At 49.1% G+C, this 57,671-nt stretch carries 43 protein-coding genes and 3 tRNA genes (2 of these 46 running past the window's edge); 19 read left to right on the top strand and 27 right to left on the bottom strand.

Annotated elements, in window-relative coordinates:
• On the top strand, positions 1-605 hold the 3' portion of the coding sequence (locus tag HMPREF0658_RS08180) for a DUF4595 domain-containing protein (RefSeq protein WP_006950091.1). 343 nt of this gene lie to the left of the window's left edge; the window shows 605 of its 948 coding nt (coding positions 344-948); the start codon falls outside the window, past its left edge; it ends in the stop codon at positions 603-605.
• Positions 606-1,019: 414 nt separating this feature from the next.
• Here HMPREF0658_RS08180 and HMPREF0658_RS08185 read toward each other — a convergent pair whose 3' ends face one another.
• From HMPREF0658_RS08185 to HMPREF0658_RS08195, 3 genes are all read right to left on the bottom strand, one after another.
• A complete protein-coding gene (locus tag HMPREF0658_RS08185) occupies positions 1,020-3,134 on the bottom strand; it encodes a S46 family peptidase (protein WP_006950093.1) in 2,115 nt (704 codons plus the stop codon).
• A 23-nt stretch (positions 3,135-3,157) separates the two neighbouring features.
• Positions 3,158-4,663: an oligosaccharide flippase family protein gene (locus HMPREF0658_RS08190; RefSeq protein WP_040557729.1), complete on the bottom strand. Its 1,506-nt coding sequence runs from the start codon at positions 4,661-4,663 to the stop codon at positions 3,158-3,160.
• A 166-nt stretch (positions 4,664-4,829) separates the two neighbouring features.
• Complete coding sequence (locus tag HMPREF0658_RS08195) at positions 4,830-6,062, bottom strand: nucleoside recognition domain-containing protein (protein ID WP_024990865.1); 1,233 nt, start codon at positions 6,060-6,062, stop codon at positions 4,830-4,832.
• Between the two features lie 913 nt (positions 6,063-6,975).
• Between HMPREF0658_RS08195 and HMPREF0658_RS08200 the strand changes: the two genes are divergently transcribed.
• A complete protein-coding gene (locus tag HMPREF0658_RS08200; RefSeq protein WP_024990866.1) occupies positions 6,976-8,331 on the top strand; it encodes a dipeptidase in 1,356 nt (451 codons plus the stop codon).
• A 151-nt stretch (positions 8,332-8,482) separates the two neighbouring features.
• Here the strand turns inward: HMPREF0658_RS08200 and HMPREF0658_RS08205 are convergent, their stop codons facing one another.
• The 5 genes from HMPREF0658_RS08205 to HMPREF0658_RS08225 all read right to left on the bottom strand — a co-directional run bounded on the left by HMPREF0658_RS08205 (position 8,483) and on the right by HMPREF0658_RS08225 (position 12,969).
• Positions 8,483-10,030, bottom strand: coding sequence for a YifB family Mg chelatase-like AAA ATPase (locus HMPREF0658_RS08205; RefSeq protein ID WP_006950101.1), 1,548 nt, complete (start codon positions 10,028-10,030; stop codon positions 8,483-8,485).
• 59 nt (positions 10,031-10,089) lie between these two features.
• Positions 10,090-11,088, bottom strand: coding sequence for a DUF4369 domain-containing protein (locus HMPREF0658_RS08210; protein ID WP_006950109.1), 999 nt, complete (start codon positions 11,086-11,088; stop codon positions 10,090-10,092).
• Entirely contained in the window at positions 11,085-12,764 is a 1,680-nt protein-coding gene (locus tag HMPREF0658_RS08215) for a tetratricopeptide repeat protein (RefSeq protein WP_006950110.1), read from the bottom strand. The genes HMPREF0658_RS08210 and HMPREF0658_RS08215 overlap by 4 nt, the downstream gene beginning before the upstream one ends.
• 22 nt (positions 12,765-12,786) lie before the next feature.
• A tRNA-Leu gene (locus tag HMPREF0658_RS08220) sits at positions 12,787-12,872 on the bottom strand.
• Between the two features lie 24 nt (positions 12,873-12,896).
• Positions 12,897-12,969: transfer RNA gene (locus HMPREF0658_RS08225), tRNA-Gly, on the bottom strand.
• 351 nt (positions 12,970-13,320) lie between these two features.
• Here HMPREF0658_RS08225 and HMPREF0658_RS08230 point away from each other — a divergent pair.
• From HMPREF0658_RS08230 to HMPREF0658_RS08240, 3 genes are all read left to right on the top strand, one after another.
• Entirely contained in the window at positions 13,321-15,354 is a 2,034-nt protein-coding gene (locus tag HMPREF0658_RS08230) for an alpha-amylase family glycosyl hydrolase (protein WP_006950111.1), read from the top strand.
• 521 nt (positions 15,355-15,875) lie between these two features.
• A complete protein-coding gene (locus HMPREF0658_RS08235; protein WP_006950113.1) occupies positions 15,876-16,886 on the top strand; it encodes a class II fructose-bisphosphate aldolase in 1,011 nt (336 codons plus the stop codon).
• A gap of 614 nt (positions 16,887-17,500) precedes the next feature.
• A complete protein-coding gene (locus tag HMPREF0658_RS08240; RefSeq protein ID WP_006950115.1) occupies positions 17,501-18,415 on the top strand; it encodes a glutaminase in 915 nt (304 codons plus the stop codon).
• A 9-nt stretch (positions 18,416-18,424) separates the two neighbouring features.
• Here HMPREF0658_RS08240 and HMPREF0658_RS08245 read toward each other — a convergent pair whose 3' ends face one another.
• The 3 genes from HMPREF0658_RS08245 to HMPREF0658_RS08255 form a co-directional block, all read right to left on the bottom strand.
• On the bottom strand, positions 18,425-19,861 hold the full coding sequence (locus HMPREF0658_RS08245; RefSeq protein WP_006950117.1) for an MFS transporter: 1,437 nt from the start codon (positions 19,859-19,861) through the stop codon (positions 18,425-18,427).
• Positions 19,862-19,927: 66 nt separating this feature from the next.
• Positions 19,928-20,593 (bottom strand): HAD family hydrolase, encoded by a 666-nt coding sequence (locus tag HMPREF0658_RS08250; RefSeq protein ID WP_006950118.1) that lies wholly within the window; start codon positions 20,591-20,593, stop codon positions 19,928-19,930.
• Positions 20,590-21,822 (bottom strand): C1 family peptidase, encoded by a 1,233-nt coding sequence (locus tag HMPREF0658_RS08255; protein WP_006950119.1) that lies wholly within the window; start codon positions 21,820-21,822, stop codon positions 20,590-20,592. The genes HMPREF0658_RS08250 and HMPREF0658_RS08255 overlap by 4 nt, the downstream gene beginning before the upstream one ends.
• A 49-nt stretch (positions 21,823-21,871) precedes the next feature.
• On the opposite strand from HMPREF0658_RS08255, the gene HMPREF0658_RS08260 reads away from it, so the two are divergent.
• The 4 genes from HMPREF0658_RS08260 to HMPREF0658_RS08275 all read left to right on the top strand — a co-directional run bounded on the left by HMPREF0658_RS08260 (position 21,872) and on the right by HMPREF0658_RS08275 (position 27,612).
• On the top strand, positions 21,872-23,017 hold the full coding sequence (locus HMPREF0658_RS08260; protein ID WP_006950120.1) for a hypothetical protein: 1,146 nt from the start codon (positions 21,872-21,874) through the stop codon (positions 23,015-23,017).
• Positions 23,018-23,036: 19 nt separating this feature from the next.
• A complete protein-coding gene (locus tag HMPREF0658_RS08265; protein ID WP_006950121.1) occupies positions 23,037-24,968 on the top strand; it encodes a DNA topoisomerase IV subunit B in 1,932 nt (643 codons plus the stop codon).
• Positions 24,969-25,363: 395 nt separating this feature from the next.
• Complete coding sequence (locus HMPREF0658_RS08270) at positions 25,364-25,900, top strand: helix-turn-helix domain-containing protein (protein WP_006950122.1); 537 nt, start codon at positions 25,364-25,366, stop codon at positions 25,898-25,900.
• 65 nt (positions 25,901-25,965) lie between these two features.
• Entirely contained in the window at positions 25,966-27,612 is a 1,647-nt protein-coding gene (locus tag HMPREF0658_RS08275; RefSeq protein WP_006950123.1) for a S41 family peptidase, read from the top strand.
• A 24-nt stretch (positions 27,613-27,636) separates the two neighbouring features.
• On the opposite strand, the gene HMPREF0658_RS08280 is transcribed toward HMPREF0658_RS08275, so the two are convergent.
• The 4 genes from HMPREF0658_RS08280 to HMPREF0658_RS08295 all read right to left on the bottom strand — a co-directional run bounded on the left by HMPREF0658_RS08280 (position 27,637) and on the right by HMPREF0658_RS08295 (position 31,396).
• A complete protein-coding gene (locus HMPREF0658_RS08280; protein ID WP_006950124.1) occupies positions 27,637-29,202 on the bottom strand; it encodes a peptide chain release factor 3 in 1,566 nt (521 codons plus the stop codon).
• Positions 29,203-29,220: 18 nt separating this feature from the next.
• A complete protein-coding gene (rfbD, locus tag HMPREF0658_RS08285) occupies positions 29,221-30,075 on the bottom strand; it encodes a dTDP-4-dehydrorhamnose reductase (RefSeq protein ID WP_006950125.1) in 855 nt (284 codons plus the stop codon).
• 27 nt (positions 30,076-30,102) lie between these two features.
• Positions 30,103-30,651 carry a DUF4924 family protein gene (locus tag HMPREF0658_RS08290; protein WP_024990871.1) on the bottom strand — a complete coding sequence of 183 codons (549 nt, stop codon included), beginning with the start codon at positions 30,649-30,651 and terminating at the stop codon, positions 30,103-30,105.
• 76 nt (positions 30,652-30,727) lie between these two features.
• Positions 30,728-31,396, bottom strand: coding sequence for a LysE family translocator (locus HMPREF0658_RS08295; RefSeq protein WP_006950127.1), 669 nt, complete (start codon positions 31,394-31,396; stop codon positions 30,728-30,730).
• A 158-nt stretch (positions 31,397-31,554) separates the two neighbouring features.
• On the opposite strand from HMPREF0658_RS08295, the gene HMPREF0658_RS08300 reads away from it, so the two are divergent.
• Positions 31,555-32,532 (top strand): ROK family protein, encoded by a 978-nt coding sequence (locus HMPREF0658_RS08300; protein WP_006950128.1) that lies wholly within the window; start codon positions 31,555-31,557, stop codon positions 32,530-32,532.
• Positions 32,533-33,704: 1,172 nt separating this feature from the next.
• Here the strand turns inward: HMPREF0658_RS08300 and HMPREF0658_RS08310 are convergent.
• Genes HMPREF0658_RS08310 through HMPREF0658_RS08320 form a run of 3 tightly spaced genes read right to left on the bottom strand, consistent with a single transcriptional unit; the run spans position 33,705 to position 35,187 of the window.
• The gene (locus HMPREF0658_RS08310; RefSeq protein WP_006950130.1) at positions 33,705-34,091 is read right to left on the bottom strand and encodes a VOC family protein; all 387 of its coding nucleotides are present in this window, start codon (positions 34,089-34,091) and stop codon (positions 33,705-33,707) included.
• Between the two features lie 43 nt (positions 34,092-34,134).
• Entirely contained in the window at positions 34,135-34,686 is a 552-nt protein-coding gene (locus tag HMPREF0658_RS08315) for a hypothetical protein (protein ID WP_006950131.1), read from the bottom strand.
• Between the two features lie 21 nt (positions 34,687-34,707).
• Complete coding sequence (locus tag HMPREF0658_RS08320; protein ID WP_006950132.1) at positions 34,708-35,187, bottom strand: DUF1648 domain-containing protein; 480 nt, start codon at positions 35,185-35,187, stop codon at positions 34,708-34,710.
• 189 nt (positions 35,188-35,376) lie between these two features.
• On the opposite strand from HMPREF0658_RS08320, the gene mltG reads away from it, so the two are divergent.
• The 5 genes from mltG to HMPREF0658_RS08350 all read left to right on the top strand — a co-directional run bounded on the left by mltG (position 35,377) and on the right by HMPREF0658_RS08350 (position 41,338).
• Complete coding sequence (mltG, locus tag HMPREF0658_RS08325; protein WP_006950133.1) at positions 35,377-36,402, top strand: endolytic transglycosylase MltG; 1,026 nt, start codon at positions 35,377-35,379, stop codon at positions 36,400-36,402.
• Between the two features lie 284 nt (positions 36,403-36,686).
• Positions 36,687-37,241 (top strand): helix-turn-helix domain-containing protein, encoded by a 555-nt coding sequence (locus HMPREF0658_RS08335; RefSeq protein WP_006950134.1) that lies wholly within the window; start codon positions 36,687-36,689, stop codon positions 37,239-37,241.
• 13 nt (positions 37,242-37,254) lie between these two features.
• Positions 37,255-38,913, top strand: coding sequence for an AMP-binding protein (locus HMPREF0658_RS08340; RefSeq protein ID WP_006950135.1), 1,659 nt, complete (start codon positions 37,255-37,257; stop codon positions 38,911-38,913).
• Between the two features lie 235 nt (positions 38,914-39,148).
• Positions 39,149-40,687, top strand: coding sequence for a glycine--tRNA ligase (locus HMPREF0658_RS08345; RefSeq protein WP_024990874.1), 1,539 nt, complete (start codon positions 39,149-39,151; stop codon positions 40,685-40,687).
• A gap of 3 nt (positions 40,688-40,690) precedes the next feature.
• Positions 40,691-41,338 carry a BamJ family beta-barrel-assembly machinery protein gene (locus tag HMPREF0658_RS08350; RefSeq protein ID WP_006950137.1) on the top strand — a complete coding sequence of 216 codons (648 nt, stop codon included), beginning with the start codon at positions 40,691-40,693 and terminating at the stop codon, positions 41,336-41,338.
• Between the two features lie 664 nt (positions 41,339-42,002).
• Here the strand turns inward: HMPREF0658_RS08350 and HMPREF0658_RS08355 are convergent.
• From HMPREF0658_RS08355 to HMPREF0658_RS08395, 9 genes are all read right to left on the bottom strand, one after another.
• Entirely contained in the window at positions 42,003-43,241 is a 1,239-nt protein-coding gene (locus HMPREF0658_RS08355; protein ID WP_006950139.1) for an FtsW/RodA/SpoVE family cell cycle protein, read from the bottom strand.
• A gap of 41 nt (positions 43,242-43,282) precedes the next feature.
• Positions 43,283-44,614 carry a UDP-N-acetylmuramoyl-L-alanine--D-glutamate ligase gene (gene murD / locus HMPREF0658_RS08360; RefSeq protein ID WP_006950140.1) on the bottom strand — a complete coding sequence of 444 codons (1,332 nt, stop codon included), beginning with the start codon at positions 44,612-44,614 and terminating at the stop codon, positions 43,283-43,285.
• A 10-nt stretch (positions 44,615-44,624) separates the two neighbouring features.
• Complete coding sequence (locus HMPREF0658_RS08365; RefSeq protein WP_006950141.1) at positions 44,625-45,893, bottom strand: phospho-N-acetylmuramoyl-pentapeptide-transferase; 1,269 nt, start codon at positions 45,891-45,893, stop codon at positions 44,625-44,627.
• Between the two features lie 20 nt (positions 45,894-45,913).
• Positions 45,914-47,365: a UDP-N-acetylmuramoyl-L-alanyl-D-glutamate--2,6-diaminopimelate ligase gene (locus HMPREF0658_RS08370; protein ID WP_006950142.1), complete on the bottom strand. Its 1,452-nt coding sequence runs from the start codon at positions 47,363-47,365 to the stop codon at positions 45,914-45,916.
• 37 nt (positions 47,366-47,402) lie between these two features.
• Positions 47,403-49,553 (bottom strand): penicillin-binding protein, encoded by a 2,151-nt coding sequence (locus tag HMPREF0658_RS08375; RefSeq protein ID WP_006950143.1) that lies wholly within the window; start codon positions 49,551-49,553, stop codon positions 47,403-47,405.
• 1 nt (position 49,554) lies between these two features.
• The gene (locus HMPREF0658_RS08380) at positions 49,555-50,040 is read right to left on the bottom strand and encodes an FtsL-like putative cell division protein (protein WP_006950144.1); all 486 of its coding nucleotides are present in this window, start codon (positions 50,038-50,040) and stop codon (positions 49,555-49,557) included.
• On the bottom strand, positions 50,037-50,954 hold the full coding sequence (gene rsmH, locus HMPREF0658_RS08385) for a 16S rRNA (cytosine(1402)-N(4))-methyltransferase RsmH (protein WP_006950145.1): 918 nt from the start codon (positions 50,952-50,954) through the stop codon (positions 50,037-50,039). Before rsmH ends, HMPREF0658_RS08380 begins: the two co-directional genes overlap by 4 nt.
• Positions 50,955-51,174: 220 nt before the next feature.
• Positions 51,175-52,209 (bottom strand): asparaginase, encoded by a 1,035-nt coding sequence (locus HMPREF0658_RS08390; protein ID WP_024990875.1) that lies wholly within the window; start codon positions 52,207-52,209, stop codon positions 51,175-51,177.
• Positions 52,210-52,494: 285 nt separating this feature from the next.
• Positions 52,495-52,565, bottom strand: a tRNA-Gln gene (locus HMPREF0658_RS08395).
• A 602-nt stretch (positions 52,566-53,167) separates the two neighbouring features.
• On the opposite strand from HMPREF0658_RS08395, the gene HMPREF0658_RS08400 reads away from it, so the two are divergent.
• From HMPREF0658_RS08400 to HMPREF0658_RS08415, 4 genes are all read left to right on the top strand, one after another.
• Entirely contained in the window at positions 53,168-53,887 is a 720-nt protein-coding gene (locus tag HMPREF0658_RS08400) for an ABC transporter ATP-binding protein (protein ID WP_006950148.1), read from the top strand.
• 133 nt (positions 53,888-54,020) lie between these two features.
• Positions 54,021-55,280, top strand: coding sequence for an ABC transporter permease (locus HMPREF0658_RS08405; RefSeq protein ID WP_006950151.1), 1,260 nt, complete (start codon positions 54,021-54,023; stop codon positions 55,278-55,280).
• 16 nt (positions 55,281-55,296) lie between these two features.
• On the top strand, positions 55,297-56,541 hold the full coding sequence (locus tag HMPREF0658_RS08410; RefSeq protein WP_024990876.1) for an ABC transporter permease: 1,245 nt from the start codon (positions 55,297-55,299) through the stop codon (positions 56,539-56,541).
• A gap of 58 nt (positions 56,542-56,599) precedes the next feature.
• Positions 56,600-57,671 carry the 5' portion of an efflux RND transporter periplasmic adaptor subunit gene (locus tag HMPREF0658_RS08415; RefSeq protein ID WP_040557863.1) on the top strand. Its footprint extends 44 nt past the window's final position, so 1,072 of the gene's 1,116 nt are visible here — the first part of the coding sequence; it begins with the start codon at positions 56,600-56,602; its stop codon lies beyond the right edge, outside the window.

Consider the following 57,671-nt stretch of genomic DNA (forward strand, 5'->3'; position numbering starts at 1 on the left):
TTTTCGAATACGACTATGACGCCCAGCAGCAGTTGGTTCACATCAAGCACACCAACGACCATAATACCGACGTAACGACCGTAGACATAACGTGGAATAACGGAGACATCGCAACTGTTAAAACCTTCTACAACGGCAATCTGATGAGCGAAGACCGCTATGAATACGACATGGCCAACGACAACAAAGAAATTCGTGCTTATCTCTCGTCGCTCACCGGCATCCTCAGTTATGAAGGCCTTCCGCCCATCGGGCAAATACGCGAAGGAGCCTACGGCACCCTTTGTAAGCATCTTTACACTGCTGCTTACGAAAAGGTTTACGGAGGCCCCGACCCTGTGAAAGAGGTGAAAAACACCGCCTTTACTTTCACCCGAAACGCCGAGGGATTGGTAACGCACATCAGTCAATTGCTTGATGGCGACCCACAACCCAACGAGTACGACCTCGAATGGGAAGATGTTACCACCGGTATTGCCGTCAACACAGCTACATCTGCCCAACCCACCTATTATAATATAGAAGGTGTGCGTTTGGCGCAACCCGAACGCGGGCTGAACCTTGTACGCAATGCCGATGGCAGCGTGCGAAAGATAATCCGATAAATCCCTTTTATATGAGTGGCAGGCATATCATCGGAAAGAGGTATGCAAGCCTCCCCTATTTATCCCCAACCGGTCATGAGCGTATCGGTTGGTATTTATCCAAACGTGGATAACGACTTATCCAAACGTGGATAACAAACTCTCGAAGGGTGTGTGTTACACTTTTTTCTGGTGTATGCAAATATAAAGCGTTAAAAGATGCAGAAAAATACACTTTCTTCTGCACCGCATTCATCGTCGTATGATGGTTACTTATTTGCTTCATGGCGGCAAAGGTAAGCAAAGTTTGTCAAACGCCCAAATGTTTTCTTAAAAAAGGACGTAACCTGCACGATGGTTCCCTACGAGCGGGGGAAAAGAAAACGGGGACAAACCGTTGCCAGATGTCCCCGTTAGTGTAGTGAAAGAGGCGGGTTACCTTACGCCCAACTCTTTGATAAGGCGGTCGGCTTTGCCCCATTTGTCCATCATCAGGAGCATGAAGCGCACGTCTACACCGATGCACCGCGCCAGCTTCTTGTCGAAGAAGATGTCGCTCGAAAGGCTGTCCCAGTTGCCATCGAAGGCCAAACCGAGAAGTTCGCCTTTACCGCTGAAGATGGGCGAGCCGCTGTTTCCACCCGTAATGTCGTTGTTGGTGAGGAAACAGAGCTGCATCTTGCCCGTCTGTTTGTCTTGATAGGGGGTGAAATCAGGTGCGGAGAGAATCTCTTTCATCACGGGTTCTGCCTTGTAATCGTAGATGCGGTCGCCTTTGTCGAACTTCTCTACCAAACTTTCTGCCGTGGTGTAATAGCCCGATGGTTGCCCGTTGAGGGTGTAACCGCCCACTTGTCCGTAGCTCAGACGCATGGTAAAGTTGGCATCGCTGTAGTGGGGCAGGTCTTCCTCCATGCGTATTTTCGCAGCACAGAGATACTTTTCCTGCGTATCAATGCTGTCGGTAATGGGGGCGAGGCGTTCTTTCTGCTCGGCCAAATAGTCTATAATCGCAAGCCCATATTCCACACCCGGGTCTTTTTTGTAAGCCTTAGTGTTGAAATAGAGCTTGGCACCTTTCTTCATTATCAGAGATTTGGTGTACAGGAAGTCTACGTATTTGGCGTAGTCGTTGCCGAACTTTTCCTTGATGGTAGTGTAGAAAGCGGGTAGATACTCTGCGCCCACCTGCTCTGCGTAGTTCTTCAGTAGGGCGGCGAACACCTCTTTATCGAGTGCTTCGTCCCATGCGTCGCTGTTGTCTTCAAACTCCACGTACTGCTTAGCCGGTTTTTCTTTGGGGCCTTTCACTTCCATACCGTTGCCGAGGCGCATCGCTCGGGTGGTAAATTCATTGGTGCGACGGAAGGTTTCCATCCAATAATAGAATGCCCGCACACGTTCCATCCGCTTGGCATACAGGTTGTGCAACTTGTCAAAATCGAGTTGTCCCTTTAAGAAGCCTGTCTTGTTCTGCCATGCCTTGATACGTGTCTCGTATTCTTGCTTCTCTCGGATGATGCCGATAGAGTCGATACACTTGTTCATGCCCATGGCATTCTTCCAATAGTTGGCGCTCGACGCATAGATAGCATCGTATTTGATGCGCACGGCATCGCTGGCACGCATGTGGCGTTGCATGATTTGTTGCTTGAGACCTCGCACCTGAATGCGCGTTGTGTTGATGGCATCGCGCATCTCCTGTATGCCATACGATGAGAGGTAGCGGTTCGTACTGCCCGGATAGCCCATGGTCATGGCAAAGTCGCCGGGCTTGTAGCCTTCCATAGACACCTTTGCCCAATGTGCGGGATGGTAAGGCACATTCTCGGGGCTGTACTTAGCAGGTTTGTTTGTCTTGGGGTCGGCGTATATTCTGAACACGCTGAAGTCGCAAGTCTGCCTCGGCCACATCCAGTTATCTGTGTCTCCGCCGAATTTACCGATAGACTTCGGCACGGTGAAGACCAGCCGCACGTCGGTAAAATCTTGATAAGTGGTGGCATAATACTTGTTTCCCTGATAGAATGGGTGAATTTGCACGTGCAGTGTGCTGTCTATCTGTTTCACAGAGTCAGTCATGGCATTCTCCAACGAGTCTATCATGAGCTCTTTTTTCTCTCTGCTGAGGGTATTGAGTCCCAACGATTCGAGGCGCGAAGTGATGTCATGTTGGTCTTTCATAAACGATACAAACGTGTCTTCACACGGCAGTTCTTCGGAAAAGGCATGGGAAACGAAACCGTTTTTCAGGTAGTCGTGCTCCACGGAAGAGTTCTTCCGAATAGCGTTGAAGCCGCAATGATGGTTCGTAAAGACCAATCCGTCGGCCGAAACGACCACACCCGAACAGAATCCGCTGAAGTTGATGACTGTGTTTTTAATGGCGTTTTCACCTGAGTACAAGCTGCTATAAGGCAGCGAAAAGCCCTCTGTCTGCATCTGTGCATAGACGGCTTGGGGCAGGTTGTAGAGTGTCCACATACCTTCGTCGGCATGTGCCGCGGTGCAGGCCATGAGGGCTGCAGCTAAGAGTGTAGATTTTTTCATATATATAATGGTTGATAATGTCTTTACTGTTGTCGACTTTTGAAATACCGGCCAATGACGGGCAGGCTTTTCAACGGGAAATCGGCTTTGAGAATATAGGCTGTAAAGGCCGTGATAACAAGTGTATTGATGCCAAGGGCATAGGCCGTGAGCAACCGTTTATTGGCTTCTGCCATGGCCAAGTAAGCCACGAGTGCAAGGCCTACGTACTTTAGTATGTCGGCCACAGGGTAGTTGATGGGATATTTCTTTTGCCCCACGATGTAAGAGAGCAGCATTGCTGTGCCATAACCTGCAAAACCTGCCCACGCACAAGCCATATAGCCGTATCGGGGCACGAATATCACATTGACGGCAATGAGTACGACACAGCCGATGCCCGAGAAGTAAGCACCCCAGATTGTTTTATCGATGAGCTTATACCAAAACGAGAGGTTGAAATAAACACCCATCATGATTTCCGCAGCCATGACGATGGGCACCACATCTAATCCCTCCCAATAGTCACGCCCAATGATATGGCGCAACACGTCCATATAAGCGACTACACAGAGGAAAGCCAGCAGCGTGAAAATGACAAAGTATTTCATGGCGCGGGCATAAGTTTCGCGGTTGTCGCTATCCTTTGCCTTACCGAACACAAACGGCTCATAAGCATATCGGAACGCTTGTGTTATCATGGCCATAATCATGGCTATCTTGCTCGCCGCACCGTAAATGCCCAATTGCTCATGAGCATTCTCACCTTTATATATATAAGGAAACAGTATCTTGTCAGCCGTTTGGTTGAGGATGCCTGCTATTCCGAGCACTAAAATAGGCCAGCTGTAACCGAGCATCCTGCGGAGCAATGCCTTGTCGAACGTGTAACGAAAGCCCGACAGTTCGCGATAAAAGCAGAACGTGATGAAACCTGTACAGGCCAGATTGATGTAGAAAGCATAGCCTGCACCTACTTCCGGACGATAGATGCTACTCACCCAACAGTCGGGGTGCGCTGCATAGATTGCCGGAAGCACAAGGAAGAAGAGGAGGTTGAGCACAATGTTCAATACGATGAACAACAGTTTGAGTGCAGCAAACTTTATCGGACGCTTTTGATATCTTAGGTAGGCGAACGGAATACATTGAAATGCATCTAACGCTACCGTTATCGCCATCACCCATACGTAAGAGGGGTGGTCGCCATAGCCCATGCCGGCAGACAGAGGGTCTATGAAAGCGAACACCAATACCACAAACAGCAATGAGGTAAAGCCTACCGAAAGAAGAATGGTGGAATAGACCTTGCGCGGGTCTTCGTCTGTCTTATTGGCAAAACGGAAAAAAGTGGTCTCCATGCCATACGTCAGTATCACTAACAACAGTGCCGTATAGGCATACAGATTAGTAATGACACCGTAGCCACCGCTTGCCGCCGACAACTTTGCCGTATAGAGCGGAACAAGCAGATAGTTGAGGAATCGACCAACGATGCTGCTTAATCCGTAGATGGCAGTATCTTTTGCCAGACTTTTCAGGTTTGCCATAATGTTTTCTATACTATCAGTGGTTTCGATTGCAGCAGAGATGACCCGCTCTATCAATACCTGTTCTTCGTATCGACATCAAGCAATATCGGGGAAAATGGCCATGTTGCTGGAGTTTGATAAAACAACTGCAAATATACGTTTTTTCAGTTAATGCGGCAAACAATCAACCGAAGAAAAGATAGGCGATGGCTATAGCGGCAACAACTCCGGCCGCATCGGCCAGCAGACCGCATGCTACGGCATGCCTTGTATAGCGGATATTCACACTCCCGAAATAAACGGCCAAGATATAAAACGTGGTATCCGTGGAACCCTGAAAGATGCTGCTCAACCGTCCTACGAAAGAGTCGGCACCGTAGACGGTCATCGCGTCGACCATCATACCTCGTGCACCACTGCCGGAAAGAGGTTTCATCAGTGCCGTAGGCAAAGCACCCACAAAGTCGGTATTGCCTCCGCATGCCTCCACTCCCCACTTCACGCCTTCCACAAGCATATCCATGGCACCCGAAGCACGGAATACGCCAATGCCCACGAGTATCGCCACAAGATAAGGAATAATGCGTACAGCCGTTGAAAAACCGTCTTTCGCTCCTTCTATAAAGGCATCGTAGACATTGATTTTATGCCGTATGCCCGCCACGATGAAAGCGATAATGATGCTCATGAGCAGAATGTTGGCCACTGTAGTACTGACTACATTCATCTGGTCTCTATCCATCTGCCCGAAACCCCATATAATCAGACCTACAGCAGCGGTCATCCCGCCCAACGTGAGCAGCATAACGCGGTTGAAGAGGTTGATTTTCTGATAGATGGCCGTCACGATAATACCGGCCAAAGTAGCAAAAAACGTGGCTAAAAGGATGGGGATAAACACGTCGGTAGGTTGCGCCGCACCCAATTGGGCACGGTAAACCATGATGCTCACAGGTATCAGCGTGAGTCCCGAAGTGTTGAGCACAAGAAACATAATCATAGGATTGGAGGCCGTATCTTTCTGCTTGTTCAATTCCTGCATCTGCTCCATGGCTTTCAATCCCAATGGAGTAGCGGCATTATCGAGCCCCAACATATTGGCCGCAATATTCATAAAGATACTTCCTGTCACAGGGTGGTTCTTCGGAATGTCGGGGAAAAGACGGCTGAAAACAGGACTCAACAACCGCGCCAGCACGTTTACCACCCCGCCACGCTCACCAATCTTCATGATACCCAGCCAGAGAGAAAGCACGCCGGTGAGGCCTAAAGAAATCTCAAACGCATTCTTCGACGAGGCAAAAGTGGCATCCATCATGGCCGGAAACACTGTGATGTCGCCCCAAAATACTAACTTCGCAAGGGCGATAACAAAGGCCACAACGAAGAAAGCTATCCAAATATAATTCAGTACCATATACGATGTGCAAAAATAAAGTATTTTCCGCACACGACAAAGCATCGTCCTTTCTTTATTTATCCGTGTAAATGAATGTGCCCCCGCAAGACTTTTCTCTTCTTCATGAGTGACACAGCTCAAATGTCAGATGACAGGAAACCATGTCATCCCTATAAAAGAGCCGTTGAGCAGGTGAATGACCGATGGCATTGAGATAAGTCCTTGCAACACCATCGCATCTCTTTTGCTGCGCCCTGCTTTATAGATGAAAAGAAGATGCGTAAGTCACTGTCATACAACAGCATACAGCGATGCCCTAAAGAGCATAGCTTTGAGCCTCTGAAAGCTATCCTTTTAGGCTGTCAAAGCTATCTTTCTATGTCGTCAAAGCATAGCTCTTATTGCATCCGACGATTCGGTGCATAACAGAGGAGCTCCTCACGCCTGTTGTCTGAAGTAGGACTACACCTCGTCTGAAGTAGGAGTAGACGTTGTCTGAAGTAGGGGTAGATGTCAATACTCACAAGCAAGAGTGTTTAACACCTACGTCCAAGAGTGTTTAACACCTACGCTCAAGGGTGTTTAACACCTACGTCCAAGGGTGTTTAACACCTATTGTGGAAAGTGTTATACACCTTTTTATACGCGAGTTCGGGATAAGAGAATCTTATTCAATAGCCCCAAAGGGGCGACAGACCTTAGACAGGGGGAAGCGGTAGCGCAGCCCCTGTGTCGTGGATTCCCACTATCTAAGCCCTAAAAGGGCGACAGAACGCTCTCGGGAGCGTGTGAGTATGAAGGGTTATAGATGAGCGGGCAAGGATGGTAAGGCATGTAGAGAGACTGTACGAGGAGGAAAAACAGATGTGCGATGTTGGATAGTCCGCAGAAATATGCTATCTTTGCGAACAGAACATTTAACCTAAATATGATGATTAAGCAATACATTAAAGAAAACGAAGAACGGATATTAGACGAGCTTTTCAGCCTGATTCGTATCCCGAGTGTAAGTGCTCAGCCCGAGCATCATGCCGATATGTTGCGATGTGCCGAACGTTGGAAAGAGCTGTTGCTCATGGCCGGTGTAGACAAAGCGGAGGTGATGCCTTCTGACGGCAATCCTATGGTCTACGCCGAGAAGATGGTAGACCCTGCAGCCAAGACGCTGTTGATATATGGTCACTATGATGTGATGCCGGCAGAACCGTTTGAGCTGTGGAAGAGTGAACCCTTTGAACCCGTGGTGCGCGATGGACACATTTGGGCGCGAGGTGCCGATGACGACAAGGGACAGTCGTTTATTCAGGCCAAAGCCTTTGAATATGTGGTAAAGAACGGCCTTTTGAAGCATAATGTGAAATTCATTCTCGAGGGTGAAGAAGAAATTGGGTCGGGCAGCTTGGGCGCGTTTTGTCAGAAGCACAAAGAGCTGTTGAAGAGCGATGTCATCTTGGTGTCGGACACCAGCATGCTCTCTGCCGACCTTCCCTCACTCACAACGGGGCTTCGCGGGTTGGCTTATTGGCAGATAGAGGTGACGGGGCCGAACCACGACCTTCACTCCGGCCACTTTGGGGGTGCAGTGGCTAACCCTATCAACGTGCTCTGCAAGCTGATTGCCGATGTGACAGGCGAAGACGGTCGCATACGTATCCCCGGCTTCTATGACGATGTGGACGAGATTCCCGCCGAGGAACGGAAGCTCGTGGAGAATATTCCGTTCGATATAGAGAAATACAAGCGCAGCCTCGATGTTGAGGAGTTGTTCGGCGAAGTGGGCTATAACACCATTGAACGCACGGGCTTCCGTCCGTCGTTTGACGTGTGTGGTATTTGGGGCGGCTATACCGGCGAGGGTTCAAAGACCGTGATTCCCTCGAAGGCATATGCCAAGATTTCGTGTCGTTTGGTACCCCATCAAGACCACAGGAAGATAAGTCAGCTCGTGATTGACTACTTCAACCGCGTTGCTCCACGCACGGTGAAAGTAAGCGTGCAGCCGTCTCATGGCGGACAAGGCTACGTCTGCCCCATCGACCTGCCGGCTTATCAAGCAGCCGAGCGCGGTTTTGAGAAAGCATTCGGCAAGCGTCCGTTGCCTGTGAGGCGTGGTGGAAGCATTCCCATCATCGCTGCTTTTGAAGAGATTCTCGGCGTGAAAACCGTTCTGATGGGCTTCGGCTTGGAGTCGAACGCCATCCATTCTCCGAACGAAAACATGCCTTTAGACATTTTCCGCAAAGGTATCGAAGCCGTTATCAACTTCCATCTGGAATACGATAAATAACTCGGTTGCAGGCAAAAGCCCAACTTCCTGTGAGGGGAGTTGGGCTTTTTTGTGCTTGACCGTTGTCCATGGCCGAGTGCTGGCTCACGGAGCAAGAGAGAAAAGACGGTTTTTACTGCTTGAAAGGACAGCGAGCAGCATCGGATTGCTGTTATCCCTGTCGTTCCGACCAGTCGCTTCGGTCGAGGTTCCGATAGCCGATAGCCTCGGCCAAGTGGTCGGTCTTCACGCGTTCGCTACCCTCAAGGTCGGCAATGGTTCGTGCCACTTTGAGTATGCGATTATAGGCACGTGCCGAAAGGCTGAGGCGTTGCATGGCAAGTCGCAACATTTCGATGCCCTCTTTGTCGGGTTCGGCAAAACGGTGAATCATCCTTTCGCTCATCTGGGCATTGCAATGCACGCCTTTTACATCGGCAAATCGCTGTTCTTGAATAAGTCTTGCAGCAATTACCCGTTGGCGGATGCTTTCGCTCGGCTCGCCTTCGGAAGCCTTGGAAATGTCTTGAAACGGAACGGGCGTTATCTCCACTTGAATATCTATGCGGTCTAACAGCGGGCCACTTATCTTGTTCATGTATTTCTGAATTTGCCCGGGTGTACATACGCATTGATGTGTGGGGTCGCCATAGTAACCACATGGGCATGGATTCATTGAGGCAACAAACATAAAAGAGCAAGGAAATTCGATGGTGTATTTTGCTCTTGAGATAGTGATTCGGCGGTCTTCGAGCGGTTGGCGCAGCACTTCGAGGGTGGGTTTGTTGAATTCGGGCAACTCGTCGGCAAAGAGAACGCCATTGTGAGCCAAAGAGATTTCGCCCGGTTGGGGAGTTGTTCCGCCTCCGACAAGTGCTACTTGCGAGATGGTATGATGGGGAGAACGGAACGGCCGTTGAGAGATGAGCGACGTATGACGAGACAACTTGCCCGCAATGCTATGGATTTGCGTTGTTTCGAGGCTTTCTGAAAGCGAAAGAGGCGGCAGAATAGACGGCAGACGCTTGGCCATCATGGATTTGCCACTGCCCGGCGGCCCTATCATGATTAAGTTATGTCCGCCTGCTGCTGCCACTTCGAGAGCACGTTTCACGTTTTCCTGCCCTCGAACGTCTGCAAAATCGAGGTCGAAATTATATTGTTGTTCGTAAAACTCTCTGCGTGTATCCACCGTCATCGGTTGATATCGCTGCATTCCATTAAAGAATTTCACGACATCGAGCAATGATTCCATGCCATAGACATCCAAGTCATTGACCACGGCAGCTTCGCGTTCATTTTGTTTGGGGACGATAAGTCCGCGGTATTTCTCTGCTCTTGCTCGTATTGCAATGGGCAAAGCACCGCGTATGGGCTGTAGTTTTCCATCGAGTCCCAGCTCTCCTACAAGCATGAATTCATGGAGTCGGTCGGCCATAAGGTTCTCGTTTGCCGCCAGAATACCCACCGCCAAAGGCAAATCGAAACTGCTTCCTTCTTTCCGAAGGTCAGCCGGCGCCATATTGATGGTAACATTTGCTTTGGGATACCGAAAGCCTGTGTACTGCAAAGCAGCCCGAATGCGACTTTGACTCTCACGTACGGCTTCATCGCCAAGGCCTGACATGTGGAATGTACTTCCCGGAACGATGCTTACTTCGATAGTAACGGTCGTGACATGAAGCCCGTTTACGGCAGCACAGAAAGTCTTTACTAACATCGGTATTTTTCTTTGAAGGTTTACATGGGCTTTTCCTATGTAAGAGAAAACCAGCAGACTTATTTCAACAGCTCGTCGAGCTTATGCAGCAATGCTTCTTGGCTGAGTCCGCGAGCAATGATTTTTCCGTTTTTCAGGAGTATGTTGTCGGGCAAGGTACTAATGTTCAAAGTCTTTACCAGCGAACCGTCAAACATGCGTTCATCGCATATCGTAGGCCATTTGATGCTATCTTGCTTGATGGTTTGCAAGCATTCGTTTTTTGAAGCATCAAGGCTAATGCTCAAAAGGGTCAGCTTGTTGCCCGTTCTTTGTTGCAGTTGGCGGAGTTGTCTCTGTGTTTCTATGCTTTCAAAACTCCACGATGTCCATACGTTAATTAACGCAATACCCTTTCCGAGCATGGCTTTTGATATGCGATTGCCTTTCACATCCGTGGCGGAAAATGAGGGTAATGGCATGTCCTGCCTTGTGCTGAGCATGGAAACTACTTGTTGGCGCATGCGCACCAGTAAGCCGTTTTTCTCTTGCTCCTTAGCGAGGAGGTCGAGGAGAGACAAGGCGCGTCGGTAATCGGGACGTTCTGAGAGGATGAAATATTTTCTTACGAGATACAATGCCACAGGTGATGCGGGATGTTTTTCAATGAATTGTCCTGCCAAACGTGTCTCTTCAGGTGGTGATGCGTGAAGAATCAGTTCGCGGAAGTCAGTCATCAGTTCGTTGTCATCCGTTCCCTCTACCTTCATCTCTTTCAGGTGAGAGGCATCTCCATTTATTTCTATGGCTTCACCGGCTGTTGCAAATATCGGTTGTTCAGAGAAATTGGGGAATACGAGCATGAGTATGGATGGTCGTTCACAAGCGATATCATAAGTAAACCTGCCACCTTGTACCTTAATTGTGTCTATTCCTTGTATTCCCCCGTCAAGGCTATAAACGTAAAACTCACCTTGGTTTAGGTTCAGGAGGTGCCCGCTGAGCTTAAAATGCCCGCTGCGGGAACCGCAAGAAACCAAAACCAAAGTGAGGAATATGAGATATGTCAGTCTCTTCATTGTGCTACATCAGACAGTTCCAGGTCGTTTGCAGCATAGGCTGCTAAGGCCGGGTCCTGTGCTACGGCATCTTTCAGAGCAGCGGAGGCAGCCGTTTTGTCGCCTTGACGTGCGTTGAGGATGGCGCGTAGGTAGTGTGTCATGGCATTGCTCTTCTGCTTGTTTCTCAAAGTAGTTGCCGCTGTGGCATAATCTTTATTGAGAATCTGTGCAAGGATAGCACTGTTGGAGTTGCTCTCACGCAGGTTTTCCTGTGCCTGTGCATAGTTGCCTTTGGCGATGTTGAGGTTTCCAAGCACCTCGTTGTAGTCATTGGCACCCGTAGCCTTTGCGAGTGCGTTCTCTGCTTCGGCAATTTTACCGGCTTTCAAAGCAAGTAATGCATCGTTGGCACTTATCTCCGGAGCGTTCGGATTGAGGTTTCTTGCCTTATTGAGCCAGCTCTGAGCCTCCATGTCGTTGCCTCTGTTGAATTCCATTACTGCCACGTTGTTGTAAGCGCGATAGTCGTTGGCATAGAGAGTGGTGGCTTTCTTATACACTTCCTCCTTATCGGCGTCATTGTTTTGCAGTGTTGCGAGATACAGAAGTTCTTCCAAGCTGAGTTTGGAGGCATCTGCAACGTATTGATTCTTTATCTCGTCGTCGCTGCGACCTATGGCTTCATAGTTGATAATCAAGCGAGAACGGCGTAATTGGGGAAGAATCTCGTCGGCCAATTCGCGGAATCCCGCGCTCATATTTCTAATCTGACGCTCGCGTTCCTCGGGGTCTTGATACATGGAGAGTACTCTCAGGATGATGTCTTTATCCTGAATGTTGGATGCACTCACAAGTTGCTGGAATCCATCCCAATCCTGTGCCGTATATGCAGCATCGATGTCAGCATTTGTCTTAGCTTGTTTGAGTTGTTGTTTTACATACTCTTCCGACACATTTTGGCGTTTGTTGGCCAATTTGTCGTTGAAAGAAACGCCACCATCGGGAGATGCGTAGGCACGTACAGCCACGTCTTTCATGTTCAGGCGTTGGCGGTCGGCATTAATTTTCTTAAGCATGCGGGTGAATTCCTGTACCGAATTGTTCTTCAACTCTGTCTGACGAAGTTTTGCCTGATTGATGAGGAACTTCACATTGGCCTCTTGTTTCATAGTTCTGACGCGTTGGAACGAGTCGGGAGCAATGCAACCGCCGGCATCGGTGAGTGTTTTGCGATACAATTCGGACGTTGCCAATACGCCGTTGGCTATCTTTACAGCCGGCACATTGACGGTTTTCTTTCCTACACGGGCATCGAAAGTGAGGAACAACTCACTCTTCTGCATGTCGGGTACGTAGTCGAACGAGGTTCTCATCGTGTAGTTTCCGCCTACGCGATAGGGGATTGTCTGGTCGTTTCCACGTACTTTCTCTCCTTGGAACGTAGCGCTATTTCCTCTTGCCACTTGTCCATTGGCATAGCGAAGTTCGGGTGTTACGGTGACAACGGCCTTTTTCTTCATGTATTTCTTGGGGAAAGTACCGTTAATGGTAGCAGGAACTTTACCGCCTTGTGTCTCCAACGGATTGGGAGAAACATTGAAATTGTCGGCTGAGAGGGCACCCAGCTTCGACGAACAAGCGCTTACCAATATGATGGAAGCTGCTGATAATGAAAATAATAGTGTCTTGCGCATGATAAATAGGGTTTAAGTTGAGTGCCGCGAGCGGGACTCGAACCCGCACAACCATCACTGGTCAAGGGATTTTAAGTCCCTCGTGTCTACCAATTCCACCATTGCGGCGCCTATGATTTCTTAGTTTTTGTGAGCGGAAAACGGGACTCGGACCCGCGACCCCAACCTTGGCAAGGTTGTGCTCTACCAACTGAGCTATTTCCGCTTGTAATTTTTGCAAAGATAGTGTTTAATCTCGTAACGCCCAAAGGAATTCACACTATTTAATAAACCCTCATTGGTCATGAGACCGCTTCTCTGCATTTTCATATAGATAACTTGGCTTCCTGCCATCTTTCGTTTGTTTGTCGGCATCTTGCCTGCCGTCCTTTTGCTTTTCGTTTGCAATTTGTGGGCACTTTCCCGCAGAATCAGAAGCCGCTTCATGGTCTCTTTTCGGAGGCTCCGATGCAAACGATTACCTATGCATAACCTATGAATTGACCGTCGCCGATATAGCCTGTTCTATATAAAAGGTGTAATTTCGGCACATAGAAACCTAAAAATATTTACATTTATGCGACATTTTTATACCCTTTTGGCTGCTCTTCTTCTGCTACCTCTCTCATCGAAGGCACAGGGATGGCAACCCAACTATGGCGGCGTAATGCTGCAAGGATTCTATTGGGACTCCTATGACGACACGAAATGGACAGCCCTTGAGCGTCAGGCTGACGAGCTTTCACAGTATTTCAGCTTAATCTGGATACCTCAAAGCGGCAACTGCGGCAACCATCTCTCTATGGGATACGACGACCTTTATTGGTTTAATAACTACAATAGCTCGTTCGGGACGGAGGCGGAGCTGCGCTCCATGATTGCCGCTTTTAAGGCAAAAGGACTCGGAACGATAGCCGATGTGGTTATCAACCATCGACAAACCCTCTCCACATGGTTCGATTTCCCCACAGAAATCTATAAGGGCGTGACTTACCAGCTGACCTCCACCGACATTGTGGCCGACGATGATAACGGGGCTACGGCAGCAGAAGCCGCAAAGAAGGGTGTCTCGCTCAGTGCGAACAAGGATACGGGTGAGGGCTGGAACGGCATGCGCGACCTCGACCATGCCAGCCCCAATGTGCAGAAAACGGTGAATGCTTACCTCGATTTCTTGCTCAACGACCTCAAATACACGGGCTTACGTTATGACGTTTCCAAGGGGTATGCCCCTCGTTTCACGGGGTTGTATAATAAAACGGCCAACGTTCCTTTCTCCGTGGGTGAGTATTGGGACGGCAATGTTTCTGCTGTAAAGAATTGGGTAGACGGTACCATTGTAGATGGTGCTATCCAGAGTGCAGCTTTCGACTTTCCTATTCGGTATACGGTGCGTGATGCTGTGAACGACGGAACTTGGAATTTTACCTCAGGAGGCTTGGTGACACAACCCGGATTCAAGCGCTTTGCCGTGACGTTTGTTGAGAATCACGACACAGAAAAACGTTCCGATACCGACCAGCAAGACCCTGTTCGCCGCGATACCCTTGCCGCCAATGCCTATATTTTGGCAATGCCCGGCACACCGTGTCTGTTTCTTAAACACTGGAAAGATTATAAGAGCGACCTCAAGCAGATGATTCTTGTCCGTCATGCAGCAGGTATCACCAACGAGAGCGATTGGGAACAAACCTCTTATGTGCCCAACAAGAACTACACGTTTACCGTTACCGGTAGCAAAGCCAAGCTGCGTGTTGTGCTCGGACAGGTAGCAGACCCGGCCAATGCGAGGAAATGGGTGAAGGTGGCCGCAGGCTATCATTATGCTTACTACTTGGAGAATGCGGCAGAAACAGCATGGGTGAGCCTTCCCTCCGGTGAGTACGACGGTGCCAAAGAGGTTACGCTGACGGCTGTATCGAAAAGCTCCAATGCCCGATTGGTTTACACCACAGACGGTACGGAACCTGTGGCTACCGGCACGAATGTTGCAAGTGGCACCAAGATAACTTTGCCCGTAGGCACTACAACCTTAAAAGTAGGCCTGCTAATCAATGGTATCGTGAGCAGCGTAATAAGCCGCACTTATAAGATAGCTGATTTCCAACCCTATCAAATCACCATTCATGCCAATACAGACAACGTGGGTTGGACATCTGTCAATTACTGGACATGGGGCGGAGACGGCACGCATGCACCGCAGAACACATCGTGGCCGGGTGATAAGATTACGGTAACGAAGACTGTAAACGGGAAGACGTGGTTCTATAAAAAGTTTACCATCAACAGCTCTTCAGACCTTGTCAACCTCGTTCTCAGTGCGAATGCGGGAGACCCGCAAACCGTCGATATAACGGGAATTAAGAAAGATGCCTACTTTGAGGTATCTACCGACAAGGACGGAACGAAATACAAAGTAAACGACGTGACTTCTTCTATCCCTACCGGCATTGCTTCCATCACGCAACAGCCGACCGATGGCAATACCCTCGTAGACGTATATACGACCGACGGCGCACTGGTTCGTTCGCGGGTGGCATTCAATGAGGCTGCCAAAGGTTTGCCAGCCGGTATTTATATCATAGGTGGTAAGAAAATGGCAGTGAAATAACGTACCGTCAGCTTCTTGCTCTATGGTTACCGATGCATGCCTTGCGTGATGCGCAAAGCCACTTCCAAACCGAGAAAAGGAGATTAAAAACACACCATTTACACTGCAACCCGCCGTTTACAGCAAACTGTGAACGGCGGGTTTTCTTTGCTCTCAGGTATGGCCCGCTAACCCCTTTGTTTACAGGGGTTCTGCCCCTTGATTGACAAAGCTATGCTTTGAGGACGTAAGAGCTATGCTTTGACGGTGTCAGAGCTATCTTCCTATGCGCTGAAAGCATAGCTTTTACGGAGAGGGAGTGTGATGTGCGGCAGACAAAGGCTTTCCGTCTCGTCTGCAAGACCTCGTCCGTAAGGAGCCGGCAACACCCCTTTCAATGTACGGAATGGTTGACAAGAATCAAAGATAAATAACCCTTTGTCGTAAAAAGAGGTAGAAAAGTTTGCGGGAATGGATGAAAATGCTATCTTTGCAAGTAAATCATGTATTACCGGATATTCACATTTTAAATCTCAATCATTATGGTAGATTACAAATCACTCGGCCTTGTAAACACCCGCGAGATGTTTAAACGGGCTATCAACGGGGGTTATGCTATCCCCGCTTTCAACTTCAACAACATGGAACAGTTGCAGGCTATCATCAAGGCCTCTTCGGAATTGAAGTCGCCTGTGATACTTCAAGTATCTAAAGGTGCCCGCAATTATGCCAACCAAACGTTGCTCCGCTATATGGCTCAGGGAGCAGTAGAATATGCGAAGGAATTAGGTTGCAAGCATCCTGAAATCGTTTTACACCTCGACCACGGCGATTCTTTCGAGCTTTGCAAGAGCTGTATCGACTTCGGCTTTTCTTCCGTCATGATTGACGGCTCGGCTCTGCCCTACGATGAGAACGTCGCTCTGACGAAGAAAGTAGTGGAATATGCCCATCAATTCGATGTAACGGTAGAAGGAGAGTTGGGCGTTTTGGCAGGTGTAGAAGACGATGTGGTGGCAGAAAAGTCGCATTACACGAAACCGGAAGAGGTGATAGACTTCGTTACCAAGACGGGTGTGGATTCTCTGGCCATATCTATCGGTACATCGCACGGTGCTTACAAGTTCACCCCCGAGCAGTGTACGCGCGACCCGAAGACAGGTATCTTGGTGCCGCCGCCCCTTGCTTTCGACGTGTTGGACGCTATCATGAAGAAGCTCCCAGGCTTCCCAATCGTTCTTCACGGGTCTTCTTCGGTGCCTCAGGAGTATGTTAAGATGATTAATGAGCACGGAGGAAAACTCCCCGATGCAGTGGGCATACCCGAAGAGCAGCTTCGCAAGGCAGCGAAGAGCGCCGTTTGCAAGATTAATATCGACTCCGATTCGCGTTTGGCCTTTACCGCCGCAGTGCGAAAAGTATTCGATGAAAAGCCCGGAGAGTTTGATCCGCGCAAATACTGCGGCCCTGCCCGTGACTTGATGACCGAACTTTATGAGCATAAAATCAAAGAGGTGCTGGGTTCGGACAATAAACTTGCACAGCTCGACTAAGAGTTGTTATCTTGAAACATAAGGTGATTTTTAGCTTAAAATTAATACTTAAACGGTAGAGGCGTGGGCTCTTGGGATAAGAGTCCACGTCTTTCTTTTGTTAGAAGAAAGGCGTTTTATGTGGTCAAAAAGAAAGTAATTTCACAAACGAGTGGGCATTTTGAAAGCTGTAAGGATAAAATCATAAACTTGATTTATATCAATAAAACGATTGATTTTTCGTCTTTAAGAGAGAAATACTTGGAGAGAGAAGCTATTGTGCTTAACTTTGCACTGTGTTTTTCATAGTATTAGATTTAAGGTTAACAAAGGTTGGAGTACAGCGGTACTCCATTTTTTATGTCTGTTAGCGAAGCTGTCGCTCTTTTCTCTACACCTTATTTATATAGTCCCACATCGGTTATGATAGTGCACCTCTGCCGTTTCAATATTTAGCCCGCTACGTTTTCAACGGAGCAACAAACCGTATGACCGACTATCCAACAAAATCCGTATAAGTTCTCATGACCGATTTGAGATAAACAGACAGAAATATTGCTGCCGGAAAGTTTTGCTGCAATTCGGCGAAAAGTAACTGAAAAAAGAATTATCTTTGCACCCCAAAACAGACACGTATGAACTATCAGCAGATATTAGAAAAGACATTTCAGGAGATTATCCCCTATCGGAAACTCGGAAAGCAAGCCGACTATATACCCGAACTTGCCAAAGTGAACCCCAACCAATTCGGTATGTGCCTCCGCACGCTGAACGGCGAGAGTTTCCAAGTGGGCGAAGCAAACGTGAGATTCTCTATTCAGAGTATTTCGAAAGTATTTTCACTGACGATGGGACTTGCCCTGATGAACGACGATTTGTGGTCGCGGATGGGCAAAGAACCCTCCGGCACAGCCTTCAACTCCGTGATTCAGTTGGAAATGGAGAAAGGGAAACCGCGCAATCCCTTTATCAATTCGGGTGCCATCGTGATGGCCGACATCCTGCTTTCTCATCTTCGGAATCCTAAAACAGACTTTATTACCTTTGTCAGGGCTATCGGTGGTAATGAAAGCATTGACTATAACGAAGCGTTGGCCTTATCGGAACGGAAGAAAAGTTATATGAATGCGGCCATCATTAACCTGATAAAGTTTTACGGAAACATTGTGAACAGGATAGAAGACGTGTTACATTTCTACTTTCTTATGTGCTCCGTAGAGATGAGTTGCCAAGAGTTGGCCACCGCTTTTCTGGCTTTTGCCAACCACAAGGCAGCCTTTAATTACGGCAATGTGAAACTGACGGCCTCGCAAGTGAAGCGTATCAATGCCATTATGCAGACGTGCGGATTCTATGATGAAGCAGGGGAGTTTGCCTATTTGGTAGGTCTTCCGGGCAAGAGCGGTGTGGGTGGCGGCATTGTTGCCATCAATCCCATGAGCTATTCGGTGGCCGTATGGAGTCCCAGACTCAATGAGAAAGGCAATTCGGTGATGGGTATGAAAGCTTTGGAACTGCTTACCACAAAGACGAAAGAGTCTATTTTCTGATACAGTAGGTCAGCTTTTGGCGGTTGTTTGCCGAATGTTCGACCTTTCCAGACCGTAGTTCTTGCGGGCATCTAACCATTTCAAACTGATGGAAAACAGCACTGCGCCCAGGCCAAAGGCGGCAAAAATCCATTGGGCATGTGTGAAATCGATGATTTTTCGGCCGTCGGACAATGTGTGGGAATCGACATCCAATACTTTCCCAATGATGAATCTGACAACCATCAGCCCGATATTTTGGATAAAGAAGATAATGCTATAGGCATTGCCCAAGCGTTTTAAAGGGATAATTTTGGGAACGGAAGGCCACATGACACCGGGCACCAATGAGAATGCTACTCCCAAAATAATCATCAACATCACAGCAAAAGCTCCGGAATAGACGGGTAAAGAGAGCATGAGATGCACGGTGGTCAGCATCGATGTGCCGACAATGATGAGCGTGGCACCGCGTCCGATACGGTCGTAAACCGTGCCGAAAAGCGGCGTAAGCAGAATGCTGCCGAAAGGAATGATGGCCGGAATAGCTCCCGCATAGGCCTCATCAATACCATATTTGCTAATCATCAGCTTGGTGGCAAAGTTGAGAAACGGGCTCATGGCTGAGTAATAAAGTAAGGAAATGGCCGTGATATGCCAAAATCCTGCACTCTTCAGCGTGAGGAGAATATCGCTTAAGCGGAAACGTTCCTCTTCCGTGGCATCCTTAGCGGTATCCTTTTTCGGTGCGTGGGCGACGCTTTTATCCAATTTTACATCCATGATGCAGTAAACCAAGTAGGCCAACAAGCCCGTTATCAGCAAGGCCGTACCTACGAGAATGGGAGTGGAAAGGCGGTGGCCGAAAGTCATCGATACGCTGAAAGTCATGGCAGCACCTGTACCGAGCCGTGCCATCGCCACTTGAATACCCATGGCCAAAGCCAATTCATGTCCCGTAAACCACTTTACCATGGCCTTAGATGTGGTGATGCCGCACATCTCGTCGCCAACACCGAAGATGGAGAAACCCAATGCAGACAGTAACACTTGGGTCTTGTAGGCATGGTGATGAAAGCCCAAAAATGGGCAATCGACGACTGTCAGACGAGTAGGCGGCACGTATTCTATGGCATAATAAAGGATAGAAACACCCAAAACCATGAGTGAACAGGCCAATATGCCGGTGAAACGCACGCCCATTTTGTCGAGAATCACTCCGCCGATGAAAAGCATGAACAGAAAGACATTGATGAAGCCATAGGCACTCGACACGAATCCATAGTCGGTAGAAGACCATCCCAAGCCACCTTCCGCCACAGGAGACTCAAGGAGATGTTCCAACGGAGACATCTGATAAGTAACGTAATAGCCCATCATCATGGCGTAGGCCACGAGAAACAAGACTGTCCAGCGTGCCACCGGAGAGTCGTTCAGTTTAGTTTTTATCCATGCAGGGTTCATCATTCGACGTTCTTTTATTGCTTATATATAATAAGGTAATCATTCGTTTCTTTTGTTCCTTCCATTTTCTTATACGGCCATCTCTTCGCCTCGGGAAACAATCGGCAAGAGTTGCTCGAAGCAATCGATGATATAGTCGGCGTCGCTTTCTTTCAGTTTGGTGCGCGTTCCGTTGCCGTAGGTCACGCCAACGGTCTGCACGTTCGCTGCTTTTCCCATCCGTATGTCGAATGGAGTGTCGCCCACTACGAGTGTTTCCTTTGGTAATGCATGAAGGAAATCAAGCGTTTTGAGCACCATATCAGGTGCCGGTTTGGCGTGTTGCACGTCGTCTACGCTCACGATGTAAGAGATAGACGACGACAAGTCCATCTCCTCTATGTAGCGAAGGAGGGTTTCTCGTCCCCGACTGCTGGCAATGGTTTGACAAAAGCCTCTATCCCGCAGCGCATGGATGGTCTCCACCACATGAGGGAACGGCTTTACAGCTCCGGAAACATTGCGTTGGTCGAAGATATGTCTATAGGTCTGGGCACAGAGGGTGCCCATGTCGTCGGTCAGCGGCAGGAGTTTCATGAACATGGCTTTCAGCGGTAGACCGATGACGGCTGTGCATTGCTCAATCGAACGGGGCTGGAGATGGAGGCTGTCGAGGGTTTGCCGGATGGTACCCACGATGAGTTGCTGCGAGTCTCCCAACGTTCCGTCGAAGTCGTAGATGATGGTTTTAATCATAATCCGTTGGATAGATAGATGGCGATGGTCTTTAAGTAAAAGTAGGGGAGCGACATATAGATGAAACCGCCGTAAGGATTGTTCGTTCCCCATGAGTTCTTGCAGATGAAAAACCGTTGTCCGTGGGCATCATGTGCCATGCCGATGAGGGTCATGCAATGGTCGTCGGTGGTGTCAAAGCGTTCAAATTGGCGTTGCCGTTCTTGTTGCGTGCAAGACGTTCCGTGAGGCATCTCGGCCAAGCCTTTGGTCTGCGAGAACCCCGGCTCTGACACATCGCCCTCCCAACATACGGGATGACCGTGACGGAGGGCAGTTTCGGTGAGCTTGACGAGTGTCTTTATCGGCACATTGAGGAAGTTGTTGCGGCGACGGTTGTCGGGAATCTCGAGAACGAAACGCGTCCCGAACGGATGGTGTGTGAAGCTGGTGTATGCCTGATATTCGTCTTTCCGGCATACGCTGTGGGCAAACTCCGTCGTCGTATATTCGGCTCCGAACATAAAAACGTGGATGGGGGCGGGACCGATGTTGTCTTCTATTATGCGAGCGATGCTTTTCTCGTGGGTAGGAAGTCCTGTTCGTCGGGCGATATCGATGTCGGTGAGCCTTTGAAGTTTACGCACAAGAGCGGGAATACTCGCATGCTCGTCTGTGGGATACGAGTCGTATGGCATCGCTCCGTATGCCATCAGCAGATGAAGGGCTTGCCACGGTGTACCACGGGTGGAGAGTGGGGCGCAGCCCCGTGAGAGATAACGTTCGCGAGTGAGTTCTTCCAGCAAACATTTCGTGGGGTAAGCCACCGAAAGATGCACCGAATCACCCCGCATCAGATGCTCGGTTTCTATCGTGGCGAGCATCGCATAGAGCCAGCACAAATCGTTCTGCCCTTGATTCTTCACAGGAGTGGTGCGTAGGCGCACGTCGGTTGTGAAGCGACCCGGCTGTTGTTGGGTCTTTGATGGATGCGTGCAACCTGTCAGAAGCAATGCCGAGAGGATGCAGAATGCCGATATCTTTAAAAGAATGCGATACATAGTATGGGTGCAAAGGCAGCGCAAATCGGACGCAATTGTTCTTGTTCGAGATGGCTGAAGTGCTTCCTGTTTGATGCAAAGGTAGGTATTTCTCATGACGTTGCCAACGCCCTGCAATGTTATTTTCAAAATTCCATGTGCAAACATCTGCGCAGGCAGAAAGCGGAGCGTAAATTTGTCTATTCGCATGTTTTTGCCTATCTTTGTGCGCTAAAAACATTTAACAAAAAGAAAAGAAATGTCAGCTGTTGAAATAAGAAAAGTCTCCACCAAGAAAGACTTAAAGGCATTCATTGAATTTCATTACGACTTGTATGCAGGCAACCCGTACGACGTGCCCAACCTTTATAGCGACGAGCTCAATACGCTGAGCAAAGACAAAAACGCAGCTTTCGATTTTTGCGAGGCGGAATATTTCCTCGCCTACAAAGACAACCGCGTCGTCGGACGCATCGCAGCCATCATCAACCATAAAGCCAACAAAAAATGGGAGCGTAAAAGCGTGCGCTTCGGCTGGATTGATTTCATCGACGACCGCGAAGTCTCTGCCGCTCTGCTCCGCGCCGTCGAAGACTACGGACGCGCCCACGGCATGCAAGAGATTGTAGGACCGCTCGGCTTCACCGATATGGACCCCGAAGGCATGCTCACAGCAGGATTCGACCATCTCGGCACCATGCCCACCGCCTACAACTACCCCTATTATCCCAAGCACATCGAGGCACTCGGTGGCTACGAAAAAGACAATGACTACGTGGAATACAAGATGAATGTCCCCGATGAAATCCCCGAGAAATATACCAAAATCGCACAAATGGTGAGTGAACGCTACAACCTGCGCATCAAAAAACTCACCAAGAAAGACATCTTCCAAGGCGGATACGGAACACGCATCTTCGAACTTATCAACGCCACATTCAAAGACCTTTACGGCTATTCCGAACTCTCCCCGCGCCAAATCCGACAGTACGTCAACATGTACTTCCCCTACGCCGACCTCAACCTCGTCACACTCATCGAAGATTGGAACGCCGACCGCAAACTCATAGGCGTAGGCATCACGTTCCCCTCCCTCTCCCGAGCACTCCAACGATGCCGACGCGGACGACTCCTCCCCTTCGGATGGTACCACCTCCTGCGCGCCATCAAGTTCCACAAAACAGATTCCGTAGACCTCCTCCTCATCGGCGTACTCCCCGAATACAGAGCAAAAGGAGCCAACGCACTCCTCTTCGCCGACCTCATTCCCTATTACCAACGCTACGGATTCAAATGGGCGGAAAGCCAAATCGAAATGGAAACCAACCTCAACGTACAAAGCCAATGGGGGCCTCTCAATCCACACATGCACAAACGACGCCGCTGCTACAAACGCGCACTCTGACAAGCATATCGACAACAAAATGAAACCCGACGAAAACATCATTTACAACGACGATAACATCCGCCACCTCTCCGACATGGAACACGTCCGCACGCGACCGGGCATGTACATCGGACGACTCGGCGACGGCTCCCTCCCCGAAGACGGCATCTACGTTCTCCTCAAAGAAGTCATCGACAACTCCATCGACGAATTCAAAATGCACGCCGGAAAACGCATCGACATCGACATCGACGACAACCTCCGCGTCACCGTACGAGACTACGGAAGAGGCATCCCCCAAGGAAAGCTCATCGAAGCCGTCAGCATGCTCAACACCGGAGGAAAATACGACTCCAAAGCCTTCAAAAAAAGCGTCGGGCTCAACGGCGTCGGACTCAAAGCCGTCAATGCCCTCAGCACACGATTCGAGGTGCGCTCCTACCGCGACTCCCAAGTACGCACAGCCATCTTCGAACGCGGACAGCTCATCACCGACACCACCACACCCTCCGACGACGAAAGCGGCACACTCGTCGCCTTCACACCCGACAACACCATGTTCCTCAACTACCGATTCCACGACGACATCGTAGAGGACATGCTGCGCAACTACACCTACCTCAACACCGGCCTCGCCATCATCTGCAACGGACGACGCATCCTCTCGCGAAACGGACTCGAAGACCTCCTGCAAGACACCATGACCAACGACGGCCTCTACCCCATCGTACACCTCGCCGCCGACGACATCGAAATCGCCTTCACACACGCCAACCAATACGGCGAAGAATACCACTCCTTCGTCAACGGACAACACACCACACAAGGAGGAACACACCAGAGCGCATTCAAAGAACACATCGCCAAAACCATCCGGGAATTTGCCGGAAAATCCTTCGACTCCAGCGACATCCGCAATGGACTCGTCGCCGCCATCGCCATCAACGTCGAAGAACCCATGTTCGAGAGCCAGACCAAAATCAAACTCGGCTCCCTCACCATGGCACCCGATGGCATCAGCATCAACAAATACGTCGGTGACTTCCTCAAAACAGAACTCGACAACTTCCTCCACAAAAATCCCGACATCGCCGAAGCCATCCTCGCCAAAGTCCAAGAAAACGAACGAGAGCGAAAGGCCATGGCCGGCGTCACCAAACTCGCCCGCGAACGCGCCAAGAAAGCCAACCTCCACAACCGAAAACTGCGCGACTGCCGCATCCACTACAGCGACGTCAAAGACCCGCGCAAGGAGGAAGCCTGCATCTTTATTACCGAGGGAGACTCCGCCAGCGGAAGCATCACCAAGAGCCGCGACGTCAACACCCAAGCCGTCTTCTCCCTGCGCGGAAAACCCCTCAACTCCTTCGGACTTACCAAGAAAGTGGTCTATGAAAACGAGGAATTCAACCTCTTACAGGCTGCCCTCGACATCGAAGACGGCCTCGACACACTGCGCTACAACAAAGTCATCGTCGCCACCGACGCCGACGTCGATGGCATGCATATCCGACTGCTCATCATCACCTTCTTCCTCCAATTCTTCCCTGAACTTATCAAAAAAGGTCACGTCTACGTCCTGCAAACCCCGCTCTTTCGCGTCCGCAACCGCCGCACCCGAATCGCCGACAAGACCGTAGTGGCGAACTTCGACGAAAAGGCCACCGCCGGCAGTCGCAAAGCCGATTTCATTACCCGCTACTGCTATTCCGACGAAGAGAGACTCACGGCCATCCGGGAATTAGGCCCCGAACCCGAGATAACGCGCTTCAAAGGCCTCGGCGAAATATCGCCCGAGGAGTTCGCCCACTTCATAGGTGCCGACATGAGGCTCGAACAGGTAACCTTGCACAAAAACGACCAAGTACAACGCTTGTTAGAGTACTATATGGGCAAGAACACCATGGAACGGCAAAACTTTATCATCAACAACCTCGTCATAGAAGAAGACAAGCCCAACGGAGAGTGATTAAAAACAAAAATAGTTCCTTCCCAAGCCGTTCCCTCCTATGTATTTTCTCATACACCCGGGAGGGAATGGATTTTTTCATGCCGTAACCTCTATATACCTCTTTGAGTTGCTTCCGATACCAACTACTTTTATATCGGAGCTCTCATCTTTATATAGGTGGATAGCTAAAACTGATTTTTAGGCGGCAGATGAAGTAAGGAAGATATGTAAAAGGGAGAATAATTGATAAAATGAACGATGAATAATTAATTTTATGGATTTTTACTCATTATTTATGATATAAATAATCAGAATTGTGGACTTTTACTAACTATATCCATGTATTTTTAAAACAAAAAAAGCTTGGAGATAGAAAAAATGATTATATTTGCAGGTATTAAAAACCAATAGCTATGAATAGAAATGATTTCTATGACTTCGAGGAACTTGAATATTACGAAAAGCGTAAATTTCATAGCCTCGAAATGAATATACCTCCTCAATTCACATTTGATGACTTGTATATTATTCCATTCTCTAAAAAACGAATATTCGATGAGAATGGCAATGTACATTACATTGCTATCGAGCGCAATTTTTCTCCATCCGGAATATATTTACTCGATGAACTTGTGAAAGAAATCTATCACGACACCTTTTCAGCTCATTCTTTTTGCAAGGAAAGGAAACTCGAGGAGCGACAACTCCAAGCATTTGTTACGATACTTACCGGAATGACCCCGAGCACACTATTCACACGGTGGAAGATAAGAAACGCATTGATGTACCTGCGATACACGGATATGGATATAGGTCAAGTGGCTATAGAGAGCGGATTCAGAACCTCGGGAGCCATGCGCCATGCACTGCAGTCCACAAAAGAACTAAAGCCCACCACTCTGCGTCGCTTTCTACAGCAAAAAAACGATTTGGGACGTTACATTCGTTAAGCGGAGTTATCAAACATCCTTTTTCTGATTCCCTTTTCATTCATTTACTTATAAAACATACCCTTATGAACAATTCCTTAAAAGATAGAGCTTTCAACATGACTCATTTCATCTACTTTGATTTAAAATTACTGCTTTTCTTGCTCTTTGCTATGGGTTGGATGATGCCTACAGCCAATGCACAGACCACCATTCGGTTAGGCAGAGAGTCGCCGATTTATAAATTGCAGTTTGCTGAAATGGCCATTAATAATTTATATGTCGATTCAGTCAACGAAGAGAGCTTAGTGGAAGATGCGATACGCGGCATGCTCGAAAAACTCGATCCACATTCTTCTTATATCTCTGCCAAAGAAGTGAAAGCAATGAATGAGCCGCTGCAAGGTAGTTTCGATGGTATCGGTATTCAGTTCAATGTATTTACAGATACACTCATGGTTGTGCAAACTATCTCCGGTGGTCCGTCAGCTCGTGCCGGTATTCTTGCCGGCGACCGAATTGTAAATGTAGATGATACCGTTATCGCCGGTGTGAAGCTCTCGCGCGAAGAAATGGTGCGCAAACTTCGTGGTACTCATGGCTCGATAGTCAGAGTAGGCATCATACGTCCGGGTATCAAAGGCATGCTATCATTCTCTATCAAACGTGACAAGATTCCTTTGTATTCTGTCGATGCAGTTTATATGATTCGTCCCGGCATTGGTTATATCCGTATCGGCAATTTTGCCGCAACTACATACAACGAGTTCATGAATGCACTCTCTCGCCTGAGAAGCAAAGGAATGCAGCATTTGATACTCGACTTGCAGGAAAATGGCGGCGGCTATATGGAAGCAGCCGTAAAAGTAGCCAACGAGTTTCTCGACAAGGGAGACATGATTGTTTATACCAAGGGCAGGAATTATGTACAGAATGCCGAATACCGCGCAGATGGCAACGGATGTATGCGCAAGGGGCAAATTGTAGTATTGATAGATGAATTTTCTGCTTCTGCCTCTGAAATTGTAGCGGGAGCTTTGCAAGACCAAGACCGCGGCACTATCGTTGGCCGCAGGTCTTTCGGAAAAGGTCTTGTGCAGCGTCCCGTAGACCTTCCGGATGGCAGCATGATTCGTTTAACCATAGCCCATTACTATACACCTGCCGGCCGTTGCATTCAAAAGCCCTATCGGAAAGGCGGACTACGCGACTATGCTTCTGAACTTGATAACCGACTAAAAAGAGGCGAGCTCATGCACGCCGACAGCATTCATTTTGCCGATTCACTACGCTACAAGACGCTCCGCTTAGGTCGCACGGTATATGGAGGCGGCGGCATCATGCCCGATGACTTTGTTTCGCTCGATACGCTCCATTTCACGAGCTTTCACCGCAAGCTCATGGCCAAAAGCATTATTATCAATGCTCATTTGCGCTACTTCGACCAACATCGGAAACGTCTCAAAGCCCTATATAAGAGCTTCGATGATTTTAACTCCCGCTACGAAGTGCCCGCCGAGGAGCTCGACAGCATTTTAGCTGAAGGCGAGCGATTGGACATCAAACCCGCAGATGCCGAAGAACGCCGCCGCACGCTCGACTACATCCGCATGCAGCTGAAAGGTCTCGTCGCCCGTGATTTATGGAATGTCAGCGAGTATTTCCAAGTTGTCAATGAGAAATCCGACATAGTGAACCGAGCTTTACATATCTTGCAACAGTCAGCTCGGTAGTGACTGTTGCAAGAGCCTCCCGACTTAGAACTCGGAAGTGAAATGAAAGTGAATGTGCTCGAAATCCTGCTGTGCCATGGCGAGTACATAGCTCGAATCAGCGAGGAACACGTCTCGTCCGTCTCTGTCTTTCGCCATGTACTGGTATTTCCGCTTTTTGAAGGCAGCTAATTCGTCGTCGGAGTCGGCATCAATCCAGCAGGCCTTGAATAAATGTACCGGTTGCCAGCGGCACAAGGCGTTGTACTCATGTTCCAAGCGGTATTGGATGACCTCAAACTGAAGTTGTCCGACTGTTCCGATAATTCGCCTGCCATCGAAGTCTTTGACAAAAAGCTGTGCGACCCCCTCATCCATCAACTGCTCTACGCCCTTGATGAATTGTTTGCTGCGCATGGGATCGGCGTTCTCGATGTATTTGAAAAGTTCCGGTGAGAAGGAAGGCAAGCCTTTGAAGTGGAGTTGTTCGCCTTCGGACAAGGTGTCGCCGATTTTGAAGACGCCGTTGTCGGGCAGGCCTACGATGTCGCCGGCGTAGGCTTCGTCTATCGTGCTCTTGCGCTGGGCGAGGAACTGTGTGGGGGAGGAGAAGCGCATCGTTTTCCCCTGCGCGACGTGTAAATAGGGCTTGTTGCGCTCAAATCGCCCGCTGCAGACCTTGCAGAAGGCGATGCAGGAGCGGTGGTTGGGGTCGATGTTGGCTGTAATCTTGAAGATGAAGCCGGTGAACTTCTGTTCGTCGGGTTGCACGATGCGCTCGACGGCTGCGACCGGCCGCGGACTTGGTGCGATGCGTACGAAGCAGTCGAGGAGCTCCTGCACGCCGAAATTGTTGAGCGCGCTGCCGAAGAAGACGGGCGCGAGGCGTGCGTCGAGGTAGTCGGCCACGTCGAAGGGGGGATAAACGCCCTCGACGAGCTGCAAGTCGTCGCGGAGTTTGCGGGCATCGGCATCGCCTACGTGGGCTTCGAGCTCGGTGCTGCTGATGTCTACCTCGACGGTTTCGGTGACGCGTTGTTTGTCGGGTCGGAAGAGGTTGAGGCGTTGCTCGTAGATGTTGTAGACGCCTTGGAACTTTGCCCCCTGATTGATAGGCCACGAGAGCGGGCGGACTTGTATTTGGAGTTCGTGTTCGAGTTCGTCGAGTAGGTCGAACGGGTCGCGTCCTTCGCGGTCCATCTTGTTGATGAAGATGATGACGGGGGTGTTTCTCATGCGGCAGACTTCCATGAGGCGGCGTGTTTGGGTCTCGACGCCTTTGGCTCCGTCTACGACGATGATGACGGAATCGACGGCAGTGAGGGTTCGGTAGGTATCTTCGGCGAAGTCTTGGTGGCCTGGTGTGTCGAGGATATTTACTTTGTAGTCGCCGTAGTCGAACTCCATGACGGAGGTGGATACGGAGATGCCGCGTTGCTTTTCGATGTCCATCCAGTCGGATGTGGCGGACTTTCTTATTTTGTTGTTTTTAACGGCGCCGGCGACTTGGATTTGTCCTCCAAAGAGGAGGAACTTCTCGGTGAGTGTGGTTTTGCCGGCGTCGGGGTGGGATATGATGGCGAAGGTGCGTCTTCTTTCTATTTCGTTCATAGGTGTAGCGGGTTTGGATTAGGCTTCGAGCCGGTCGATGCAGTGGTTGAGTGCGTCTTCCCAATGTCGGATTTCGATGCCGAGTGTGCGTTTGATTTTCGTTTTGTCGAGCAGCGAATAGAATGGTCGCTGGGCGGGTGTGGGATATTCGGCCGTGTGCAAGGGGTGGACGGTGCAGGTGTGGATGCGGGCGATGCGATGGATGGCGACGGCGAAGTCGTACCACGAAGTTGCGCCTTCATTGGTGAAGTGATAGATGCCGGCCGGTAAGGGCTTGCGCAAGGCTGCGACGATGGCGATGGCAAGGTCGTGGGCGTAGGTCGGTGTGCCGATTTGGTCGAAGACGACGCCGAGGTTTTCGCGTTCGCGTCCTAAGCGGAGCATGGTTTTCACGAAGTTGTTGCCGAACGGACTGTAGAGCCATGCCGTGCGGATGACGATGGTGTCGGGGCATGCGGCGATGGCGGCGCGTTCTCCGGAGAGCTTTGTTTGTCCGTAAACGCCTGTGGGGCGGGGGGTGTCGGTCTCGGTATAGGGTTGATGGGCGGTGCCGTCGAAGACGTAGTCGGTTGAGATTTGAATGAGTCGTCCGCCGTGTTTGGCCATCGCGCGGGCGAGGTATTCGGGGGCAAGGGCGTTGAGGATGCGGCATCGTTCGGCATCTTCTTCGGCTTTGTCTACAGCGGTATAGGCGGCGCAGTTTACGATGGAATCGATGCGATGTTTGTCTACGTAGGCTTCGATGGCTGTGGGGTCGGTGATGTCGAGTTCTTCGATGTCGGCGTTTGTCCAGCGGATGTCGTCGTTTTCTTTTTGCAACAGGCGGAGTTCTCTACCGAGCTGTCCGTTGCATCCGGTTATCAATACGTTCATGTTATCAAGTGGATGGTCTGTTTTCTTTTATTCGTCCTCGAAGCGGAGGCCTTCGGTTTTGTCCTTTTGATAGTAGTCGGCGAGCATGCCGATGAAGGTGGTGATTTCGGTGATGGCATGCTGTGTCTCGGTGCTTATGTTTTTTTTCTGCAATCGCAGCAGCATCACGCCGTAGAGGGATTCGAGGCAGGTTTCGATTTCGTCTTTTTCTTTGTCGCCGCGGTTGCGAAGCTCTACGATAAAGGGCAGCACTTTGTAATATTCTGCCGTGTAGAAGGGGAATTTATTGGAGCGGAGCAGCATGGCGTGCAGCTCTCTGAGCTGTTCGACCACGAGTTTGTTGATTTGCAGATGTCCGCGTTCCCGGCATCCTTCTTCGTTCATCATGCGCACGAGGTTGCCGTACCAATCGGTCATCTCTTCTTTTTGTGTGTCGGAATAGGAGAAGTTTCCGATATATTCTTTACGGATGCGGCTCAGCGAGCAGTCGTATGCGCGGATGAGGTCTTCTACCTGCCACATATACAGCAGGTATTCGGCAATGCTTTTTTTTCGTAATTCTTGTGCAATATACATCTTGTCGAAGTTGGTTGAGCATGTATTGGGGCGTGTGCGGGTCTCTTCCGAAATGCTTGGAAGCATCTTTGCGCCGTCAATATTGGAACGTGTAGATGTTGAAAAGGGTTCCTATGAGCATGAGAATGGAGAAGAATACCACGACGCCCCCGATAATCTTGTTGATTAACAGGATTCCGTCGTTGGTGAAACGGCCGCGTATCTTATCGATGAGCCACGTCAGTCCGAACCACCACAGCAGTGCGCCGAGCACGATGCCGAGGAATCCCATGCCTGTCTCCAGCGGGTGTCCGGGCATGACAAAGGCAAATTGCGCGAAACACGCCACGAAGAGAAAGAGAATCAAAGGATTGGAAAACGTGACTAAAAAGGCAGTCACGCCGTTGTGGATAAGCGTCCCTTTCTTGTTGCCGCTCACGTGCATCTTCTTTGTGGGATTGCTTTTGAAGCAATACAGCCCGAAGAGCATGAGCATCACGCTGCCAAACAGCTGCAATACAAACCGCGTGTGAGGCTGTGTAATCAAGTCCATGATAAAACTCATGCCAAGTCCTGCGATGAGAGCATAGATGATGTCGCTCACGCAAGCCCCGACTCCGGTCACAAAACCGTACCATCGGCCTTTGTTCAACGTGCGTTGCACACACAAGACTCCTACCGGTCCCATAGGCGCTGAGGCGAAGATTCCAATGAGAACGCCTTTTAAAGCCAAGTCTAAAATATCGATATGAAAAGGAAATGGCATAGTGGCTGCAAAGTTGCGAAAATAAAGTGAGATGAGCAAATTTCAGTCTTAAAAGTTTGCACACTACCATATTTTTCATAACTTTGTCAGAGTTATCAGGATAAACGTATCCTCCCTTATCGTAAACATCAACTATTATATCAAACAACTAAACGAGTATGGATAATCAACCCGAAATGAAACCCTACGTGATAGGCCTCGATCTTGGCGGTACGAACTCTGTGTTCGGCATCGTGGACAGTCGTGGCGAAATCAAAGCCACTACTGCTATTAAAACGCAGGGCTATGCCAGCGTGGCCGACTATGTGAAGGCTTCCTGCACCGCCCTTGAGGTCATCATCGACCAAGTGGGAGGAATCGACAACATCAAAGCCATGGGCATCGGTGCGCCCAATGCCAATTATTACAAAGGAACGATAGAGCATGCCCCCAATCTTACATGGGCACACGACACGGAAGTTCCGTTGGCGCAGATGTTTTCAGACAGAATAGGCATTCCTGTGGCAATTACGAACGATGCCAATGCCGCCGCTATCGGCGAGATGACTTACGGTGTTGCCCGCGGTATGAAAAATTTCATCATGCTGACGCTCGGCACCGGTGTCGGTTCGGGTATCGTGCTAAACGGTCAGGTGGTCTATGGCAGCGACGGATTTGCCGGCGAGCTCGGCCATGTCATTATGTGTCGGGAACACGGACGCACGTGTGGCTGCGGCCGCAAAGGCTGCCTTGAAACCTATTGCTCTGCCACCGGTGTGGCACGAACGGCACGCGAGATGCTGCAAACCACCGAAGAACCTTCGCTCCTGCGCGAGCTGAAACCCGAAGAAATCACGAGTCTTGATGTGTCCATAGCCGCCGGTCGGGGCGATATACTTGCCAAACGCGTCTACGAATTCACGGGTAAGATGTTAGGAGAGGCCTGCGCCGACTTCGCTGCCTTTGCCTCTCCCGAAGCCTTTATCTTCTTCGGCGGCCTCACGAAGGCGGGCAGTCTGCTGATGGACCCTATCCGCAGAGGCTACGAAGAGTCTGTTATGCCCGTCTTCAAGGGCAAAGCCATGTTCCTCATCTCTTCTCTCGAAGGTGCCTCGGCAGCCGTCTTGGGTGCTTCGGGCATAGGTTGGGAACTCTGAAAAAGATTTGATTATATGTAAAATAATGGTGTGAGAGGTGGCTCGTGATGAGTCGCCTCTCTTCTTTTTGGTGCAGACCACAAGCATGGAGCTATACCCTGAAAAACACGATGCTAAGTTACTGAAAAACAGAACAATAGCATTCCACCCGAGAAAGCATAGCTTTAAGGCCGTAGGAAGATAGCTTTTACGCGCTCAAAGCATAGCTCTCACGCTCTTAAAGCTATGCTTTGTCGAACAGATGTTTAAGTAACGTTGTACAGCGAACTTCGTTTCAGCGCTTATTCCTGCTTTATGAGTGGGTAAAATATACATTAGTGCGAATTGCAACTACGCGTCATTAATAATTAAGAGGCAAGTGCTGGAGACGCGAAAGGTAATAGCTGATGATAACGCCTTTGGTAAAGCAATGTTACAAAATAAAGCGCTGAAGGCGCGTAAGATGTCAGCCCAAGGCAACGCCTTGGGTAAACGACCGGCAGAGAAAAGAGCGCTGTAGGTGCGAAAGACCCTTTTATTTTATTTTCAAATAGATGTTTGATAAGGATGTGTCGCACTTACAGCGCTCTTTTTAGGGGAATGCTCTATACCCAGCGCTATGCGCTGGGCTGATATCTTACGCGCTTACAGCGCTTACTTGGGGAAATGTCATCTACTCGGTGCTGCGTGCTGGGCTAATATCTTACGTGTTTGCAGCGCTTACTTGGGGAAATGTCATCTACTCGGTGCTGCGTGCTGGGCTAATATCTTACGCGTTTGCAGCGCTTACCCTGCGCCTCATAGCATTATGATATACGCGAGTTTGGGATAAGGCTATCGAACTGTAAGCCCCGAGGGGGCGAAAGAGCTTAGGCAGGGTGTGAAGCTCGTAAGAGCGTAATTGAAAATCGCCGTCGCAAAACGGGACGTGAAGCGGAAAGGCAACCCCTGATAAGCATGTGTGGAAAGATAAACCCCGTAGGGGTGACGGAGGATTAGTGTTCTGTCGCCCTTTGCTTCCTCTCCGTTTCAGCGAACTTCGTTTCAGGGCTTAGATAGCGGGATTCCACGACACAGGGGTTGCGCTACTGCTTACCACTGTCTAAGGTCTGTCGCCCCTTTGGGCTATTAGATAAGATTCTCTTATCCCGAACTCACGTAAAAGAGGGGTCAACTTGTGCGGACGGAAACAATTATTCAGTAATTTCAATCAGGTTTTCTTCCACTCCAACGATGCAACTTTCGTAATAGCCATCTCCCGTTGTACGGGGTCTGCTTACAACTTCGTATCCATCCTTTTTCAGGAGAGACGTCAACGCATCTACCTTTTCTTTATTACCTACACTGAAAGCAATGTGGATATAGCCTGTAGCTTCTTGCTTCAAACGATTGATAACTACAGAGCGTTTATTCATGATTTCCAGCCTTGCCCCACCTTCAAATGAAAGAAAATATGAGCGGAAATGGGTCGTTTGGTTATGATAGCCCTCGTTACTCGTTGCATGAAAATATTTTATAAAGAAGTCCCTTGTCTTTTCAAGGTCTTCCACATACATGGCCACATGGTCTATTTTAGTCATATACCCATCATCTGTAAGTACGTCTCCCGATAGGAGCCTCACGTTATTTCAATGTTGTTTTTGGCGTGTTTGGATTGGCTATGGTGGCTGCCAATTCGTCAAACTCCCTCTTCACTGTCATCGAAAATGTGCCGTCGGCTTGTGCTTTTAGATATGTTTCCAAACGAGGCACAGTGCCAAGGAGCGACTTGTTTCGTTTGTAAAAGTCTAAAGCGCGGCGCATGGCGTACTCATGTGCCTGCCCGTCCGGCTGTTTTTGGTTGTGGGTTGTTGCGTAAATCACCGATGCACTCATATAGGCGATAAGGGCGGGTATGCACTCGATGAAGCCGGTATGTGCAGGCTCGCCAATGTTCAGCATCAGTTTGTCGGTGCTGTTCGTCCACATATAGACGAAATTTCCGGCCTCCTGCACATTGGGTTCATCAAGTGTATGAGTGAGGTAGTATTCGGCGCAGGCATTGGCCGTTGAGGTATAACGGTTGCATTCTTCTGTCGTTTTAAACTCCTTCACGTCGGGTACGCGCACCGTCTGTGCGTTGGCCGCGAATGCTATGGATAGCATTGCCATGAGCAGGGTTTGTATTTTTTTCATACGAACGGGCTTTTACGGGTTTTAGAAGTTTCTGTTATTGTTGTGAGAAAGGCTCTTTCTCGTGAGTTTTCTTATCTTTCTGCGGGTATTGAAGACGACCATTATCAGATAGATAAGAAACATTTCCACGATTAATCCGAAGAAAGAAACGTACTCGGCAGCAGCCAACGTGATATAGCAGAGCAGTGTTTGGCAAATCAAATGAATCAACCGGATGCCGCGAAGCTCTATTTCATAACGCTGGGCAGTCAGTCGGTCGGTAGTCGCTGCTTGTCGTTCTTGGTAACTCCGGGCTTTTCCGATGAAAAGTTTGAAGAGGAACAAGGCTACTACGGGCAAGGCTAAGATGCCCCATTTGCTGCCTTCGGCATCGATAGTGCTTGTGAGTGTCCAATGATAAGGTATGGTATCATTGCCGAAAAGTCGGGCAATGGCGGTAATCCACGTTATCGCCAATAGGCTGTATAAAAAGTATAATAGGAAAAAAGCTTTTGGTTTCATCGGTTGGGCTTCATGTGTTATTTTATGACAAAGTTACCGTTTTTCCTGCAATTCTCCAAAAGAAACGCCCCGAAAAGAAACGTCCCATGCAAGGAAAGGAAAAATACGCAGTCGTTTTACGGATGTATTCATTAATAATTTATTACCTTTGCCGGTCGATAAACGTATATATTTGAAAAAAGAAAACTTATGAATAGCGGTTTCAGAAAGGTCTATCTCGTGCCTGTGGGCATTTGTTTAGCAGTGATAGCAGGCCTCATTTATTACTATTTCTTTTCATCGTTGTCCGCCCGTACCACGACCACCTATATATATATAGACAGCAACGACAATATAGACTCTGTGTATGCCAAGCTCGAACCCATTGCTTCCCATCATGGTATGACGGGCTTCCGCACCCTCGTGAGACACAGCCGGTATGCCGACCACATACGCCCCGGCCGCTACGAAGTGGCTCCGGGCACAGGTGCTTTCATGGTGTTCCGTCATTTGAAGAATGGGGCACAGGCACCCATCAGCCTTACTATACCCTCGGTACGTACCCTCGACAGGTTAGCCGGTGAGGTAACGCGAAAACTGATGATAGACAGTGTCGCGCTCTACCACGCTTTGACCGACCCCGAAGTATGCCGGCGGTATGGATACGACACGCTGACCATCGGTTGCATGTTTATCCCCAACACCTACGACGTTTACTGGAACATCTCTTTGGAGAAGTTTTTGGAGCGTATGAAAGAGGAAAATAAAAACTTTTGGAACGACGAACGAACGGAAAAAGCACGTGATATGGGGCTGTCTGAGAACGAAGTGATTACCCTTGCAAGCATCGTAGATGAGGAGACATCCAATGATAAAGAGAAGCCAATGATTGCCGGTATGTATTACAACCGGTTGAAACACGACATGCCTTTGCAAGCTGATCCCACTGTGAAATATGCCTTGAAACGCTTCGAACTAAAGCGTATCTACAACAACCATCTGCAGGTAAACAGCCCGTTCAATACCTATCGTAACACAGGACTTCCCCCCGGCCCCATTCGTATTCCTACTGTGGCCGGTATAGATGCCGTGCTCAATTACGTGAAACACGACTACTTCTATATGTGTGCCAAAGAGGATTTCAGCGGGACGCACAACTTTGCCCATACGTATGAAGAGCATCTGCAGAATGCAGCCAAATACAGCAAGGCCTTAAACGAACGCAACATTCGTTGAACCGCTGAGCTTGGTAATCATCAGAAAAAGTATCTTTCCCACAGGAGAGATACTTTTTTGTGTTAGGGAGGATTGCCACCGACCGGAATGGAGTATGTTTCCGCGTCCGGTTTTCTATCTTTTGCTCACTTAAAAGCCAAGTGCGCAGGTTTTTATGCACATGTAAAAAGGCTTTGTGCAGCAATTTTTATTTTATTTAGAAACGGTGAAATAAATCTGCGAACGATTGTTTTGTTTCTCGAAAGTTTTCGTATTTTTGAGCCCGAAACCAACCCAAAAAGAATATGGAAGAAGCAATACAACAGATAGGACAACGATTGAAAGGACTTCGGGAAGTGCTGAATATTCCCGCAGAGGAAGTAGCCGATTTGTGTGGCATCAGTCTCGAACATTACCATAACATAGAGGCCGGCCGGTCAGACCCCTCTGTTTATCGGCTGGCAAAGATTTCCAAACGTTACGGAATAGACCTGAATGTGCTCTTATTCGGAGAAGAACCCAAGATGAGCGCTTACTATCTTACCCGAAAAGGCCAAGGCCACAGGGTAGAACGAGGCAACGACTATAAGTATCAGAGTTTGGCTTCGGGATTCAGAGGCAGAAAGGTAGACCCGTTTCTCACGCAGGTTGATCCGCTTCCGGGTGATGAGAATCATACGAAGAATACGCATGACGGTGAAGAATTCCACCTTGTTCTCGAGGGCATACTCGAAATTACGATAGGTGAAAAAGTGTTGGTGCTCCACGAGGGCGACAGCCTCTATTTCGATGCAAGGCAGCCCCATTGCATGCGGGCTTTAGGAGGAAAACCTGTGAAGTTCCTTGCTGTAGTTATATAATGAAGGTAAAAAGATGATAGAAAGATTTTTAAAACAAACCCATTTTTCCTCGGTGGAGGATTATAAGAAGAACTTACGGTTTATTGTTCCCGAGCATTTCAATTTTGCTTACGATGTGGTGGACGCTTGGGCAGAGACCCATCCCGACAAATTAGCGTTGCTCTGGACAAACGACGAGGGAACGGAAAAGCGTTTTACGTTTTGCGATTTAAAGGAACAGTCTGATCAAGCGGCCGCTTATTTCCAAAGTTTAGGCATCGGACATGGCGACATGGTGATGTTGATATTGAAGCGGCGATACGAGTTTTGGTTATCTATGCTGGCTTTACATAAGATAGGGGCAGTGGCGATACCTGCCACCCACATGCTGACGACGCACGATATTGTGTATCGCAACACACGTGCGAGTGTGAAAGCCATTATCTGCGTAGGCGAAGAATACGTGCTCAGTCAGGTTGAAGGTGCACTGCCGGAAAGTCCTACGGTAAAGACGCTCATCAGCATAGGGGAACTCGTGCCCGAAGGTTTCCATGATTGGCACAAGGAATGGAAGGCTGTTGCTCCTTTCAAGCGTCCCAAACACGTGAATGAGAACAGCGATACCATGCTCATGTATTTCACCAGCGGCACCTCCGGAGAGCCCAAGATGGTGGCTCATGATTTTCTCTACGCCTTGGGACACATCACTACCGGCGTTTTCTGGCACAACCTTTCGGAAGACAGCATTCATCTTACCGTGGCCGATACAGGCTGGGGGAAGGCTGTGTGGGGCAAGCTCTACGGTCAGTGGTTTGCAGGGGCTGTGGTGTTTGTGTTCGACCATGAGCACTTTACAGCAGAGAAGATATTGACTTGCATTTCCAAATATCACATTACTTCTTTCTGTGCGCCGCCCACAGTCTATCGTTTTATGGTGCGCGAAGACTTCTCCCGCTACGACGTTTCTTCGCTCCGGTACTGCACAACGGCAGGAGAAGCACTCAATGCAGCCGTCTATCAGAAGTTTTATGACAAGACAGGTATTCGTCTGATGGAAGGTTTCGGCCAGACAGAGACGACGATGACGCTCGGAACAATGCCTTGGATGAAGCCCAAACCCGGCTCCATGGGCATGCCGAATCCGCAGTACGACATCGATTTGGTAAGACCCGACGGTACGTCTTGTGAGGACGGAGAGAAAGGGCAGATAGTGGTACGCGTGGGAAAGGAGAAACCTCTCGGACTCTTTAAAGAGTATTACCGCGACGAAGAACTGACGCATCAAGCCTGGCACGATGGCATTTACTATACAGGCGACGTGGCTTGGCGCGATGAAGACGGGTATTATTGGTTCGTAGGACGTACTGACGACGTCATCAAGAGCAGCGGTTATCGCATCGGCCCCTTTGAGGTGGAAAGTGCATTGATGACTCATCCTGCCGTTGTGGAATGCGCCATTACAGGTGTTCCCGATGAGATAAGGGGCATGCTGGTGAAAGCCACTGTCGTGTTGGCCGAGGATTGGAAAGACAGACAAGGCGAGGCGCTCGTGAAAGAATTGCAGGAGCACGTGAAGAAAGAGACGGCACCTTATAAATATCCCCGTGTTATCAAGTTCGTAGAGGAACTCCCCAAGACCATCAGCGGCAAGATACGCCGCGTGGAGATACGCGAGAGAGACCGCCGGAAGTAACGGTAGAGGGAACAAGATGCAACGGGATGAGATACGAAAAGTGCTCATCCCGTTGTTCGTTCTTGTAGCACGCTTCGTATGGTTAATTGTAGTCCGTGGTACCGAAGGTGTCGGAAAGCGCGGCGAACGATGTGTCAGCCTCCGGAGCGAAAGGTTATTTTGCATTTCCTCTGTCTGCTCTTTCAAAAATAATATGTATCTTTGCGCAGTTAAAACGAAACAAAGACAAAGGATGATGGCACAAGAAGACGTTTTCAAGAAGATAGTTTCCCACTGTAAAGAATATGGTTTCGTATTCCCCGGCAGTGACATCTACGACGGACTCGGCGCAGTGTACGACTACGGACAGAACGGCGTGGAGCTGAAGAATAACATCAAGGAATACTGGTGGAAGAGCATGGTATTGCTGCATGAAAACATCGTGGGCATTGATTCTGCTATCTTCATGCACCCTACGGTATGGAAGGCGAGCGGACATGTGGATGCATTCAACGACCCACTTATCGACAATCGGGACTCGAAGAAACGCTATCGTGCCGACGTGCTCATCGAAGATCAGATTGCCAAATACGAGGAGAAGATAGACAAAGAAGTAGCTAAGGCGGCGAAGAAGTTTGGCGACAGCTTCGATGAAGCGAAGTTTCGCACCACCAATCCGCGTGTGTTGGAGCATCAAAAGAAGCGCGATGCCCTGCACGAACGGTATGCGCAAGCCATGCAAGGCCCGGACTTGGAGGCGTTGAAGCAAATTATCATAGACGAAGAGATAACAGATCCCATCAGTGGAACAAAGAATTGGACAGACGTTCGGCAGTTTAACCTGATGTTCTCGACCGAGATGGGGTCGCTCTCGGATGCCACCAACAAAATTTATCTGCGACCGGAGACGGCACAGGGCATCTTCGTTAACTACCTCAATGTGCAGAAAACGGGGCGCATGAAAGTGCCTTTCGGCATCGCACAGATAGGCAAGGCCTTCCGTAATGAGATTGTGGCACGGCAGTTTATCTTCCGTATGCGCGAATTTGAGCAGATGGAAATGCAGTTCTTCGTTAAGCCCGGAACAGAGCTGGAATGGTTTGAGACGTGGAAGAAGACACGCATGAAATGGCATCAGACATTGGGATTCGGTGCCGAGAACTATCGTTTCCACGACCACGAGAAGCTGGCACACTATGCCAATGCAGCCTCCGACATAGAATTCCGCATGCCATTTGGTTTCAAGGAAGTAGAAGGCATTCACTCGCGCACCAACTTCGACCTGTCGCAACACGAGAAGTTCAGCGGTAAGAATATCAAATACTTCGACCCGCAGACCAACGAAAGTTACACACCTTACGTCATTGAAACGAGTATCGGCGTAGACCGTATGTTCCTCTCCGTGATGTGTCACGCCTATGAAGAAGAGCAGTTGCAGAGCGGAGACACGCGTACCGTGCTGAAACTGCCCGCCCCGCTCGCACCTGTAAAGCTGGCTGTAATGCCGCTTGTCAAAAAAGACGGCTTGCCGGAAAAGGCACGCGAGATTGTAGATGCACTGCGATTTAAGTTCAATACCCACTATGATGAGAAAGACGCCATCGGCAAACGCTATCGCAGACAAGATGCTATTGGCACGCCCTACTGTGTGACCATAGACCACAATACGCTGCAAGACAATTGTGTCACCCTGCGTTTCCGAGATACGATGGAGCAGGAACGCGTCGGTATCGACCGCTTGGAAAGCATCATCGAAGATAAAGTAAGTATCACTTCCCTACTAAAGAGATTATAAGAAATGAAACATACGAAACCGTTAGCATGGCTCGCAGCCATCATCCTGTCGGGGGGCATGCTCCTCGGATGCAGTGAAAGCGAGGGCGGTACAGAGGAATATCCCAATTGGAAAGCCACCAACGACACTTATTTTAACAACCTCTATCAGACCGCTACGAAGCAAATCGCTTCAGGAAGCACGCAATGGAAGATTATTGCGAACTGGTCGTACAATGCCGATGCAGCCAAAACACCCGACACGCACATCGTGGTGGAGGTGTTGAAGCAGGGCACGGGCAGCGGTTGTCCGTTCTATTCAGACTCCGTCCGCGTGCATTACCAAGGCCGCTTACTGCCTTCCGTATCGTATCCTGCAGGCCGTATCTTCGAACAAACATGGACGGGCGCCTATGATACGGCTACCAATGCTCCCAAAAACTTCTTGGTCAGTCGATTGGTAGACGGCTTTGCCACCGCCTTGCAACACATGCACATCGGCGACCGATGGCGCGTTTATATCCCCTATCAGTTAGGTTATGGTTCTAAAAATACCTCTAACGGACTTCCCGCCTGTTCCACTCTTATCTTCGATATTACGCTGTCGGCCTATGCAAGGCCAGGTGTAGCCCTCCCCACACGTGCACAGAGGTTTGTTTGGATAGAAGAATGAACGAAGCAGTAGAACTATGCAAGACCGCCGGAACAAGGTTTAAAGCCTCGCTTCGGCGGTCTTCTTTTATGGTGATGTTCGCCGGAAGCCTTTAATAGTTCTGTTCTACCTCCAATGGACATCCTGTTCTATCTCCAATGGGCATCCTCTCCTACCTCCAATGGGCATCCTGTCCTACCTCCAATGGACATCCTCTCCTACCTCCAATGAAAGTCCTTCTCTATCTCCAATAGGAGGGTAATCGTATTCCCAAATAGAAGGTGTGCCAAAAATAGTTGTATCCTCTTTTATATGTGGAAGATGTTTGCAGGGTAGCAATATTATACGCGGGTTCGGGATAAGGCAATCGGACTGTAAGCCCCCTCGGGGCTATTGGATAAGGCTATCTGGGCTGTAAGCCCCGACGGGGCGTAAGACCTTAGGCAGGGTGTGAAGCTCGTAAGAGCTTAACCCCTGATAAGCATGTGTAGAAAGATAAACCCCGTAGGGGTGACGGAGGGGGGAGGGTTAGTGTTCTGTCACCCCTTCAGGGCTTAGACTGCGGGAATCCGCGACACAGGGGCTGCGCTATCGCTTACCCCTATCTAAGGTCTGTCGCCCCTTTGGGGCTATTGGATAAGATTCTCTTATCCCGAATTCGCGTAGAGTATGGAGGGGGAAGCATCTATTCGGCATCGGCCATATCCTTTTTCTTGGCCGACCGACTGACACTGAGTATCACGCCGATGTAGATGCAATTGATGATGGTGGAGGTGCCGCCCTTGCTGATGAGAGGAAGCGGCTGCCCCGTGACAGGTGCAAGCCCTACGGCCACGAGCATGTTGAACAACGCCTGACTGACAAGAAGCAAAGCGAGACCCATGACCAAGAAGGCGGGAAAGTTGTTCTCACAGCGGTTCGCAATACGCCGGACGCGAAAAAGGAGTATGATATAAAGCATCGCAACAAAGGCTGCACCTGCGATGCCTAACTCTTCGATAATGATGGCGTAGATGAAATCGGAGAAAGCCTGCGACAGAAAATCGCGCTCTACGGAATTGCCCGGGCCTACACCTACAACGTTTGACGAGACAATGGCGATATTCGAATGAGCTATCTGTGCGTCTTTGTCGAGGTCGAAATCTTCGGGAGGCACTTCCCTTTTGTCCATAAACTTCATGATGCGCGACTTCCATGTGTCAAGACGGGTGAGGATTCCTCCGTGGGAGGATGCTTCTTGTTGCTGTTCCACTCGTTCGGTAACGTTACCTCGGGTGTTCTCTCGGTTGCGGTCGGTGCCAAGCAGCATGATGCTTGCCACAAATAAAACCCCGAGAATCGTCACGACCCCTAATAGCTTTCCTATCTGTTTAAGAGATACGCGTCCGATAAACATCATGCACACCACGACGAATGCCAGCAGGGCTGCCGTGGAGAAGTTTTCGCGGAAGATGAGAGCGATGTAAGGTATGGAGATCCACAAGATATAACGAAATGTTTTCCGAGCAGCACCCGTTTCGGTCTGCATAGCACCAAGAATCTGGGCAACAGTCAGGACTACTCCGCCCTTGGCAATCTCTGAGGGTTGAAACTGAATGCCCAAGATGCTAATCCATCGCTGTGCGCCATTGGTAGACACACCGACAAGCATGGCAACAAGAAGCATAACAAGTGCAGCCGGCATGAGGAAAGGCGTAACGATCTTGAAGTATTTGCAAGGAATATTGAGCACAAGCACCATCATGAAAAGGCCGACGGAGAGCAGTCCCACGTGTTTCAACACGGGTGCCCAATAGCTTCCGCTCTTGTAGGTAAGTCCCGATGATGCTGAAAATACCTCTACAATACTAATCATGCAGAGGAAGAAGAACACCATCCATACCACCTTGTCGCCCTTGAATATGTTACTGAGAGTTTTGTTCATGTCGTTTTCTTGCTCATGAGGTTGCCTGCTGTACTTCTCGTTTATAGTGCTCGCGCCAATGCTTTGAATTGGTTGCCGCGGTCTTCCATGTTTTTGAACAGATCGAAGCTGGCGCAGCAAGGACTCAACAGTACGGTATCGCCGGGACGCGCCATAGCGTAGCAGGCCTCCATACACTCTTTCATGCTGTGAGTATCGCGCACGGGAATCCCTAAATGGTCGAAGTTGTCGTGCAATTTGCTGTTGTCGGCACCGAGGTAAACCAGCCCCACACACTTTTCTTTGACCAAGGCTTTAATCGGTTCGTAGTCGTTACCCTTGTCTTTGCCGCCGATGATGAGGATGGTAGGTGTGCGCATGCTGTCCAACGCGTACCAACAGGCATCTACGTTGGTGGCTTTCGAGTCGTTGATATACTGTACACCGCCTACTTTCACCACCTTTTCCAACCGATGTTCTACGCCGGGGAAATCGCTCAGACTTTTGCGTATCACATCTTTCTTAATACCTGCAATGCTACCGGCGATGCCTGCTGCCAGCGAGTTATAGATGTTATGACGCCCCGTAAGGCTGAGTTCCTCCTGCTCCATGTTGAAAGGCGTGGGCTCTTCAAGGGTGTAGCGTCCTTCCTCGATGTAGCCGATGGAGCCATTCTCTTTGAGTTCGGAAAACGGATACTGCATGGCTTTGATGTCGTATTTCTGTAGTTCGCGTTTGATGATGGGGTCGTCGTTCCAGAAAATAAAGCTGTCTTCCTCTGTTTGATTCTGTAAGATACGCATCTTGGCGTTCACGTAGTTCTGCATGCAATGGTCGTAACGGTCGAGATGGTCGGGAGTGATATTGAGCAGAATGGCGATGTTGGCACGGAAATCGAACATGTCGTCAAGTTGGAAAGAACTGAGTTCTATGATGTAAAAGGCATGCGGGTCTTCTGCCACCTGCAAGGCCAGACTGTTGCCGATGTTACCTGCAAGCCCGACATCATAACCTGCTTCACGGAAGATATGATAAATCAGCGATGTCGTTGTGGTCTTTCCGTTACTGCCCGTGATACAGACCATCTTGGCATGGGTGTATCTTCCTGCAAACTCTATCTCGCTGATAATAGGAATGCTTTTATCTATAATCTTCCTCACCATGGGTGCTTCTTTGGGTATTCCGGGGCTTTTTATCACCTCGGCGCCATTGAGAATCTTCTCTTCCGTATGCTTTCCTTCCTCCCAAGCGATGCCATGGTCGTTGAGTAATTTCTTATATTTATCCTTGATGGCCGACATATCGGATACGAATACGTCGAATCCCTCTTTCTTGGCGAGCACTGCCGAGCCGGCACCACTTTCTCCTGCTCCTAAAACAACTATTCTTTTCATACTGCTGTGCTTATCTTATCTTAAGTGTAATGATGGTGAGTGCTGCGAGGATAATGGTGATAATCCAGAAACGAATGGTGATTTTCGACTCGTGCACGGCACCTTTCGGCTTCTTGATGAGGTATCTGCAATCGGCTTCCAGCTGGTTTTCCTGAATGCGGAAATTATCGTGAATGGGGGTACGTTTGAAGATGCGTTGCTTTACGCCCTTGTGTTTACCCAACTTGTAATACCATACCTGCATGATAACCGACAGGCTTTCTACAAAGAAGATGCCGCAAAGGATGGGCAGCATCAGTTCTTTGTGGATAATGATAGCACAGACGGCGATGATGCCTCCGATAGTTAGCGACCCCGTGTCGCCCATAAACACCTGCGCAGGATAGGCGTTATACCACAGAAAACCGATTAATGCGCCGATAAAGGCACACATGAATACTACCAATTCCTGTGAGCCGGGAATATACATAATATTAAGGTAGGCTGCAAACTCAATATGCGAACTCACATATGCAAGTATGCCTAATACTACGCCGATGAGTGCCGAATTGCCAGCACACATGCCATCCATGCCATCGTTAAGATTGGCTCCGTTGGACACTGCGGTCACAACAATGATGGTCATGATGACAAACAACACCCACCCTGCTGCCGTGCTGTACTTCCCAAAGATACTTGTCATGCGCGAATAATCAAGGTTATGACCTTTGACAAAAGGGATAGTCGTTTTCAACGACTTGGTAGCTTCCGTCCGGTGCTTAATCACTGTCTCATGACCTTGTCGTTGTATCGCCAGATTCTCATTCATCTTTACGTCAGGAGACGACCATAACACAAGGCCTACGATAAGTCCGATGCCTACCTGTCCGATGATTTTGTACTTTCCTTTCAGTCCCTCTTTGTTGCGACGGAATATCTTGATATAGTCGTCCATTCCGCCTAAGAAGCCCAACCACACGGTAGTGATAATCATAAGAATGAGGTAGATGTTTCTCATACGCCCCAACAGAAGCACGGGGATGAGAATGGCGGCAATAATAATGACACCGCCCATGGATGGTACGCCTACTTTATTGATACCGAAGGGGTCGATAGAAGCGTCTCGTTGTGTCTCTGTTATCTGCTTCTTTTTGAGGTATTTGATAAATCTCTCTCCGAACCATGCAGATATAACCAAAGACAGAATCATGGCAAGGAGTGCTCTGAAGGAAATATACCCCCAGATATGTGCCCCCGGTATGCCGAATTGGTCTAAAAGTCTGAACAGATAATACAGCATGTTATCTTATTTTTAGGATATTAATCATTGAAAAGGGCGCTCACGGTTTCTTTGTCGTCGAAGTGATGCTTCACGCCTTTTATTTCCTGATAGGTTTCGTGTCCCTTGCCGGCAATAAGGATAACGTCGCCTCGCTCTGCCATCATAACGGCTGTCCGAATAGCTTCCTTACGGTCGACAATGCTCAGCGTTTTCTTCCTTTGCTGCATGTTGAGGCCTGCCAGCATATCGTCGATAATGCTTTGTGGGTCTTCGTCACGTGGATTGTCACTGGTGATAATCACTCGGTCACTCTGTTTTGCAGCTTCCTGTGCCATCAACGGACGTTTACCTTTGTCTCTGTTGCCACCGGCTCCGCAAACAGTGATAACCTTACCCTTGCCGTCCAGTACCTCATGAATGGCATTCAGCACGTTCGCAAGAGCATCGGGCGTGTGGGCATAGTCTACTACAGCCGTTACCCCTTCTTGCGAACGGATGGGTTCGAGCCTGCCGCTCACGCTCTTCAGCGTGCTCATTGCGAGGAGAATGTCTTCGGGTTGCTTGCCTAACATCATAGCGGTTCCATATACGGCCAGCAGATTGCTGACATTGAACTTTCCGATAAACTGTACGCCCACTTCTCTTCCGTCTATTTCAAGGTACATACCCTCGAAGTGGCATTCCAGTATTTTGGCTTTGAAGTCGGCCATGTTGCGGAGAGAATAGGTTTTGATGGTAGCCTTGCAATTCTGCACCATATACATGCCGTTTTTGTCATCGGCATTCGTTATGGCAAAAGATGATTTGGGAAGGCTGTCGAAGAAGGCTTTCTTGGCATTACGGTAGTTATCGAAAGTCTTGTGATAGTCTAAGTGGTCGCGAGTGAGATTGGTAAAGATACCACCGGAGAAGTGTAATCCACTGATGCGTTTCTGTGCAATGGCATGTGAGCTACATTCCATAAACACGTATTCGCAACCGCTTTCTGCCATGCGATGAAGCAATTGATTCAGTGCAATCGGGTCAGGCGTGGTATGGTCTGCCGGTACTGCTTCCTCTTCTATATAGTTACAAACGGTGGAGAGCAGTCCGCATTTATAACCAAATTTCCGGAACATATTATATAATAAGGTGGCTACTGTGGTCTTTCCATTCGTACCAGTCACACCGACTAACTTCAATCGCATGGACGGGTTGCCGTAAAAGATTGTGGCTACTTTGCCCGCAGCATCTTCGGTAGACGACACAACGATGTAGGTAACGCCCGCTTTTTGCTGTTCGGGTATGGTCTCACACAGAATGGCAGATGCCCCTTGTTCTATGGCTTTCGGTATGAATCGGTGCCCATCAACCTGTGTCCCTCTCATGGCAATGAAGAGATGTCCCTTGCCAATACGGCGCGAATCAATGTTCACGGCTGCAATCTCTATATCTTCCTCCCCAATAATGGTTGTAGGATGAATACCTTTGAGTAATTCCTTTAACTTCATATATTATCTATTGTTGTTGATTGAAGGTTCTACTTTGTTATTCGAGACGTAATTCGCAGATGCTTCCCTTGCGGATAAGCTGGCCGGCAGGCATGCTCTGTTCCACCACATGACCTCTTCCATTGAGTTTTACGCGCAGACCTCGGCTCTCCATCATGAAGACCGCATCTCTCGCTCCCATACCTTGAACGTCGGGTACGTATCGCTTATTATATATAGGCTCCTTTTTCAGTATCACATCGCTTTGTCTGCGTTCAGCTTTTCCCCAGATAGGATTCCCTGTGGCATAGGAGCCGCCCCAGCCGTTTCCTGTTTTGATACCTAAATGGGTAAGCACGTAGTCGGCTGCTAATAGGTTGCCGCTTTTTACATCAGGCACCATCACCGAAGATGCATCGCGGGCATCGTGCACATCATATTTCAGACTTTCGGCCATGATTCCCTCTGCAATGCGTGAAAACACGGGGCCGCACATACCACCGCCAGAGGCAGGGAGTCCTGATTTCTGTATACAGACAATGCAACTGTATCGCGGGTTATCGGCAGGGAAATAGCCTGCAAAGCTGAGGAGATAGTTCATCGTACCGTTCTTATAACCACCGACACCTTGTGAAATCTGAGCCGTACCTGTCTTCCCTGCTACTTTGAAAAGGGGAGACCCCGCCTTCTTGCCCAGCCCCTGACTGACTACGTGTTCCAATATAACCTGTATCTTCTCTAATGTGGACGGCTTGCATATCTGTGATATAAGCACTTCGGGCGGGAAATCCATCACGGTCTCTCCGTCTTTTACAATACGTTTGACAAACCTTGGACGCATCATTTTTCCCCCGTTGGCTATGGCATTATAGAACGCTAAAGTAGAGATGGGCGGTATCTGGGTCTCATAGCCGATACTCATCCACGGCAACGCCGTCTTGCTCCAATTCACCCACTGTCCTCTATCGTTCTTACGTGGCATTCTGATACGTGGCGTTGTGGCACCCATGAGTGGTACTTTCAGGTCTTGCGCCAGGCCCAGTCGATAGATGCCGCGCACGAATCGTTCGGGATTATTTCGGTAGCAATTGTCGATAAGTCTGCTAATTCCGATGTTTGAACTATACAGCAATGTTTGCGGAAGTGACAGCGTACCGTAGCCGCCCTTGCGCCAATTGTGGTCGCGCATCTCGCGTCCGTACATCGGCCAGATGCCTGTACCGGTTTCCACATGATAGGTTGTGTCTACCATACCGTCGTCGAGTGCTACCATGACAGAGGCCGTTTTGAAAACCGAACCGGGTTCCAGCAGGTCGCTGATTGCGTGGTTTTTCCGTTCGCGATAGGCTCCGTCTTTACACTTTTCCATGTTTACGATGGCCTTGATATCACCGGTACCGACTTCCATCACGATAGCTACGCCCACATTGCCACCGACTTCCTTCAATTGGTCTATAACGGAACGTTCGGCCAAATCCTGCATACTTACGTCAATGGTCGTTACGATGTCGGCACCATCTACAGGGGGAGTGTCTGTGATATTCAGGAATTTGTTGAGTACCTTACGTCGATGGATGATGCCGTTTTTACCCCGCAGAATGCTGTCATAGGATAATTCCAGCCCAAAGCGTGCGGTATCTTTGGCTCCAAACATATCTCCGACAGTGCGTTGTGCCAAAGAGCCGTAGGGTCGACGGCGGGCATTGAACTCTTCCCAATGGAAGCCACCTTTGAACTTTGAGAGATGAAACACGGGCAATTTCCGTACCTCGGAGAATGTACTGTAGTCTACGCGTTTGTCCCATATCGGCCAGTTTTGGCTCATCTTGCGATGTCCTTCTTCCAAATGTCGTTTGAAAGCGTGTGCCGATTGTTGAGGGAAGATACGGTGAAGTCCGTCGCAGATGCTGTCTATTTTGATTCGCCAAAGTGAGTCTTTCTCTTCTCCGCCGGCTTTGAAGTCGATATACATCTTGTATTCGGGCAAGGAACTTGCCATGAGTTGACCGTCGCAGCTTAAAATATTGCCACGCAACGGCCGCACACTTACGCTGTCTTTCTTCTGTCGGGCTGCAACTTTCAACCAATAATCGCGCTTGGCCGTCATCGTGTACAGCGCTTTACCGACGACGGCGACCGCAGCCAGTGTCATCACGATGGCGATGGCGCTGTAGCGGGGTATCACTTTCTTATGGTTGAATTTGCTCATGTTATTGTGGCACTTGGATGATGTAGGGCGGTTGGGTGGCGATGTGCAGTACGCTGTCTTTCCTGTTTTTCAGCATCCGCAGGATATTGCTTTCGCGTGTTTTCTCGGTCAATTGGCTTGAGGTAGACAGTGCTTTATACTTTGCATCCTTGAGTTGTTCGGTCAGACGGTCGATTTCGAGCAGGTCTTTCTGGCAGCTGTAGCGGTTGGATACGTAAACGATGACAAATCCCACAATGAGTATGATGAGCCATATTTGATGCCGTATGGTCTGCGTAGTCAGTATGTCGCCGCCTAAAATTTCGCGTAAGGTGAAGTTAGACGACTGCGGTTGCTCGTCCTCTCGTGCTTGTTCCGCGATGGCCTCTCCTAACGATGGGTTTTCCTCAACGGCTTTTTTTGTCGTCTTCTCTGCCTTTTTCTGAGGTCGATTTGCGTCTTGTGGCTGTTGTTTTTGCGGGTCTTTTAGGGTCTCTTCCGTGCTCATTGTTTCTTTTCTGCTATCCTTAGTTTTGCACTTCTGCTTCGCGGATTGCGCTGTTGCTCATCATCCGAAGGTACGGTCGGTTTGTTACCGATGGGCTGAAGAGGAGTTTCCATGCGTCCGAAGAAGTCTTTTTTTTGTTCTCCGTCAGTGTTGCCGGTCTTCATGAGGTTTTTCACCATGCGGTCTTCGAGGCTGTGATAGGTGATGATACTCAACCGTCCGCCGTCGGAGAGCAATTCGGTTGCGCTTTCCAACATCTCTTTGAGTGCTGTCATCTCTTGGTTTACTTCTATGCGGAGGGCTTGAAACAGCCGTGCCATGTCTTTTTTCTCGTGCTCTTTTCTGATGAGGGGACGCATGCAGTCGGTCAGGTCTTGTGTTGTGACGATGGGGTTTTCTGCCCGTTCTCTCACGATTGCGGCGGCCATACGACGGGCGTTTTTCAGTTCGCCATAGCCATAGAAGAGGTCGGAGAGTTGTGTTTCGGTGTAGTGATTCACGATGTCGGCAGCTGTTGTCTTTGCCCGTTTGTTCATCCTCATGTCGAGTGGTGCGTTGAAGCGGAAAGAGAAGCCGCGCGTTTCGTCATCGAAATGGTGGGATGATACGCCCAAATCGGCCAGCAGACCATCTATTTTTTCTATTCCGTAGTAGTGTATCCAGTTTTTCAGATAACGGAAGTTTGACCTCACAAAGGTGAAGCGGTCGTCGTCGGGGCAGTTTTGTTCGGCATCGGCATCTTGGTCGAATGCGTAGAGTTGCCCGCCTTTCCCGAGTCGGGCGAGTATTTCACGGCTATGACCTCCGCCTCCGAATGTCACGTCTACATACACACCATTGGGACGAATCTTCAGTCCGTCCACGCTTTCGGTAAGCAATACCGGCACATGATAGGTCTCCGCAGTTGTTACCATTGGCTGTACATGGATGATAAATCGTTGCCAAAGGTACGCAAAATCCCTCACATAATGCCATCCTTTCCCGTATTTTTCTTCTCATGAAATATGCGGCCGGCGGTGAGCATCTGTGTTGAGGAGAGGTGTTCGGGCTGTTGCGCACGAGACATAAAAAAGCGGAGGACGCGTCACAACATAAAACTCGTTCTCCGTTTCTTGAGGGTTTTTAGGGAAGAGATTATCTGGAAATCTCGCCTGCAATGGCCTTGTCCATGAAGTGGCATATGTGGTCGTTGTCTGTGTATTGAGCCTGTAGGAACATGAGTTTGGTAAGTGCACTCTCAACAGTGCTGTCATATCCGCTGATAATGCCGGTGTCTTTGAGTTGATAGCCGGTGTCGTAGCGTGCCATCTCTACCGAGCCGGCCACGCATTGGCTGATGTTTACGATGACTACGCCACGCTCCGAGGCGTGTTTGAGCATTTCGATGAGCCAAGGCTCTTGGGGGGCATTGCCGCTTCCGAAGCTGCGCATGACGATGGAACGTAGCTCGGGCACGTCGAGCATGGGCTTAACGAGGTGCTCTTGTATACCGGGAAAGAGGGAGAAGATGATGACATTGGGGTCGATAGCTGTGTGGGGTATCATGGGTTTTGCAAAGTCGGGGCAGAGAATGTTTCGCTCATGATAGTTGATATTTACGCCGGCATCGCAAAGGTGGGGATAGTTGAATGAGTCGAAAGCATCGAAACCTTCTGCATTCTGTTTCGTCGAACGGTTGCCGCGCAGAAGTCGGCCATTGAAATAGATGCAGACTTCGGGCACGATGGGCGTGCCGTCGTTGTGATGGGCGGCAGCAATCTCGATGCTTGTAATAAGGTTTTCTTTGCCGTCGGTGCGCAGTTGTCCCATGGGCAGTTGGCTTCCGGTCAGAATAACGGGCTTGGTCAGATTCTCTAACAAGAACGACAGCATCGAGGCCGTGTACGACATGGTGTCGGTTCCGTGAAGGATGACGAAGCCGTCGTACAGGTCGTAACGCTCGGCAATAATCCTTACTAATTGGCTCCACAGCTTGGGCGACATGTTGCTCGAGTCGATGGGCGGGTCAAATTGGTAGACATCAATCTTTGTAGAGATGGTTTCAAATTCGGGAATCGAACTGATGAGGTGGTTGAAATCAAGGGGTTCAAGTGCTCCTGTCTTGGCATTGTGTCCCATGCCGATGGTTCCTCCGGTATAGATGAGAAGTACATTGTCTGTTCTGTGAATGCTTGTAGACATATGGTATTATTTGAGTGATAAGATATTAGGTTTTCTGAATTTAGCTGCAAATATACGGAAATTCAACGTAATCGATGCAGGGAAAGCCAAATTTTCCACTTTCTTTGAGGGCTCAGGGTAAGAATCTCTCTGTCAAATGGCCTGAAAGAACAGAGGGAAAGTGGCGTGTGCAGGAGCATAGGCCTGATGGTGGATAGGCTCTTCTTAACGGGAATAAAGAGAATTAGCTAATGTATTGAAAAACAATACATTAGCTAATAGCTTGCGAAACAGTTGTCCTAGGCGGATTCGAACCACCACAAACAGAACCAAAACCTGTTGTGCTACCATTACACCATAGGACAATTTCGGTGTGCAAAGGTAAAGGTTTTCCCGTCTATCACCAAATTTTTTGCTATGTTTTTTAAGCTCTGTTTGTCTGAAAGATGAAAAACAGTGGTTTCCTGTCTCTTTTTTCTGATACGAAACCCTGTGCTTTTATGCCAAAACAAGCGATGAAACATGGTGGGGGAGGAGGGAGAGACGGAGGTGAGAACAGGGCTTTCGGCACATGATGGCAGGCTTGTCGCCCCTTTGCTTTCGAGATACGAACACACAATGGGTAAGTAATTGAATTTCAGACGGATAGAAAGAACATTGTAAAAGCATAGCTTTGAAGCTGTTAAAGCTATGCTTTGTCGGTATTGGAGCTATGCTTTCAGCACATTGGAGCTATGCTTTTACGATTTTGCGGGCGAGCTGTTGATGGGATGCCCCCACGCTGTTCTCCGCCGCAGGGTGAAATCCCGTAGAATGACGGCTTTGTTTTAGGCGGTTATTCGTTAAATTTGTTTTAAATAGAAGCCATTTACAAAGAGATTGCAACTTTATCGTTACATTTGTAGTCTCATTTATAGGAACAGATGAAAGCGCAGAAACCAACCTGCGCTTTCTCAACGCTCAACTTATGATACATCTTGAAAACATTCATAAAACCTACAACAACGGGCAACCCTTGCATGTGCTCAAAGGCATCAATCTCGACATCGGGAAGGGCGAATTCGTAAGTATCATGGGTTCATCGGGCTCGGGTAAATCCACACTTCTCAATATCTTAGGCATTCTTGACAATTATGATACGGGCGAATACCGCCTTGCCGGAACGCTGATGAAAGACTTGAGCGAGCGCCGGGCTGCCGAATACCGTAACCGCATGATAGGTTTCATCTTTCAATCGTTCAACCTCATCGGGTTTAAAACTGCGGTAGAAAACGTGGAATTGCCGCTTTTTTATCAGGGAACAAGCAGGCGCACACGCCACAAACTCGCCATGGAATACCTCGACCGCTTAGGTTTGGCGCAATGGGCGGAGCACTATCCCAATGAACTCTCCGGCGGACAAAAGCAACGGGTGGCCATTGCGAGAGCACTGATAACAAGGCCTCAAATCATATTGGCAGACGAACCGACGGGTGCTTTGGATTCAAAAACCAGCGTAGAGGTCATGGAACTGCTGAAAGAATTGCACCGCGATGACGGTATGACGATAGTAGTGGTGACCCACGAGAGCGGCGTGGCCAATGAGACAGACAAGATTGTGCACATCAAAGACGGACTGATTGGGCGGATAGAAGACAATTCCAACCATACGGCAGGCCCTTTCGGAGCAAATACCATCATGAAATAAACACGATGAAAGCCCACCTCCTATCCGCTGAAAGGCGGTTGCGCCTGCTCCGGAACATCAGTGGAAAAACCGTAAACGACGAGGCGGAAAGGAGCGCAAGCCATCCTTTCGCCAAAAGAAAAGCAAGAAACGCATGCGAGATATTCTAACGGAAATATGGTCTACGGCCAAACGCAACAAGCTCCGCACTACGCTGACGGGGTTTGCCGTAGCATGGGGTATCTTCATGTTGATATTCCTGTTAGGTGCGGGAAACGGGCTTATCAATGCCCAGTTGGCCAATACCGATAGGTTCTTGGCCAACTCCATGATGGTGGGGGGTGGCTATACGTCGAAGTCTTACAAAGGATTGAAAGAGGGAAGATACATCCATTTGGCGGATAAAGACCTGCAGGAAACGGGCGATAGATTTGCTGCGAACGTAGACGACGTGGGTGCCGAAGTCTCAAAAAGCGGCGTAACAATTGCCCAAGGGGCTAACTACGTGAGTGGCTCGCTCAGCGGCGTATATCCCAACGAGGTCGTTATCAACAAGAAAGAAATGCTCTATGGCCGTTTCATCAATGACATCGACCTTTCGGAACAGCGTAAATCCATCGTGCTCAGCGAGGAACAAGCCAAGGAACTCTTGCCGGAAAGGGCATCGGCATTGGTGGGGCGATACGTGAAAGTGGGGGCATTTGCCTTTCGCGTGGTAGGTATCTACAAAAACGATGAGAGCCGCATGAACAACGCCGCTTATGTGGCGTTCTCCACCATCAGAGCAATGTACAACGAAGGAGACAAGTTAGACAACATCGTCTTTTCCTTTCACGGCCTCGAAACAATGGCCGACAACGATAAGTTTGAGGCCACTTATCGCGCCAATATTAACCAAAACCACGACGTTGCACCAGATGATGAGGGCGCATTGTGGATATGGAACCGCTTTACTCAAAACATGCAGATGAATCAAGGCATGGGTTTCATACGGACGGCACTTTGGATTATTGGACTGTTTACCCTGCTTAGCGGCATTGTGGGCGTATCTAATATCATGCTCATCACGGTAAAGGAGCGTACAAGAGAGTTCGGAATACGCAAAGCTATCGGAGCAAAACCCTCATCAATACTGCGCTTGATTATCATAGAAAGCGTGATTATTACCACTATTTTCGGATATATCGGCATGCTGTTGGGTATCGCCGCCAACCAATATATGGACGCAACGCTGGGTCATACGCAAGTAGACTCGGGCTTATTTAAGGCCACAATGTTCGTCAATCCTACCGTGGGCATAGACGTTTGCATAGAAGCTACGGTGGTCATGGTCATCGCCGGCACGATTGCCGGAATGGTTCCGGCGCGTCGGGCTTCACGTATCCGCCCCATCGAAGCACTCCGTGCCGACTGAAAAAGAAAGCAACAAAATGAGAATAGACATCGACCGATACCGAGAAATCTTAGACACACTGTCGAGAAACAAAAGCCGTAGTTTCCTGACAGGTTTCGGTGTGTTCTGGGGTGTCTTTATGTTGGTGGCATTGGTGGGCGGCGGAAATGGATTGAAAGAATTGCTTTCCAACACCTTTCAGGGCTTTGCCACCAACTCGGCGATGATATGGGAACGGCCTACCACAAAGTCTTATAAAGGCTTTAGGAAAGGAAGAACGTGGAGTATGGTGTACAGTGATGTGGCCAGACTGAAGGAACAAGTACCCGAGTTGGATGTGGTAACACCCGTATTGCCCAATTGGGACAGGACGGCCGCTTTCAACGACAAGAAAGAAACCTGTAATATCAAAGGATTGCTGCCTTCTTATCAACTCGTGGAAGCTCCGCGAATGTTCTACGGAAGGTATCTGAATGACATGGATATGCAGCAGAAACGCAAGGTCTGCGTTTTGGGTAAGAAAGTCTATAAGACGCTTTTCCCGGGCGGAGGAGACCCTTGCGGACAGATGATACGGGTGGATTCCACCTATTATAATATAGTGGGCGTAGATTATAGCGAAGGCAACATGAACATCGACGGCAGCGCTCAAGAGGCCATTACCATACCGCTGCCCGTCATGCAGCAAGTCTATCATAAGGGCGATACTGTGCATTTAATCTGCGTTACGGCAAAGCCGGGCGTCGTGATGAGCAAGATTTCGCCCCATATGCGTGAGGTAATAGCTCGCGCCCACATAGTAGATCCCACCGACGAGAAAAGCATTATGGTGTTCAACTCTGAGGTTCTGTTCGGTATGTTGGACAGTTTATTCGATGGAGTGAACTTTCTTATCTGGTTAGTAGGCCTCGGTACGCTGTTTGCAGGTGCCATCGGCGTGTCTAATATCATGATGGTGACGGTTCGAGAACGCACTTCGGAAATCGGAATACGTCGTGCCATAGGAGCTACTCCGCGAATGATATTAGGTCAAATCATCAGCGAAAGCATGGTTCTGACTGCTGTTGCGGGTATGAGCGGCATACTTTTCGCGGTCATCATCCTGCAACTTTTAGAGATGGGAAACACGTCCGACGGCATCGTTTCGGCACATTTTCAAGTGAAATTCTGGACTGCTCTCGGTGCATTGGCTTTGCTCGGCCTACTTGGTAGCTTAGCCGGTTTAGCCCCCGCGCTTAGAGCCATGAGCATCAAACCTGTGGATGCCATGAGAGATGAGTAACCATACAACAGATACAAAGCAACGTATAAAACAAGAAAAAGATATAAACAAAAACGATATGAAGCGCTATTTGAAGTTTATAGTGGCAGGAATTATTGCCTTTCTCTTTATCGGCATGTTCGTGTTTCTTTATCAGAAGTCACAGCCGCAACCAGTGATTTACGAGGAATTTGTGCCTAAAATCGGCGACATCAGCAAGACAACAGTGATTACAGGCAAAATAGAACCTCGCAACGAAGTGAATGTGAAGCCGCAGGTTTCAGGCATTATCACCGACATTTACAAAGAGGCCGGCCAATATGTGCAGCAAGGTGAGGTCATTGCAAAGGTGAAAGTAATACCCGATATGGCGCAGTTGAGTGCAGCCGAGGCCAGAGTTCGTCTGGCGGAAATCAATCTCAAACAGGCTAAAAAGGAACATGAAAGGGAGAAAGCGCTGTTCGACAAAGGGCTGGTAAGTGCCGATGAATATGAAAAAATACGGCAGACATATCGCCAAACGCTTGAAGAACACTCTGCCGCAAAAGACAATTTGCAGGTTGTCCGCGATGGAGTTTCGTCGAGCAATGCCAGCGCCAGCTCGACGTTAGTTCGTTCCACTATCTCCGGAATCATATTGGATATACCCGTGAAGGTGGGCAATTCGGTGATTTTAAGCAACACTTTCAACGACGGAACCACGATTGCGAGTGTGGCCAACATGAACGATCTCATATTCAGAGGTAATATTGATGAGACTGAAGTGGGGCAGTTGGTGCCCGGCATGCAGATGAAGATTACCATCGGAGCTTTGCAAAATCTGCATTTCGACGCAGCTTTGGAATATATATCTCCTAAAGCCGTAGAGAGCAACGGTGCCAACCAATTTGAAATAAAGGCAGCTGTAAAAGTGCTGAAAGGCAGCAACATCAGGTCGGGATATAGTGCCACTGCTCAAATTGTCTTAGCCAGCGCCCGACAGGTGCTGACCGTTCCCGAGAGCGCCATTGAGTTCAGTGGTAACGATACCTATGTATATATTATAAAAGGTACGGGCGAAAAGAAGACGTTTGACCGTCGGAAAGTGATTACAGGCTTAAGTGATGGCTTGAAAATACAGATAAAGAGGGGTCTGACGGCTAAGGACAGAG

The sequence above is a fragment of the Hoylesella marshii DSM 16973 = JCM 13450 genome (assembly GCF_000146675.1).
Lineage (GTDB): Bacteria > Bacteroidota > Bacteroidia > Bacteroidales > Bacteroidaceae > Prevotella > Prevotella marshii.

Coding starts and splice junctions, on each gene's coding strand:
- HMPREF0658_RS08185 (WP_006950093.1), bottom strand. CDS start 3,134: ATGAAAAAATCTACACTCTTAGCTGCAGCCCTCATGGCCTGCACCGCG.
- HMPREF0658_RS08190 (WP_040557729.1), bottom strand. CDS start 4,663: ATGGCAAACCTGAAAAGTCTGGCAAAAGATACTGCCATCTACGGATTA.
- HMPREF0658_RS08195 (WP_024990865.1), bottom strand. CDS start 6,062: ATGGTACTGAATTATATTTGGATAGCTTTCTTCGTTGTGGCCTTTGTT.
- HMPREF0658_RS08200 (WP_024990866.1), top strand. CDS start 6,976: ATGATTAAGCAATACATTAAAGAAAACGAAGAACGGATATTAGACGAG.
- HMPREF0658_RS08205 (WP_006950101.1), bottom strand. CDS start 10,030: ATGTTAGTAAAGACTTTCTGTGCTGCCGTAAACGGGCTTCATGTCACG.
- HMPREF0658_RS08210 (WP_006950109.1), bottom strand. CDS start 11,088: ATGAAGAGACTGACATATCTCATATTCCTCACTTTGGTTTTGGTTTCT.
- HMPREF0658_RS08215 (WP_006950110.1), bottom strand. CDS start 12,764: ATGCGCAAGACACTATTATTTTCATTATCAGCAGCTTCCATCATATTG.
- HMPREF0658_RS08230 (WP_006950111.1), top strand. CDS start 13,321: ATGCGACATTTTTATACCCTTTTGGCTGCTCTTCTTCTGCTACCTCTC.
- HMPREF0658_RS08235 (WP_006950113.1), top strand. CDS start 15,876: ATGGTAGATTACAAATCACTCGGCCTTGTAAACACCCGCGAGATGTTT.
- HMPREF0658_RS08240 (WP_006950115.1), top strand. CDS start 17,501: ATGAACTATCAGCAGATATTAGAAAAGACATTTCAGGAGATTATCCCC.
- HMPREF0658_RS08245 (WP_006950117.1), bottom strand. CDS start 19,861: ATGATGAACCCTGCATGGATAAAAACTAAACTGAACGACTCTCCGGTG.
- HMPREF0658_RS08250 (WP_006950118.1), bottom strand. CDS start 20,593: ATGATTAAAACCATCATCTACGACTTCGACGGAACGTTGGGAGACTCG.
- HMPREF0658_RS08255 (WP_006950119.1), bottom strand. CDS start 21,822: ATGCGAATAGACAAATTTACGCTCCGCTTTCTGCCTGCGCAGATGTTT.
- HMPREF0658_RS08260 (WP_006950120.1), top strand. CDS start 21,872: ATGTCAGCTGTTGAAATAAGAAAAGTCTCCACCAAGAAAGACTTAAAG.
- HMPREF0658_RS08265 (WP_006950121.1), top strand. CDS start 23,037: ATGAAACCCGACGAAAACATCATTTACAACGACGATAACATCCGCCAC.
- HMPREF0658_RS08270 (WP_006950122.1), top strand. CDS start 25,364: ATGAATAGAAATGATTTCTATGACTTCGAGGAACTTGAATATTACGAA.
- HMPREF0658_RS08275 (WP_006950123.1), top strand. CDS start 25,966: ATGAACAATTCCTTAAAAGATAGAGCTTTCAACATGACTCATTTCATC.
- HMPREF0658_RS08280 (WP_006950124.1), bottom strand. CDS start 29,202: ATGAACGAAATAGAAAGAAGACGCACCTTCGCCATCATATCCCACCCC.
- rfbD (WP_006950125.1), bottom strand. CDS start 30,075: ATGAACGTATTGATAACCGGATGCAACGGACAGCTCGGTAGAGAACTC.
- HMPREF0658_RS08290 (WP_024990871.1), bottom strand. CDS start 30,651: ATGTATATTGCACAAGAATTACGAAAAAAAAGCATTGCCGAATACCTG.
- HMPREF0658_RS08295 (WP_006950127.1), bottom strand. CDS start 31,396: ATGCCATTTCCTTTTCATATCGATATTTTAGACTTGGCTTTAAAAGGC.
- HMPREF0658_RS08300 (WP_006950128.1), top strand. CDS start 31,555: ATGGATAATCAACCCGAAATGAAACCCTACGTGATAGGCCTCGATCTT.
- HMPREF0658_RS08310 (WP_006950130.1), bottom strand. CDS start 34,091: ATGACTAAAATAGACCATGTGGCCATGTATGTGGAAGACCTTGAAAAG.
- HMPREF0658_RS08315 (WP_006950131.1), bottom strand. CDS start 34,686: ATGAAAAAAATACAAACCCTGCTCATGGCAATGCTATCCATAGCATTC.
- HMPREF0658_RS08320 (WP_006950132.1), bottom strand. CDS start 35,187: ATGAAACCAAAAGCTTTTTTCCTATTATACTTTTTATACAGCCTATTG.
- mltG (WP_006950133.1), top strand. CDS start 35,377: ATGAATAGCGGTTTCAGAAAGGTCTATCTCGTGCCTGTGGGCATTTGT.
- HMPREF0658_RS08335 (WP_006950134.1), top strand. CDS start 36,687: ATGGAAGAAGCAATACAACAGATAGGACAACGATTGAAAGGACTTCGG.
- HMPREF0658_RS08340 (WP_006950135.1), top strand. CDS start 37,255: ATGATAGAAAGATTTTTAAAACAAACCCATTTTTCCTCGGTGGAGGAT.
- HMPREF0658_RS08345 (WP_024990874.1), top strand. CDS start 39,149: ATGGCACAAGAAGACGTTTTCAAGAAGATAGTTTCCCACTGTAAAGAA.
- HMPREF0658_RS08350 (WP_006950137.1), top strand. CDS start 40,691: ATGAAACATACGAAACCGTTAGCATGGCTCGCAGCCATCATCCTGTCG.
- HMPREF0658_RS08355 (WP_006950139.1), bottom strand. CDS start 43,241: ATGAACAAAACTCTCAGTAACATATTCAAGGGCGACAAGGTGGTATGG.
- murD (WP_006950140.1), bottom strand. CDS start 44,614: ATGAAAAGAATAGTTGTTTTAGGAGCAGGAGAAAGTGGTGCCGGCTCG.
- HMPREF0658_RS08365 (WP_006950141.1), bottom strand. CDS start 45,893: ATGCTGTATTATCTGTTCAGACTTTTAGACCAATTCGGCATACCGGGG.
- HMPREF0658_RS08370 (WP_006950142.1), bottom strand. CDS start 47,365: ATGAAGTTAAAGGAATTACTCAAAGGTATTCATCCTACAACCATTATT.
- HMPREF0658_RS08375 (WP_006950143.1), bottom strand. CDS start 49,553: ATGAGCAAATTCAACCATAAGAAAGTGATACCCCGCTACAGCGCCATC.
- HMPREF0658_RS08380 (WP_006950144.1), bottom strand. CDS start 50,040: ATGAGCACGGAAGAGACCCTAAAAGACCCGCAAAAACAACAGCCACAA.
- rsmH (WP_006950145.1), bottom strand. CDS start 50,954: ATGGTAACAACTGCGGAGACCTATCATGTGCCGGTATTGCTTACCGAA.
- HMPREF0658_RS08400 (WP_006950148.1), top strand. CDS start 53,168: ATGATACATCTTGAAAACATTCATAAAACCTACAACAACGGGCAACCC.
- HMPREF0658_RS08405 (WP_006950151.1), top strand. CDS start 54,021: ATGCGAGATATTCTAACGGAAATATGGTCTACGGCCAAACGCAACAAG.
- HMPREF0658_RS08410 (WP_024990876.1), top strand. CDS start 55,297: ATGAGAATAGACATCGACCGATACCGAGAAATCTTAGACACACTGTCG.